General features: G+C 71.5%; 55 protein-coding genes and 2 pseudogenes (2 of these 57 cut by a window edge). 27 read left to right on the top strand and 30 right to left on the bottom strand.

Annotated elements, in window-relative coordinates; all coding sequences use genetic code 11:
* Window positions 1–212, bottom strand: partial view of a hypothetical protein gene (locus E1294_RS54045; protein WP_181958447.1) — the beginning only. It extends 304 nt beyond the left edge of the window; 212 of the gene's 516 nt are visible here — the first part of the coding sequence; the start codon lies at window positions 210–212; the stop codon falls past the left edge of the window.
* Between the two features lie 284 nt (window positions 213–496).
* Here E1294_RS54045 and E1294_RS02985 point away from each other — a divergent pair, with 284 nt between their 5' ends.
* Window positions 497–955, top strand: a complete 459-nt coding sequence (locus E1294_RS02985; protein WP_132504174.1) for a GNAT family N-acetyltransferase — start codon at window positions 497–499, stop codon at window positions 953–955.
* A 75-nt stretch (window positions 956–1,030) separates the two neighbouring features.
* Here E1294_RS02985 and E1294_RS02980 read toward each other — a convergent pair whose 3' ends face one another.
* Window positions 1,031–1,420, bottom strand: a complete 390-nt coding sequence (locus E1294_RS02980; protein ID WP_132504173.1) for a hypothetical protein — start codon at window positions 1,418–1,420, stop codon at window positions 1,031–1,033.
* 164 nt (window positions 1,421–1,584) lie between these two features.
* Between E1294_RS02980 and E1294_RS02975 the strand changes: the two genes are divergently transcribed.
* Together E1294_RS02975 and E1294_RS02970 are read left to right on the top strand one after the other, a co-directional pair.
* A complete protein-coding gene (locus tag E1294_RS02975; RefSeq protein ID WP_132504172.1) occupies window positions 1,585–3,021 on the top strand; it encodes a serine/threonine-protein kinase in 1,437 nt (478 codons plus the stop codon).
* Window positions 3,022–3,219: 198 nt separating this feature from the next.
* Window positions 3,220–4,281 (top strand): Glu/Leu/Phe/Val dehydrogenase dimerization domain-containing protein, encoded by a 1,062-nt coding sequence (locus E1294_RS02970; protein ID WP_132504171.1) that lies wholly within the window; start codon window positions 3,220–3,222, stop codon window positions 4,279–4,281.
* A 557-nt stretch (window positions 4,282–4,838) separates the two neighbouring features.
* Here E1294_RS02970 and E1294_RS54285 read toward each other — a convergent pair.
* The 3 genes and pseudogenes from E1294_RS54285 to E1294_RS52345 all read right to left on the bottom strand — a co-directional run bounded on the left by E1294_RS54285 (window position 4,839) and on the right by E1294_RS52345 (window position 6,395).
* Window positions 4,839–5,519, bottom strand: coding sequence for a DUF5825 family protein (locus tag E1294_RS54285; RefSeq protein WP_220447522.1), 681 nt, complete (start codon window positions 5,517–5,519; stop codon window positions 4,839–4,841).
* A 112-nt stretch (window positions 5,520–5,631) separates the two neighbouring features.
* A pseudogene (locus tag E1294_RS57920) lies at window positions 5,632–5,832 on the bottom strand (RiPP maturation radical SAM C-methyltransferase); the annotation flags it as partial.
* Between the two features lie 395 nt (window positions 5,833–6,227).
* On the bottom strand, window positions 6,228–6,395 hold the full coding sequence (locus tag E1294_RS52345) for a hypothetical protein (RefSeq protein WP_165977050.1): 168 nt from the start codon (window positions 6,393–6,395) through the stop codon (window positions 6,228–6,230).
* A 180-nt stretch (window positions 6,396–6,575) separates the two neighbouring features.
* Here E1294_RS52345 and E1294_RS02960 point away from each other — a divergent pair, with 180 nt between their 5' ends.
* From E1294_RS02960 to E1294_RS02935, 6 genes are all read left to right on the top strand, one after another.
* Complete coding sequence (locus E1294_RS02960) at window positions 6,576–9,419, top strand: AfsR/SARP family transcriptional regulator (protein WP_246082773.1); 2,844 nt, start codon at window positions 6,576–6,578, stop codon at window positions 9,417–9,419.
* A 72-nt stretch (window positions 9,420–9,491) separates the two neighbouring features.
* Window positions 9,492–10,244 carry an alpha/beta fold hydrolase gene (locus E1294_RS02955; protein WP_132504168.1) on the top strand — a complete coding sequence of 251 codons (753 nt, stop codon included), beginning with the start codon at window positions 9,492–9,494 and terminating at the stop codon, window positions 10,242–10,244.
* Window positions 10,231–10,698 carry a MarR family winged helix-turn-helix transcriptional regulator gene (locus E1294_RS02950; protein WP_132504167.1) on the top strand — a complete coding sequence of 156 codons (468 nt, stop codon included), beginning with the start codon at window positions 10,231–10,233 and terminating at the stop codon, window positions 10,696–10,698. Before E1294_RS02955 ends, E1294_RS02950 begins: the two co-directional genes overlap by 14 nt.
* An 84-nt stretch (window positions 10,699–10,782) precedes the next feature.
* Window positions 10,783–11,082, top strand: a complete 300-nt coding sequence (locus tag E1294_RS02945) for a pyridoxamine 5'-phosphate oxidase family protein (RefSeq protein WP_165977048.1) — start codon at window positions 10,783–10,785, stop codon at window positions 11,080–11,082.
* A 175-nt stretch (window positions 11,083–11,257) separates the two neighbouring features.
* Complete coding sequence (locus E1294_RS02940; RefSeq protein WP_220447521.1) at window positions 11,258–12,283, top strand: SDR family NAD(P)-dependent oxidoreductase; 1,026 nt, start codon at window positions 11,258–11,260, stop codon at window positions 12,281–12,283.
* On the top strand, window positions 12,280–13,557 hold the full coding sequence (locus E1294_RS02935; protein WP_132504165.1) for a M24 family peptidase: 1,278 nt from the start codon (window positions 12,280–12,282) through the stop codon (window positions 13,555–13,557). Before E1294_RS02940 ends, E1294_RS02935 begins: the two co-directional genes overlap by 4 nt.
* Before the next feature lie 62 nt (window positions 13,558–13,619).
* Here the strand turns inward: E1294_RS02935 and E1294_RS02930 are convergent, their stop codons facing one another.
* Entirely contained in the window at window positions 13,620–14,045 is a 426-nt protein-coding gene (locus E1294_RS02930; RefSeq protein WP_246082771.1) for a spore-associated protein A, read from the bottom strand.
* Window positions 14,046–14,088: 43 nt separating this feature from the next.
* Here E1294_RS02930 and E1294_RS02925 point away from each other — a divergent pair, with 43 nt between their 5' ends.
* Window positions 14,089–14,298 carry a Clp protease N-terminal domain-containing protein gene (locus E1294_RS02925; protein ID WP_132504164.1) on the top strand — a complete coding sequence of 70 codons (210 nt, stop codon included), beginning with the start codon at window positions 14,089–14,091 and terminating at the stop codon, window positions 14,296–14,298.
* Window positions 14,299–14,330: 32 nt separating this feature from the next.
* On the opposite strand, the gene E1294_RS02920 is transcribed toward E1294_RS02925, so the two are convergent.
* Together E1294_RS02920 and E1294_RS02915 are read right to left on the bottom strand one after the other, a co-directional pair.
* Window positions 14,331–15,008 carry a YqjF family protein gene (locus tag E1294_RS02920; protein WP_220447520.1) on the bottom strand — a complete coding sequence of 226 codons (678 nt, stop codon included), beginning with the start codon at window positions 15,006–15,008 and terminating at the stop codon, window positions 14,331–14,333.
* Window positions 15,009–15,326: 318 nt separating this feature from the next.
* The gene (locus E1294_RS02915) at window positions 15,327–16,370 is read right to left on the bottom strand and encodes an alcohol dehydrogenase catalytic domain-containing protein (RefSeq protein ID WP_132504162.1); all 1,044 of its coding nucleotides are present in this window, start codon (window positions 16,368–16,370) and stop codon (window positions 15,327–15,329) included.
* 190 nt (window positions 16,371–16,560) lie between these two features.
* On the opposite strand from E1294_RS02915, the gene E1294_RS02910 reads away from it, so the two are divergent.
* The 4 genes from E1294_RS02910 to E1294_RS02890 all read left to right on the top strand — a co-directional run bounded on the left by E1294_RS02910 (window position 16,561) and on the right by E1294_RS02890 (window position 19,463).
* Window positions 16,561–17,433: a helix-turn-helix transcriptional regulator gene (locus E1294_RS02910; protein WP_132504161.1), complete on the top strand. Its 873-nt coding sequence runs from the start codon at window positions 16,561–16,563 to the stop codon at window positions 17,431–17,433.
* A gap of 289 nt (window positions 17,434–17,722) precedes the next feature.
* Window positions 17,723–18,187: a MarR family winged helix-turn-helix transcriptional regulator gene (locus E1294_RS02900; protein ID WP_132504160.1), complete on the top strand. Its 465-nt coding sequence runs from the start codon at window positions 17,723–17,725 to the stop codon at window positions 18,185–18,187.
* A 116-nt stretch (window positions 18,188–18,303) separates the two neighbouring features.
* Window positions 18,304–18,993: a DUF899 domain-containing protein gene (locus E1294_RS02895; RefSeq protein ID WP_132504158.1), complete on the top strand. Its 690-nt coding sequence runs from the start codon at window positions 18,304–18,306 to the stop codon at window positions 18,991–18,993.
* A 65-nt stretch (window positions 18,994–19,058) separates the two neighbouring features.
* Window positions 19,059–19,463 carry an RNA-binding S4 domain-containing protein gene (locus E1294_RS02890; RefSeq protein WP_132504156.1) on the top strand — a complete coding sequence of 135 codons (405 nt, stop codon included), beginning with the start codon at window positions 19,059–19,061 and terminating at the stop codon, window positions 19,461–19,463.
* A 30-nt stretch (window positions 19,464–19,493) separates the two neighbouring features.
* Here E1294_RS02890 and E1294_RS02885 read toward each other — a convergent pair whose 3' ends face one another.
* The 6 genes from E1294_RS02885 to E1294_RS02860 all read right to left on the bottom strand — a co-directional run bounded on the left by E1294_RS02885 (window position 19,494) and on the right by E1294_RS02860 (window position 25,551).
* Window positions 19,494–20,549 (bottom strand): vWA domain-containing protein, encoded by a 1,056-nt coding sequence (locus E1294_RS02885; RefSeq protein WP_132504154.1) that lies wholly within the window; start codon window positions 20,547–20,549, stop codon window positions 19,494–19,496.
* On the bottom strand, window positions 20,550–21,500 hold the full coding sequence (locus E1294_RS02880; protein ID WP_132504152.1) for a VWA domain-containing protein: 951 nt from the start codon (window positions 21,498–21,500) through the stop codon (window positions 20,550–20,552).
* Between the two features lie 64 nt (window positions 21,501–21,564).
* Window positions 21,565–22,449: a DUF58 domain-containing protein gene (locus E1294_RS02875; protein ID WP_132504150.1), complete on the bottom strand. Its 885-nt coding sequence runs from the start codon at window positions 22,447–22,449 to the stop codon at window positions 21,565–21,567.
* A gap of 3 nt (window positions 22,450–22,452) precedes the next feature.
* Entirely contained in the window at window positions 22,453–23,442 is a 990-nt protein-coding gene (locus tag E1294_RS02870; protein ID WP_132504148.1) for an AAA family ATPase, read from the bottom strand.
* 25 nt (window positions 23,443–23,467) lie between these two features.
* Window positions 23,468–24,277 carry a S1C family serine protease gene (locus E1294_RS02865; RefSeq protein WP_132504145.1) on the bottom strand — a complete coding sequence of 270 codons (810 nt, stop codon included), beginning with the start codon at window positions 24,275–24,277 and terminating at the stop codon, window positions 23,468–23,470.
* Window positions 24,278–24,372: 95 nt separating this feature from the next.
* Complete coding sequence (locus E1294_RS02860) at window positions 24,373–25,551, bottom strand: MFS transporter (protein ID WP_132504143.1); 1,179 nt, start codon at window positions 25,549–25,551, stop codon at window positions 24,373–24,375.
* Window positions 25,552–25,657: 106 nt separating this feature from the next.
* On the opposite strand from E1294_RS02860, the gene E1294_RS02855 reads away from it, so the two are divergent.
* Together E1294_RS02855 and E1294_RS02850 are read left to right on the top strand one after the other, a co-directional pair.
* Window positions 25,658–26,170, top strand: a complete 513-nt coding sequence (locus E1294_RS02855) for an Lrp/AsnC family transcriptional regulator (protein WP_132504141.1) — start codon at window positions 25,658–25,660, stop codon at window positions 26,168–26,170.
* A 44-nt stretch (window positions 26,171–26,214) separates the two neighbouring features.
* On the top strand, window positions 26,215–26,568 hold the full coding sequence (locus E1294_RS02850) for a hypothetical protein (protein WP_246082770.1): 354 nt from the start codon (window positions 26,215–26,217) through the stop codon (window positions 26,566–26,568).
* A gap of 8 nt (window positions 26,569–26,576) precedes the next feature.
* Here E1294_RS02850 and E1294_RS02845 read toward each other — a convergent pair whose 3' ends face one another.
* Window positions 26,577–26,888 (bottom strand): hypothetical protein, encoded by a 312-nt coding sequence (locus tag E1294_RS02845; protein WP_132504137.1) that lies wholly within the window; start codon window positions 26,886–26,888, stop codon window positions 26,577–26,579.
* A 96-nt stretch (window positions 26,889–26,984) separates the two neighbouring features.
* Window positions 26,985–27,869: a helix-turn-helix domain-containing protein gene (locus E1294_RS02840; protein WP_132504135.1), complete on the bottom strand. Its 885-nt coding sequence runs from the start codon at window positions 27,867–27,869 to the stop codon at window positions 26,985–26,987.
* Window positions 27,870–27,946: 77 nt separating this feature from the next.
* Here E1294_RS02840 and E1294_RS02835 point away from each other — a divergent pair, with 77 nt between their 5' ends.
* Both E1294_RS02835 and E1294_RS02830 read left to right on the top strand, forming a co-directional pair.
* Window positions 27,947–28,804 carry an alpha/beta fold hydrolase gene (locus E1294_RS02835; RefSeq protein WP_132504133.1) on the top strand — a complete coding sequence of 286 codons (858 nt, stop codon included), beginning with the start codon at window positions 27,947–27,949 and terminating at the stop codon, window positions 28,802–28,804.
* Window positions 28,805–28,925: 121 nt separating this feature from the next.
* Window positions 28,926–29,879, top strand: coding sequence for a DUF3500 domain-containing protein (locus E1294_RS02830; protein ID WP_132504131.1), 954 nt, complete (start codon window positions 28,926–28,928; stop codon window positions 29,877–29,879).
* A gap of 44 nt (window positions 29,880–29,923) precedes the next feature.
* On the opposite strand, the gene E1294_RS02825 is transcribed toward E1294_RS02830, so the two are convergent.
* Window positions 29,924–30,370 carry an SRPBCC domain-containing protein gene (locus E1294_RS02825; protein WP_132504129.1) on the bottom strand — a complete coding sequence of 149 codons (447 nt, stop codon included), beginning with the start codon at window positions 30,368–30,370 and terminating at the stop codon, window positions 29,924–29,926.
* An 85-nt stretch (window positions 30,371–30,455) separates the two neighbouring features.
* Between E1294_RS02825 and E1294_RS02820 the strand changes: the two genes are divergently transcribed.
* Complete coding sequence (locus tag E1294_RS02820) at window positions 30,456–31,274, top strand: sugar nucleotide-binding protein (RefSeq protein WP_132504127.1); 819 nt, start codon at window positions 30,456–30,458, stop codon at window positions 31,272–31,274.
* A 117-nt stretch (window positions 31,275–31,391) separates the two neighbouring features.
* On the opposite strand, the pseudogene E1294_RS57915 reads toward E1294_RS02820, so the two are convergent.
* The 8 genes and pseudogenes from E1294_RS57915 to E1294_RS02780 all read right to left on the bottom strand — a co-directional run.
* Window positions 31,392–31,706, bottom strand: a pseudogene (locus E1294_RS57915) (HIT domain-containing protein); the annotation flags it as partial.
* A complete protein-coding gene (locus E1294_RS02810; RefSeq protein WP_165977047.1) occupies window positions 31,637–33,130 on the bottom strand; it encodes a sulfatase family protein in 1,494 nt (497 codons plus the stop codon). The gene E1294_RS02810 and the pseudogene E1294_RS57915, both read right to left, overlap by 70 nt.
* A gap of 25 nt (window positions 33,131–33,155) precedes the next feature.
* Entirely contained in the window at window positions 33,156–34,520 is a 1,365-nt protein-coding gene (locus tag E1294_RS02805) for a sulfatase family protein (protein ID WP_165977046.1), read from the bottom strand.
* On the bottom strand, window positions 34,517–35,878 hold the full coding sequence (locus tag E1294_RS02800) for an ABC transporter substrate-binding protein (protein ID WP_132504122.1): 1,362 nt from the start codon (window positions 35,876–35,878) through the stop codon (window positions 34,517–34,519). The genes E1294_RS02805 and E1294_RS02800 overlap by 4 nt, the downstream gene beginning before the upstream one ends.
* Window positions 35,879–35,891: 13 nt before the next feature.
* Window positions 35,892–36,548 carry a hypothetical protein gene (locus E1294_RS02795; RefSeq protein WP_132504120.1) on the bottom strand — a complete coding sequence of 219 codons (657 nt, stop codon included), beginning with the start codon at window positions 36,546–36,548 and terminating at the stop codon, window positions 35,892–35,894.
* Window positions 36,545–37,453, bottom strand: a complete 909-nt coding sequence (locus tag E1294_RS02790; RefSeq protein ID WP_132504118.1) for a carbohydrate ABC transporter permease — start codon at window positions 37,451–37,453, stop codon at window positions 36,545–36,547. Before E1294_RS02790 ends, E1294_RS02795 begins: the two co-directional genes overlap by 4 nt.
* Window positions 37,450–38,370, bottom strand: a complete 921-nt coding sequence (locus E1294_RS02785; protein WP_132504116.1) for a carbohydrate ABC transporter permease — start codon at window positions 38,368–38,370, stop codon at window positions 37,450–37,452. The genes E1294_RS02790 and E1294_RS02785 overlap by 4 nt, the downstream gene beginning before the upstream one ends.
* A 141-nt stretch (window positions 38,371–38,511) precedes the next feature.
* Entirely contained in the window at window positions 38,512–39,552 is a 1,041-nt protein-coding gene (locus E1294_RS02780) for a LacI family DNA-binding transcriptional regulator (RefSeq protein ID WP_132504114.1), read from the bottom strand.
* A 189-nt stretch (window positions 39,553–39,741) separates the two neighbouring features.
* Between E1294_RS02780 and E1294_RS02775 the strand changes: the two genes are divergently transcribed.
* The 5 genes from E1294_RS02775 to E1294_RS02755 all read left to right on the top strand — a co-directional run bounded on the left by E1294_RS02775 (window position 39,742) and on the right by E1294_RS02755 (window position 46,420).
* A complete protein-coding gene (locus E1294_RS02775; protein WP_132504112.1) occupies window positions 39,742–40,371 on the top strand; it encodes a TetR/AcrR family transcriptional regulator in 630 nt (209 codons plus the stop codon).
* An 80-nt stretch (window positions 40,372–40,451) separates the two neighbouring features.
* The gene (locus E1294_RS02770) at window positions 40,452–41,822 is read left to right on the top strand and encodes a phenylacetate--CoA ligase family protein (protein ID WP_132504110.1); all 1,371 of its coding nucleotides are present in this window, start codon (window positions 40,452–40,454) and stop codon (window positions 41,820–41,822) included.
* Window positions 41,823–42,054: 232 nt separating this feature from the next.
* A complete protein-coding gene (locus E1294_RS02765; protein WP_132504108.1) occupies window positions 42,055–44,667 on the top strand; it encodes an FtsX-like permease family protein in 2,613 nt (870 codons plus the stop codon).
* Window positions 44,660–45,394, top strand: a complete 735-nt coding sequence (locus tag E1294_RS02760) for a class I SAM-dependent methyltransferase (RefSeq protein WP_132504106.1) — start codon at window positions 44,660–44,662, stop codon at window positions 45,392–45,394. The genes E1294_RS02765 and E1294_RS02760 overlap by 8 nt, the downstream gene beginning before the upstream one ends.
* Before the next feature lie 51 nt (window positions 45,395–45,445).
* The gene (locus E1294_RS02755; RefSeq protein WP_132504104.1) at window positions 45,446–46,420 is read left to right on the top strand and encodes a TAXI family TRAP transporter solute-binding subunit; all 975 of its coding nucleotides are present in this window, start codon (window positions 45,446–45,448) and stop codon (window positions 46,418–46,420) included.
* Window positions 46,421–46,478: 58 nt separating this feature from the next.
* Here the strand turns inward: E1294_RS02755 and E1294_RS02750 are convergent, their stop codons facing one another.
* Together E1294_RS02750 and E1294_RS02745 are read right to left on the bottom strand one after the other, a co-directional pair.
* Complete coding sequence (locus E1294_RS02750; RefSeq protein WP_132504102.1) at window positions 46,479–48,044, bottom strand: sensor histidine kinase; 1,566 nt, start codon at window positions 48,042–48,044, stop codon at window positions 46,479–46,481.
* Window positions 48,045–48,050: 6 nt separating this feature from the next.
* Entirely contained in the window at window positions 48,051–48,734 is a 684-nt protein-coding gene (locus E1294_RS02745) for a response regulator transcription factor (protein ID WP_132504100.1), read from the bottom strand.
* 169 nt (window positions 48,735–48,903) lie between these two features.
* Between E1294_RS02745 and E1294_RS02740 the strand changes: the two genes are divergently transcribed.
* Genes E1294_RS02740 through E1294_RS02730 form a run of 3 tightly spaced genes read left to right on the top strand, consistent with a single transcriptional unit; the run spans window position 48,904 to window position 51,918 of the window.
* On the top strand, window positions 48,904–49,929 hold the full coding sequence (locus tag E1294_RS02740; RefSeq protein WP_220447518.1) for a tripartite tricarboxylate transporter substrate-binding protein: 1,026 nt from the start codon (window positions 48,904–48,906) through the stop codon (window positions 49,927–49,929).
* Window position 49,930: 1 nt separating this feature from the next.
* Window positions 49,931–50,392: a tripartite tricarboxylate transporter TctB family protein gene (locus E1294_RS02735; RefSeq protein WP_132504098.1), complete on the top strand. Its 462-nt coding sequence runs from the start codon at window positions 49,931–49,933 to the stop codon at window positions 50,390–50,392.
* A 20-nt stretch (window positions 50,393–50,412) separates the two neighbouring features.
* Window positions 50,413–51,918, top strand: a complete 1,506-nt coding sequence (locus tag E1294_RS02730; protein ID WP_132504096.1) for a tripartite tricarboxylate transporter permease — start codon at window positions 50,413–50,415, stop codon at window positions 51,916–51,918.
* 148 nt (window positions 51,919–52,066) lie between these two features.
* Here the strand turns inward: E1294_RS02730 and E1294_RS02725 are convergent, their stop codons facing one another.
* The 3 genes in view from E1294_RS02725 to E1294_RS02715 are tightly spaced (at most 53 nt apart) and all read right to left on the bottom strand, a layout consistent with a single transcriptional unit that may run on beyond the window.
* Window positions 52,067–54,601, bottom strand: coding sequence for an NACHT domain-containing protein (locus E1294_RS02725; protein ID WP_132504094.1), 2,535 nt, complete (start codon window positions 54,599–54,601; stop codon window positions 52,067–52,069).
* Window positions 54,571–55,224, bottom strand: a complete 654-nt coding sequence (locus E1294_RS02720) for a hypothetical protein (RefSeq protein WP_132504092.1) — start codon at window positions 55,222–55,224, stop codon at window positions 54,571–54,573. The genes E1294_RS02725 and E1294_RS02720 overlap by 31 nt, the downstream gene beginning before the upstream one ends.
* 53 nt (window positions 55,225–55,277) lie before the next feature.
* On the bottom strand, window positions 55,278–55,910 hold the final stretch of the coding sequence (locus E1294_RS02715; RefSeq protein WP_342775003.1) for an NACHT and WD repeat domain-containing protein. It continues 2,916 nt past the right edge of the window; only the last 633 of its 3,549 coding nucleotides appear in the window; its start codon lies beyond the right edge, outside the window — the gene reads right to left on this strand; the stop codon is at window positions 55,278–55,280.

The raw sequence follows: 55,910 nt of genomic DNA, 5'->3' as shown, positions 1-55,910 counted from the left end.
TGATCGTTGGCCTCGTCTGGCGCGCCGCGGTCGACGATGGAACCGTGGATCACGTCAATGGTGCTGGAGATCGTCGCGATCGACTCGCCGTCACGGGTGAGGACCAGGCTCTCACCAGGTTCGAGGGCGTCGATGAGCGCCACGACGTCGTCGGGAAGGCGGGTCACGTCGACTCGCTGCGTGGAGCGTGGGGCGCGTTTGCGGATCACCATGCTGGGGCCACGCTCACGGCTGCGAGGGCGCCCTGCGTCATGCGCGGCCCCCGGCCGACTGGCGCAAGGCCCGCCTACGGCGGCATGGTCGCCTCAACCAGAGGATCACATAAGCCCCTTCTTATGCTGTGATCTTGTGGACGCCACCACACGGCCTGGTTCGATGCCGCGCCGGATTTTCCCTCATCGTCCATGTCCGAGGCGACAGGCCGGTTGGCGAGCGGCGCGAGGGGCGGGATCAATCCAGATGCAACCTATGAGCTCGGCCCCATAGCCTCGGCCTCATGAACGACCATGCCTTCGTCCCCGACGACTTCGTCGTCCCCCTACACCTGGCCGCTCCACAGTTCCGTCTGGAACCCCTGGGACCCCAGCACAACGCCGCCGACCACGCCGCCTGGACCAGCAGCATCGAGCACATCCGCGCGACCCCGGGCTTCCCGGACGGAAAATGGCCTCCCGTGGAGGGCATGACCCTGGAGGCGAACCTCGCCGACCTGCGACGCCACGCGAACGACTTCGCCCAGCGCCGCGGATTCACCTACACCGTCCTGGATGCGGCCGGCGGCGACGTGATCGGATGCGTCTACATCTACCCCTCCGGCAGCGACGACCACGGCGCTGACGTGTCCTCGTGGGTCCGGGCCGACCGAGCCGAACTGGACGTGCCCTTGTACGAAGCCGTGACGGCCTGGCTGTCCACGCACTGGCCCCTCGAAACGCTCAACTATCACCCGCGCTGAACCCACATCCCGCAGGGAAACGGCATCGGCCTCTGCGGGACACCACATCGAGTCCTTCATAGACGAAACCGCGCATCAGTAGATGCGGTACTTCTTGCCGCAGTTGTCGAACTTGCCGGCCCAGCAGGTGAAGGTGTACACCTTCTTGATACCCCGGCCGTTCCAGGCGCCTGCGACCTCGCCGTCCCATGCCTTGTTGAACGTGGTCCAGTGGCCGTTCTGGTACACCTCGAACCAGACCCAGCCCTTCTTGCCGCCCTTCCTGTCCACGCCGTACCACTTCGTGAACACCTTGTGGCCCGACTTCCACGTCGTCCCGAACGTGTACGCCTTGCCGTCGCCGGAGAAGAACTTCCCCCAGCTCGTCGTGGAGTGCGTGCTCGCCTGGGCGGCGGCCGGGGTCAGAGCCAGACCGGTGACGGCCATCGAAGCGGCCAGAGCGGCGATCGCAAGGGTCTTACGCATTTTCGGGTTCCTCCCCCGTGTCGGTGTGATCCGTTGACGGGGACATTACGGAGACCCGCAGCGATCAACTGTTGACGAATCCACACACCGGATGTGATCGGCGTCACAGAGGGCCTGCCCGAATAAGATCGCTGCTGTTGCGTTGATCCGGCGATCGGAGCACGATGAGCGACCCCGGCGGCTTCGGCCCCCTGGCGATGGACGACCGCGAGCCGATCGGCCCCTACCGGATCGTGGGCCGGATGGGCGCCGGTGGCATGGGGGTCGTCTACGCGGGGATCGCGGCCGACGGCGCCAGGGCCGCAGTCAAGGTCATCCATCCGGGGTTAGCCGCCGATCCGCAGTTTCTTGCCCGTTTCGTCCGCGAAGTCGAGCTGCTGTCCCGGGTACGCGGGCGCTGCACGGTCTCGGTGCTGGCCGCCGACACCGCGGCGATGCCTCCCTGGCTGGCCACCGAGTTCGTCCCCGGCCCGACACTCAGCACCTACGTCCAGCAGAACGCCCGGCTGCAGCCGGACGAGCTGCTCCCCTTCGGCCTGGACATCGCCGAGGCGCTCACCGACATCCACCGGGCCGGCATCGTGCACCGCGACCTCAAGCCCGGGAACGTGATCCTCTCCGCCTCCGGCGCGAAGGTCCTGGACTTCGGCATCGCCCGGGCCCTCGACGAGAGCGGGCTCACGGGCACCGGCGCGCTGATCGGAACGCCCGGCTGGATCAGCCCCGAGCAGTACCGGGGCGACGTGGCGGACACCGCCGCCGACGTCTTCGCCTGGGGCGCGCTGATGGTCTACGCCGCGACCGGCCGCCCGCCGTTCGGCACCGGAGCTCCCGACGTCCTCGCCTACCGGGTCATGAGCGTCGAACCGGATCTGTCCGAGGTGCCCGCCCCACTCCACGACCTCGTACGCGGCGCGCTGGCCAAGGATCGCACGTCCCGGCCCACCGCGTACGAACTGCTCGACCAGGTCACCGCGCTCACGTCGGGCACCAAACCCATGCCGCCGCCACCGCGTGGCAGGCGCCTCATGGTGCCACTGTGGTCGGCCGCCGCCGTCGTCGCGGCGGTCGCGGCTGCGGGAGCGGTGTTCGCAGCGGGCTCGCGGGGCACGCCCGAGGCGCTGCGGAGCCCGAGCAGCTCGCCCGCGCCCACGTACGAGGAAAGCCCGCAGCCGGACCCGGGCGACACCTCGGACGAGGCGGCGACGGCGAATGAGTCCCCCGAAGATGCTCCCAGCACGACCGAACCGCCCAAGAGAAGGACCTCCACCCCGACGATGCGGGCGAGCACGCGCCACGCTGACGCCGGCGTTCCCTGCGCGTCCGATGACTCGATACTCCGGCAGGTCGCCGCGCTGAACGGCGGCAGCCTGCCGGGGGATGCCGTGGTCGCGCGCAAACGGTGCGTGGGCCGCTGGGTCGCGGCCGAGCTCGACTCTCCTGAAGTCGGCGGCATCGACCTCATCGCCAAGCGCAACGCGACCCGGTTCCTCGGCGGGGAGATCGGCAGCAACTTCTGCTCATTGGAGTCCCGGCCGGCGCTCCTCGCGAGCGCGCCCGCCGCCATCCGGGCCTTCCTCTGCCCTGACGGCTTCCGCTGACAGGTCCTCCCTCTCCCGACCTCAGCGGTGGAGACGCGCGGTGTGCGGCACCCCGGTACGGCCGGGGGCCGCGCGGCACCGTCGACCGCCACGAGCCCTCCTTTTCGGCAGTGGACATGGAGGCGGTTCGCGGCGAGATTGGTCGGCAGGCGCGGTGATCGCCTGCCCGGTGCCGATCGGACGACGTAAGGAGTGCGCATGAGGATCGTTGAACTGGCCTCGGTGGACGGATGCATCGCCTTCGACCTGGACTGCCCGACGAGCGCGGGCGGCACCCGGCTCGCCCCTGACGTCACCCGCGGCGAGGCCGGGCTGCTGGCGCGGGCGATGACGTACAAGCTGGCCGTGCTCGGCGAGCGGATCGGCGGCGCCAAGGCGGTGCTGCGGGCCGAGCCCGAGAACCGGACGGCAACCCTGGCCCTTTACTGCCAGGAGATCACCCCGATGGTCGAGAAGGGCGGCTTCCTCACGGCCTCGGATCTGGGCACGCGCACGGAGGATTTCGCCTCGCTGCCCGGTTACCGTACCGACTCGGTGCTGCACCAGGAGGTCGGCGGCGAGCTGGTGGACACCATGGTGACGGGCTTGGGCGTGGTCGTCGCCGCGGAGACGGCGCTCGGCGGTCTGGCCGGGCGCACGCTCGCGGTGGAGGGGTTCGGCAAGGTGGGTGGCGCCGTCGTACGTGAGGCCGCGCGGCGGGGCGCGCGCCTCGTCGCCCTCTCGACCCTGCACGGGTGCGTAACCGACCCCGCCGGGCTGGACGTGGCAGCGCTCGAAGAACTGCGCGCCGAGCACGGCGACGCCTGTGTGGGCCTGCTCGGTCTGCCGGTGTGGCCCGCCGAGGCTCTGTACGAGGTGGGCGCGGACGTGCTGGTGCCCGGCGCGCGGACCGGCACCCTGACGGCCGAACGCGCCGCCGGGGTACGCGCCCGCGTGGTCGCTCCGGCGGCGAATGTGCCGTACACCGGGGCCGGGCTGCGCACTCTTGCGGATCGGGCGGTGATGACGCTGGCGGACTTCGTCTGCGGGGCCGGCGCCACGATCGGCTACCTCACCGAACGCGCCGGCCGGGTTCCCGACGCCGCCTCGGCGCGGGACCTGGTGGAAGAGCGGGTCGGCCGGCTCACCGGGATGGCGCTGGAGCATCCCGGCGGCCCGTTCGCGGGCTCGTGCGCCGTGGCGGAGGAATTCCTCGCCACCTGGCGCGACGCAGCCGACCTCGCCGACGGCCCTCCCCTCGCGACCGCACCGGAACGGTGAGGCGAGGCGACCGCTCGGAACATGCGGCGAGGGCGCCGACCAGCACGAGGACGCCTCCGAAGATCGCGATACGCGTGGTGAACAGGTCAAAGATTCCTGAAACCCCGAAGGGATCACCTCGCGTCCGGGCCCGGCCCGGCCCTCACGTGCCTCCCGCAACTTTCCCGTGGCGATGAAGCCGACCGCGACCCGGTGAAAGCCGGCGATCGATTCGCCGTCCTCCACCCCGCCACGGAACTGCGTACGCACTTTCGTGAAGGGGAAGGCCGTGCTGCCGTCGGGAAGGAGCACGCCCCGCGTCATCGTCCGTCTTGCGCCGACGCCCGCCCGCAGCGGCGGCGATGCTCAGAGGCCCGAGCTGGTCGATGGCCAGACTGACGTTCGCCTGGATCTGCTGCAGCTCCTGTTCCTCCATCCGAGGATGGTGACATCAACGGCGAGCCCGACCAATTCGGTTTCCGGCTCGACCGCAGCGTGGACACGGTGGTGCGGCAGGCCGAGCGGCGGCACCGGGCCCCGGTCAACGCCGGAGACCGGCGGAGCTGATCGAGCCGGGCTCAGACCGACATGGCGGGGACCGGCCAGCGGCGCATCCGGTTCGGCAGGGTGACGACGAGGTCGCCGCACCTGAGCACCAGCCGCTCGTCGATCAGCACGTCGACGGCGTCGCGCTCGGCCGCCCCGAGGTCGGGCAGTCTCCGCGGGCGCAGGCAGTGGGTGAACGCCGAGCCCAGCGCCCCGTCGTCGATGATCATCCGGGCTGCGGCCGCCGGGTCGCGCATGTCCTTGACCTGCAGGAAGCCTGGACCTCTGCGGTAGTCGGTGCGGATATTCGATTTGATCTCGTAATGGACGCGCAGGTCCCATTCCAGGTCCGCCATGGCGGGCAGGACCGTGCGGAAATAGTTCATGTCGAGGATGTTGTCGACGGGCAGCACGTCCAGGATCTGATGCCGCCTGACCAGCGTGGACAGCTCGTCCAGGAAACGGTCGGCGGGCTTTGACCGGAATCCGATCATGGAGCCGTTGAGGCCGCAGAACGTGCACTGGTGTTTCTCGCCCCACCAGCAGCCGCGCGACCCTTCCATGACGAGTTGCGGGCGGACGTGCTCGCGTACGGGCGACGTCTCGAACGCCTCCTGCCATCCGAGGAAGTCGGGCAGCGGGATGGCGGCGGGCGGCACTGAGCGGCTCGTGGGCGGGTTGGCGATCGACTCGGCGCCGTTCCACCAGCACACACCGGGCAGATCGGCCGGGTCCTCGGCCGCCCGGACGCGGTCGAGGAGGTAGGGGGAAGACCTCTTCTCCTTCGCCGCGCACGACGTAGTCGACGAACGGGTGGTTGCGGTGCAGCGCGTGGCCCATGATGCCGTCGCAGTTGGCCCCGCCGAAGACGACCAGGAGCTCGGGGCGCAGGTGCTTGAGCCGCCGGGCGAGTGCCAGGCTCGCGGCGTTCTGCATGAACGTGGAGGTGAAGCCGACGACGTGCGGCTCGCCGGCCAGCACCTCGTTGACGGCGACGTCGATGAACCCGGCGGCGTGGGGGCGCATCCGCAACACCGCGTCGACGTCGAGCCCGCGGGCCTCGGCGTACGCGCGGAACTCGGCGTCCCTCCACGCCGGGTCGTCGTGGAGGCAGCCGGCGAAGACCCAGTCGCCCAGGCCGTGCAGCACGCCGTACTCGGCGATGTCCGTGACCGCCTTGGGCCCCAGGTCGCCGCCGCTGTCCTTCATCAGGAACTCGACCCACCGGATGCCGCCGTGGAACTCGTTCACCTCGATGTCCGGACGCCGCGTGCGCAGCAGTTCGTGCAGGATGCCGATGGGCAGCGAAGGCCGGTTGATCGGCTGCCAGGGCATGGCGGCGAGCGCGACGCGCATGTCCCTCCCTTCCCGGGTGAGGACGCCGTGGAACCGGCGCCCCCACTCGTGGTCCGTCCGGGCGCCTACGCCGCCTTGCCCCACAGGTTCTGCGAGTAGACGAGCTGCGAATGAATGGGCGTCTTCTTGATGGCCGGCTTGGTGGCGGTCCGCTCCGCCGCCGCCTCCGTGCCCGGGGCGGGCGCATCAACCGTGCCGGCCACCGCCGTCGAACCAGGTGTTTCCACAGGCATGAGCATTTCTCCTTTCAACCGCGCCACAAATAGTCGAGGAAAGGTTATGAGCGGCCTGTTATTACCGGCTTAAATGCCGATGAAATGGCTTTCCCCGAAGGGGGCGGGCGGCTCGCTGACCTGGGGCACGGTAGGCTTCCTGCCCATCCGGTCGTCGGGAAGGGGCGGCGCTTGCGTCAGGTGGGGTTCCGGATACTCGGGCCGGTCGGGGTCTGGGCGGACGGCCGGCTCGTCGGCCCGTCCACTCCACAACAGCGGTCGGTGCTGGCGATGTTGTTACTGAACGTGCGCCAGGTGGTGACCACCGAGCGGCTGATGCGGGCGGTCTGGGGAGACGAGCCGCCGATCACCGCGCGCAACGCCATCCACCAGTACGTCTCGCGCCTGCGGCGTGTCCTCGTCCCGGTCCCCCAGGCCGCGCTCGTCACCGCGCCACCCGGCTACCGCCTCGACGTCGAGCCGGCCGACGTCGACCTCCACCGCTTCCGCGAGCTGGTCGACCTGGCGAGGAAGAGTGTCCCCAGCGAGGCCGACGCCCTCTTCGGGCAGGCGCTGCGCTTGTGGCAGGGGCCGCCGCTCGCGAACGTCTCGGGCGACTGGCTGCCGGCGATGTTCGGCCAGGCGCTGACGGAGGAACGCCTGGCCGTGGTCGAGGAGCACGTGGCCGTCGGCCTGAGCCTCGGCACCCCCATCGAGTCGCTCGCCGACCTGCCGATGCTGATCAGCGAGCATCCGCTGCGGGAGCGGCTGACCTACCTGTGGATGTTGTCGCTGCTGCGTGACGGCAGGCGGGCCGCCGCGCTGAAGGCGTTCCGGCAGGCCCGCCGGCGGCTGGTGGACGAGCTGGGCGTCGAACCCGGGATCGAGCTGCAGGAGCTGCACCGGCGGGCGCTGTCGGCCGAGCCCGCCGTCGAGGTGTGGCCCTACCCCATGCAGGCCCCCGCCGATGGCACCGTCCATGCGCCGGACACGCCGCCGGTGCCCGCCGAGCTCCCCGCTCCCCCGGCCTTCTTCGCCGGGCGGGCCGCCGAGATCGCCCGCGTACGCACTGCCCTCACCGCAGACCGCCCCGCGGGCCCGCGAGTGTGTCACATCAGCGGCATCGGCGGCATCGGGAAGTCCGCACTGGCCGTCCACGTCGCCCGCGGGCTCGTCGAGCACTTCCCCGACGGGCAGCTCTACGTCAACCTGCACGGGGCCATCCCGCAGGCCGGCCCGGTCGACCCGCACATCGTGCTGGGCCGTTTCCTGCGCTCGCTCGGCACCGCCGACTCGGCCGTGCCCGCCGACCTGGAGGAGGCCGCGGGCCGGTTCCGGTCCCTCACCGACGGCAAACGCGTCCTGATCGTGCTCGACAACGCCAGGGACGCCGCGCAGGTCCGACCCTTGCTCCCCGGGAGCGCCACCTGCGCCGTCCTGGTCACCAGCCGCCGGATGTTCACCTCGCTGCACGACGCCGTCCACGTCCAGCTCGACGTCCTCGACGTCGGGCGGGGCACCGACCTGCTCGGCGGCATGGTCCACGACGACCGCATCGCCCGCGAGCCGGACGCCGCGGCGGCGGTGGTCCGCCTGTGCGGCGGGCTGCCTCTCGCGCTCTGCCTGGCCGCCGCGCGGCTGAACGGCCGGCCCTTCTGGCCCGTGTCAGTTCTTGCCGAGCGGCTGGCCACCGCCCGGCACCGGCTGGACGAGCTGCGCGCCGACGACCGGGCCGTACGCGCCGTCTTCCAGGAGAGCTACGAGGACCTGCGCGCGAGCCCGTCAGGAGCCGAGGCCGCCCGTGTGTTCCGGTACGTGGGGATGCTCGACGGGCCCGATGCCGGGCCCACCATCGTCGCGGCGATGACCGGGCTGTCCGAGGATCGCGCGCGTGACCTCCTGGACACGCTGGTCGACGCCCAGCTGGTGGAGAGTCACGCCCCCGACCGTTATCGCCTGCACGACCTGCTGCGGCTCTACGCCCGCGAGCGGGCCGAGGCGGAGGACCCCGCCGGCCGCCGTGCCGAACTCGTCCGGCGTGTCCTGCACTGCCATCTGGCGACCGCCCGCACCGCGATCAAGGTGCTCGGCGCGAACACCGGCCGGCGCGCGGGCATCGGCCCGCGTACGCTCGATCATCCCGGCGCCCGGCTGGCGACCGGCGAGGACGTCCACGCGTGGACGGACGCAGAGGCCGACAACGTGCTGGCGCTGGTCCGCACGGCCGCGGGCCCCTCCACGGCCACCCTGGTGGTCTCGCTCGCGGCGACGTTCACCGTCCTGCTGTACGAACGCGGCCACTGGCTCAAGCAGCTCAGCCTCGCCCAGTCGGCCCTGCCCGCGGCGGCCGGCACCCGGGAGATCCTGTACGAAGCGCGCATCCACGGCGACCTCGGCTGGGTGCAGGTGTGCATGGGGGCGAGCGAGGACGGCATCGCCCACCTGCACCGCTCGCTCGACGCCTACCGGCGGGCGGGTGAGGCGACGATGGAGGCGGGGTTGCTCGACAACCTCGGCGTCGCCTACCGCACGGCGGGGCAGCCCGAGCGCGCGGCCGAGCACCACACGCTGGCGTTGCGGCTCAACCGCGAGCTCGGCGACCGCTGGGGGGAGGCGGTCAATCTCACCCATCTCGGGCTGGTCCACCAGGCCGCCGGCCGCTACGACGAGGCCGTCGAGCTGCACACCCGGTCGATCGAGTTGCTCGGAGAGCTTGGCATGCCGAGCGATCGGCTGCGCGCCTTCATTCACCGCGCCGAGGCGTACCGGCGGGCGGGCCGGTTCGAGGAGGCCGTGGAGCACTACCGGCAGGCCATGGCGGCCCACAGGAAGCTGGGCGGCTCCGGCGACTTCGGGGCGGCCGAGATCTCCTGGGGGCTCGGTCTGGTCCTCTACGAGCTCGGCCGCGTCGATGAGGCGCGGCAGGCCTGGCGGCGGTCGATCACCCTGCTGGGCAAGCTGGGTCTCATCACCCACGCAGAACGGCTCACCGCGGAGCAGGAGGAGCCACCTCCGACGCCGCGGGTGATCGTGCGGCAACGCTGACTCCTGGCGTGCTCTTCGCTGCGCGACGCCCCCTTTAGTTGACACGACATATATGTCGTGTAATTTATTGGCATGTCGAACGAACCGACCCTGGTCTTCATCCCCTGCTTCTCCGGCGCCCCGTGGGATCTGACGCAGCTCACCCCACTGGCCCATCGTCCGCAGCGCACCTTCAGGCTCCCCGAAGGTGTGGCCGACATGGAGGTCTACGCCGACGCCGCCGCGGCCCACGTCGCGGACCTGGACAACTACGTGCTGGTCGGAGACTCCTTCGGAGCGAACATCGCACTGGCGCTGGCCGTCCGCCAACCGGCCGGGCTGCGCGCCCTGGTGATGTCGGGCGGCTTCGCGGCCAACCCCGTCTCCTCCCCGGTCTGGAAGGGCGCCATGCGGATCATGGGCAGGATGCGCGGCGGCCTCTACCGGCAGCTGGCGCTGCGCGCGCACGCCCACCGGCTGGCCTCACCCCACGACCGTGCGGGCCAGATTCCCTGGAGCGAGGCCGACAGCCGCCGGTTGTTCCTGGGCAACACCCCGTCCACGTCTTTCGGAGCCCGCGTCGGCGCGGCGCTCACCGCCGACTACGTCGACCGTCTCGACAGGATAGAGGTTCCGACCCTGGTCATCACGCCGTCGCATGACAAGCTGATCGGCGAGCAGGCGGCGGAGATCCTGCGCACCGGAATCGCGGGCTCCCGCGAGATCGTGCTGGACCGGACCGGCCACATGTTCCGCTTCACGCATCCCGAAACCTACGCCCGCGCCGTCGAGACGTTCCTGACCGAAACGGCCGGCGACCGCGAGATGACCCATGCGGCCCGCTGAGGAGCTCAGATACCTGATCCTGGCCGCGCAGCGGGAGGGCAACCGGCTGCTCGGCCAGGCCCTGCGGCCGCTCGGCATCACCCCCTCCCAAGCCGAGGTGATCCGCGTCCTGCGGGAGCATGGCCCTCTGACGCTCAACGGCCTCGGTGAACTCCTGGTCTGCGAGAGCGGCAACAGCCCGAGCAGGCTCGTGGACCGCCTGGTCGCTCTCGGCCTGGTCAGGCGTGACGTGGCGGCCCACGACCGCCGCCACATCGACGTGTCGCTCACCGAAGCAGGAAACGATCTGGTCCGGCAGATCACCGAGATCGAGGAAAGGCTCTATCAGTCGATCGATGCCGCAGCCGAGGGCCGCGATCTCGGGCAGGTCCTCGGCTTTCTCCGGGCGTTCGCCGGCGGCCTGCCCGCCGGCCAGGCCGTGGCCCGCCGTACCCACCGCCGACACGCACCCTGATCACTCGGGCTGCGCGGCCAGGATCGCGTCCCCGTGGTGCTCGGCCCATGCCTGATGTGGATCTCCAGAGACGGTGATCACCTGGTGTTCGGTGTCGAGCAACACCGTGTCAAAATCCGCAATCTGCGGCGCGACCCGCGCATCACGGTGCTGATCGAAGACGACCGCGATTCGGCGGCCGGCCTGCGGCAGCACCTGATCGTCCGCGGCACCGTGACCTTTGAAGGCCCGGACGTCCCGGAGCGGTTCGCGGCCTTCATGGACCGGCAGTCCCAGCGCTACCTCGGCACCGGCTATCCCTTCGCGAACCGCGAGTCCAGGACGGCCCTCATCGGCCGGATCCAGGTGGAACACGTGTCAGGCGTCGGACCCTGGGCGCACTGACCTCGTCGGCGACGGGCCACCGCACACGTGGACGAACGATCTCTCCACGCCGACCCCCCGGCGCCCAGGAGCCGCGCGCGGCGGTCCTGGCCGCCTGCGCCGTCAGCCGGGGACGGCCTGTCCCTGGCTGACTTGTGCCTGGTCCAGGCGCGTGGCAACCCGCACCGTTGACGGCATGACAACGACACAGCAGCCGCACATGTCAGGCCCATCGGGCAAGGCCAGGACGATCATCATCACAGGGGGAAGCGCCGGCATCGGGTACGGTTGCGCCGCCGCGATCCTCAGCTCACGCGACGGACCGTGGCACGTCGTCGTGGCCTCACGGGACGCGGGCCGTGCGCAGGCGGCCGTCGATCGGCTGGCCGGCGCCGCGCGGACGGGCCACAGGATCGAGGCGGTGCCACTGGACCTCGGGTCCCTCGCGTCGGTCCGCACGTTCGCGGCCGAGCTGACCGACCGGCTGGCCTCGGGCGGGCTCCCCCCGCTGCACGGCGTGGTGTGCAACGCGGGAGTGCAGGCCGGGACCACCATGACCGTGACCGCCGACGGCTTCGAGTCCACCTTCGGGGTCAACCACCTCGGCCACTTCGTGCTGGTCAACGAACTGCTGCCGGTTCTGCGGCCATCCTCGCGCGTGGTCGTGGTGGCCAGCGACACCCATGACCCGGCGATGAAGACGCCCGTGCCCGATCCCGCCTGGAACAACGCGTACGCGCTGGCCCGCGGCGAGCTCGGACCCGCCGCCGCGTCCGACAAGCCCTTCGCGTCCGGTCAACGCCGCTACAGCACGTCGAAGCTGGCCAACATCTATTTCACCTACGCCTTGGCCCGCCGCCTGCCCGCCGGTGTCACCGCCAACGCCTACAACCCCGGCCTCGTCCTGGGAACGGACCTGCAGCGCGACGCCGCCGCCCCGGTCCGTTTCGTCTCCAAGCAGGTCCTGCCCCGCCTGCGCCCGCTGGTGCGCCGGATCGTGTCACCCAACGTCCGCACCGTGCAGGAGTCGGGCGAAGCGCTGGCCTGGCTCGTGACCGCTCCCGAACTGGCCGGCACCACGGGCAGGTATTTCGACGGACGCCAGGCCATCCGTTCGTCGCACGAGTCCTACGACACCGCACGCGCCGAGGCGCTGTGGAACGACAGCGTGGCACTGACCGCCCGGGCCGGGTCCGCGACATCCCAGAGGAGTACCACATGAGTGACCTGGCCGTACCGAGCTATTCGATCGCTGAGCGTGACCGCCGGTGGGATCTGGCGCGCGCGTTCATGGAGAACGAGGGTCTCGACGCGCTGCTCGTCTTCGGTGAGCACGAGGACGCCGGCCCGGCGCAGGTGGCGTACGACACGTGGTTCACCAACGGCCGGCCAGGGACGACGGTGATCTTCCCGCGAACCGGCGAACCGCTATCGCTGCTTCCCGGCCCGATGTTCATCGCGGACCACCTGGAGTCGTCCCACCGGGGCGGCGCCATGTGGATCCCGCCCAAGAACCTGCGCGGTTCTCGCCACTCCGCCGCGATCGCCGCGACGCTCGACGAGCTCGGGCTGGCGAAGGCCACGATCGGCGTCGTCGGCCTCGGGGCCCATCTGCCGTGGCACCCCGAGGGCATCATGCCCTTCCACCTCTGGAACAAGGTCCTGGCGCGGTTCCCCGAGGCCAAGTTCACACCGGTCGACACAGCCCTGGCCCGGCTCGTCAGCCGGCTGAGCCCGGAGGAGATCGACGTCGTACGCCACTCGGCGGGCATCGGCGACGCCATGGTCCACGCCATGGTCGAGACCGCCGCTCCCGGCGTCCCGGAGAGCGAGGTGTACGCGGCGGGCATGGCCGAGGGATACCGGCGAGGAACGCTTCCCGCAGCCATGCACTTCTGGTCAGGTCCTGATCCGGTCGCCTCAAGCTTGCCGGAGTGGGGCTACCGCCCCACGGCGCCGCGCGTCCTGCGGGAAGGCGACGTCATCTACGCGGAGGTGTTCGCCAACTTCGGCGGACGCCACACACAACACCAGGTCACGATCGCCATCGGCGAGGTGCACGAGGACTTCCATCGCGCCGGCGACGTCGCTCGCGCCGCCTACGACGCGGGCCTCGAAGCGCTGCGCCCGGGCCGGACGTTCGGCGAACTCGTCGACGCGATGCACAAGCCGATCCTGGCGGCCGACGGTTCGGTGTTCAGCATCGCGGTGCATTCGCTCAACCCCGGCCTCGCGCTGGGCGGCCTCCGCACCGACATCGGCGGGCTCCCGGGCGCCGAGGACTACCCGCCCGTGCCGGACGGTCACGCCTTCTTCGCCGACATGGAGCTCGACCCCGGGATGACCTTCGTCCTGGAGCCCAACTACGCCTTCGGGCGTCACATGGTCCACATCGGCGGCACGATGATCGTCGGGGAGGACCTGCCGATCGAGCTCAACCCGTACACGGCGCAGATCCTCCGGGCGACAGGGCCGGCTCCCCGGACGCGCCGGTAACCCCGGCAGGCCCGCCACGTACGAACGTGGCAGGGCCTGTCCGCGCGTCCGTCGCGACGGGTTCAGCCGCAGTGCACGTTGTTGAGCTTGCGCGAATTCCAGGCCGGTACCACGGCCTCAACGTCAATGCACTGGTTGGGCGCGGAGACGTACACCGGGCCGGCGTAGTACGTGAACTCGCCTGCGTCCGCGTCTTCCCCGCTGCCGTCGCCTCGCGAGATGATGACGCCCTTCCAGCTCTTGGTGTTGGCGTAGCGGCCGTAGCCGTAGGTCAGGGCACAGTTCTTGCCCGTGCTGGAGCTGTAGTACACCTCCAGCGTGCCCGTGCGGCTCCCGTCCACTTTGTCGTGGACGGCGTAGACGCCGACCCGGGTGTAGCTGCTGCCGCAGGGCCCGGCCGCGGCGGCCGGGGCGGCGCCCGCCACCATCGTCGTGGAGGCGGCGATGGCCGCGCCGGTCAGGAGGGTCGCCAGCTTGCGTGTGCGCACGAATATCCCTTCATCGATCAATGTTCACGACATGTGACCATGAATGCCACTGACACGCCAACATGGCGGCGGGCTGCTCACCCATCCCCGGAAGGAGCTGGCCCGCCGTGAGGCGACCGGCCTCGGACACCGGTACGTAGGCACCGAGCATCTCCTGCTCGGTCTCCTCCACGACGATGGATCACAGGCCCTGGGCGTCGGCCTGCGACAGACCCGCGACCAGGTCATCAAGGTGCTCCACGGCGACCTCTGAGCTCGATCGCGCGCCGGAGGGCGTACCACCGCTCACCAGCTCCACATCCCCACCCTGACCCGCACCCCCGGGGAGGCGTGAAGGACGGGCCGCTCTCCAGGCGCGGGCAGCCCGGCGGCCTGCACCAGGTCCTGATCCAGGCCGTGCAGGGAGGCGTGGTGCAGCGGCCACGGCGGGTGTTCCACCCGCGCCGCCGCCAACCGGCCGCCCACGAGGCTGAACAACCGATAGCGGGCGGTCAGGAAGTACGCGAGCTCGTCGCGTTCGCGCTCCGCCAGAGGCAGACCGGTCTCCGCCTCCACGTCACACCGCGCGCCACCAGGTCCGGGACATCGCCGGCGGCACCGGTACCGCGTGTGTCCGTTCCTGGCGTCCACGGACATGTCAGACCAGAAGTAGGGCAGCCAGTAGCCGACGCGTCCGCCGAGCGCGGCGGGCAGGCGTCCGGCGTCCAGGGACAGAAACCAGACGCCGGTACGTCCCCGAGCGTCGCGCACATATGTCCGCAGGTTCGTCTCCGGGAACGTGGACAACCACGGCAGCGCGGGAACACCCGGCACCCGGACCCCTCGCATGAGGAACGGCGTGAGCCCCACCCAGGCCGCCCTGTCGAACGTCTCGACCGTGAGCTGCGCCGGCAGCAGCGCCTGCACCTGCTCCGGCCGGTAGCGCCAGTGGATGAACGTCATCCGCGACCAGCTGTGGTACATCACGGGCAGGCTGACGTGGGGTGACGGTGGAGCACGCATCTCGCCCCCCTGCCCTCCGGCCGCACCGGCAATCCGTTCGCCGCGGTTGCGGGCAGTGATCGCCTCGGCCACGCGGCCGGCCTCGAGTTCCCTGCGGGCGCGCAGCAGGTCCTCGTAGTCGGCTTCGGAGATGAGGACGGCGCGCTCTGTCGTGGACCGGCTGATGGTGGTGGGCCTGCGACCGTGGACGGCTCGCGCACCAGCGTGTCACCCTGATCTCCGAGGTGAAGCTCCAGGAAGAGTTCGACGTTGCCCGCGTCACCGTACGCAAGGCGATGGTCACTTGCCGGTGGTGAGGACCATGCGGTAGCGGGCGTCGCCGGACATCATGCGGTCGTAGGCCACCGCGACGTCGTCCAGAGGGCGGGTCTCTATCAAGGGCCGGACGCCGGTCAGCGCGGCGAAGCGCAGGGTCTCCTCGACATCGCGTGCGGTGCCGGACGGGTGGCCGTGCACGGTCCTGCTGGACGAGATGAGCTGGAACGGGCTGACCTGGATGGGCTCGGGCGTGGCGCCCAGCACGATGAGCTCGCCGTTGTTGCCCAGCCCGTCGATGGCGGCGCTCATGGCGTCGGAGCTGGCCGCGGTGGCGAGCACGACCTTCGCGCCGCCCAGGGCCTGCAACTGGCCGGCCACGTCACCGGCGTTGCTGTCGATGCAGTGGTGGGCGCCGAAGTGCTTGGCCGCTTCTGCCTTGTCGGAGCCCCGCGCCACGGCCACGGTCTCGAACCCGAGCTTGTTGGCGAACTGCACGCCCAGGTGGCCGAGCCCGCCCAGGCCGAGCACGGCGACGAGGTCGCCAGGCCCTGCCGCGCTGTGCCGCAGCGAGTTGAACGTGGTCACACCGGCGCAGCCCATGGGCGCGGCCTCCGCGGCGCTGAGCTCGTCGGGAACGCGGGCCAGCGCGGACACGGGAACGACCACCGCCTCGGCGTAGCCGCCCGGGTAGGCCCAGCCGGGAACCTGCATGCGTGCGCAGTGGATGAAGTCGCCTTGGCGGCAGGCCAGGCAGGTTCCGCAGTTGCCACCGAACCAGCCGACCGCCACCCGCTCGCCGATGTCCCAGCCTTCGACGCCGTCACCGGCCGCTTCGACACGTCCGGCGATCTCGTGCCCGGTCACCAGCGGGAACGGCACGTCGGGGAAGGCCGCGTTGACGAACGCCGCGTCGGAGCGGCAGACGCCGCAGGCCTCGACCGTGAGCCGGACGTGGCCCGGCTGCGGCTCGGGCAGCTCGCGCTCGACCATGCTGAACCGGCCGCCGGGTTCGGTGACCTGGGCGGCTCGTACGGTCAGCGGCTTGGCGAACGTTTCCGTGGACATGATGAACCCCTTCGGAAGGAGGCAGAGCATTTGCGGAACCGGTCCTGCCGGGCCCATACCCAGCACACCACGCCGCAGCCCTCGGCAACCGCTCTGAACAGGCCGTGAGCGGGCAGGTACCGGCAGGGCAGGTACTGACAGGGCCACCCAGCCGCGGGTGTGCCCGTCGCGGCGGGATGACAATGACGTTATGGACAGAAGGGGCGAGCTCGCCGATTTCCTGCGCTCCCGACGCGCCCGGGTCACTCCCGAGCGGGCCGGACTCCCGGAGGACGGCCGTGCCAGGCGCGTGCCTGGGCTGCGCCGCGACGAGGTCGCCCGCCTCGCCGGCATGAGCACCGAGTATTACACCCGTCTCGAACAGGGCCGCGCGGGCACTCCGTCCCCTGAGGTCGTCGAGGCCCTCGCACGCGCCCTCCAGCTCGACCCCGCCGAACGCGAGCACCTCATCGACCTGCTGGCGCGGCCCGCATTCGCGCGCCGTGCCCCGACCGCCCCGCAGCGGGTCCGCCCGGGCCTCCACCTCATGCTCCAGACGCTGGAGCACGTCCCCGCCTTCGTCGTCGGCCGGCGCACCGACATCCTGGCCGCCAACCGCCTGGCGCGCGAGGTGCTGACCGACTTCGACGCCCTGCCCGTCCCGCTGCGTAACCTCGCCCGCTACTACCTGCTGGACCCTGTCGCCCGCGACCGCGTCGGAGACTGGGCGCAGATCGCCGCCGAGACGGTCGCCATGCTCCGCTTCGAGGCGGGCCGCTATCCGGACGACCGGCGGCTGGCCGATCTCGTCGGCGAGCTCACCCTGCGCTGCCCCGAGTTCACCACCTGGTGGAACGACCACCGTGTCCTGCGCCGCACCCACGGCACCAAGCGCTACTTCCACCCCGCGGTCGGGGAGCTCCACTTCTCCTACGAGACCCTCCAGCCTCCTGGCGATCCCGACCAGACGTTGTGCGTCTACAACCTCGAGCCCGGCTCTCCTACCGCCGACGCGATGCGGCTGCTGAGCAGCTTGGCCGCCCCGGCCCCTCAGACCTCCGCACCGTCCGCGGACACACGGTGACACTGGGCACGCCTCATGGATATCAACGATACGAACTGTTGATTCCGGGTCGCAGGCGTCAGGTCGCGCTCCCCTGGTTCGTGCGACGATCACGCCCGGGTGCACGGCGTGGCCGTGGATCCCGTCCTCGGCTACGCCGCGGTCCAGCTCCACGGCGAACAACACGTTGGACTGGGCGTAGGCGAGGTGGCTGTCGTAACCGGTGGTGACGCCCGGCCGCGTTCATGGTGCCTGCGCAGGCAGGCATGTCGGTTGGTGCCCACGACGCCCTGCCGCTACTGTGCTGCTCATGGCGACCCTGCGAGAGCTTGAAGACCAGGCGTGGCGGGGGTTCCTGCTCACCCACGATCGGATCTGGCGGGAGATCGAGGCCGGGCTCGCTCCGCTGAACGTGAGCATGGCCGAATACAGCGTGTTGTCACTGCTGGGCGAGGCCGGCCGCAACGGCATGCGGATGTCGGATCTCGCGCAGCGGCGCCTGATGTCCACCGGCGGGTTCACCCGGCTCGCCGACCGGCTCGAGCGCCGCGGGCTGATCGAACGGCGACGGTCGGCCGACGACGGCCGCGGCTTCGAGGTGGTGCTGACCAAGGACGGCAGGGCGCTGCTGCGCAAGGCATGGCGCCGGCAGCACAGCGACCTGCGCAGGCTCTTCTTCGACCGGCTCGACGACGAGCACCTGCGCAACCTCGCCGAGGTCTGGGCGCGGCTCGACCCGGACAACGAGGACGAGGCGAACGAGCGCTCCCCGTAGCCCCCTCCGCCTCCCCCCTTCCCCGAACGGAGCGGCCGGCCACCGATGAGTTCGGCGCGCGGGCCCGGTCTACCCCCTTGAGCACGGAAAACCACGCAAGGGATCGGTGAGGAACCATGAGAACGAACGCGCTACCACCAGTCGTCGACGCCGACACCTGGCAACGGCAGCTCGACGCGCTGCGTGCCCGGGAGAAGGCCGCGACCAGAGAACTCGACGCCATCGCCGCCCAGCGCCGCCGCCTGCCCATGGTGGAGATGCCGGACTACACCCTCGAGGGCGAGGACGGACCGATCCGGCTGGCGGACGTTTTCGACGGCAGAAGGCAACTGATCGTCTACAACCACATGTGGTTCCCGGGCGAGGAATGGCAGTGCTCGGGCTGCACGGGCTTCACCTCGCAGTTCACCCGGACGGAGTTCCTGGACAACTACGATGCCCGGTTCGTCATCGTCACCCAGGGCCCCATCGACGAGGCACTCGCCTACAAGCGCCGGGTCGGAAACACGATGGCCTGGTATTCCACCGCGAACAGCCCGTTCGGCGCCGACGTCGGCGCACCGCCCGGCGGAGGCTTCGCCGTCAACGTGTTCCTGCGCGACGGCGACACCGTCTACCGCACCTGGCACACCAACGGCCGGGGCACCGAGCAGCTCAGCCACACGTTCGCGCTGATCGACCTGCTGCCGTACGGGCGGCAGGAGGAGTGGCAGGACTCGCCCGACGGCTGGCCGCAGTCGCCCGCCTACAGCCGGTGGGCCAGCTCCCAGGACATCGCCGCGCTCTACGGCCCGGACACCGCCTGAACGCTCCGCGCCGCGGCGGACCTGCGCGATCCACGGGGTGCCGCCCGGCTCAGTACAGTGTCGGGATGGCTGGTGAGCAGGTGAGTGCCCGGGTGGACAGCTGGATCTGGTCGGTGCGGCTGACCAGGACACGCTCGATCGCGTCCGACGCCTGCCGGGGCGGTCACGTCCGGGTCAACGGAGTGCGGGTCAAGCCCGCGCACGCCGTCCGCGCCGGTGACGAGATCCGGCTGCGGCACGAGGGGCGCGAACGCATCGTGGTCGTCTCCCGGATCATCACCAAGCGCGTCGGGGCCGCCGTGGCCGCCGAATGCTACGTCGACAAGAGCCCTCCGCCGCCTCCCCGCGAGGAGACCGTGACGGTGGCCGTCCGGGCTCGCGGCGCGGGTCGTCCCACCAAACGCGAGCGCCGCGACATCGAGAAGCTGCTCGGCCGCCAGACGCCGGAGGGGCGGGGCCGCCGGGACTGACCGGCCGCTGTCGTTGGGCTGCGCGTACCGTCAGCGGGCGGGGGTACGGGGGCGGTTCCACCAGAGGGAGAGCGACAGGGCCGCGGTGATGAGGACGGCGCCGCCGGCGGCGAAGGCGGCGGCGGTGTCGACCCGCTGGTCGATGACGGTGAAGCTGCCGGGCAGGGACTCGAGGGCGCTGTGGAGCTCGTCGGCGTTCTCGGCGCGGTGGTAGGAGCCGCCGGTGGTCTGGGCGATCTGCTTGAGCGCGGGCTCGTCGATCATGCGGACGTTGCGGCCTCTGTCGAATCCGCCGCGTCCGCTGAAGCCGCCCCAGCTGCCCCAGCCACGGCCGTCGAACTGCGAGTTCTCGCAGACCATCGGGGCCGGCTTGGTGCTGCCGAAGCCGATGGGGAAGACGCGGACGCGGCGCAGCGCCGCCTCCTGGGCGGCGGTCTGCGGGTCGACGCCCTGGGTGTTGGCGCCGTCGGTGAGTACGACGATCGCGGCGCCGGCGTAGCCCGGCCCTCCGCCGGGCGGGTTCGCCCCGGTGGGCGCGACCGACGGGTCGACCTCCGCGATCGCATCGATCGAGGTCAGCATGGCCTGCCCGATCGCGGTGCCGCGGTCCACGGTGAGGTCGTCCAGCGCCTCGATCAGCGATTCCGTGTCGTCGGTGGGAGGCACGAGCAGGCCCGCGCTGCCCGCGAAGGTCACCAGGCCGATGCGCGGCCCGCCCCGCTGCGACTCGATGAACTCCGCGGCGGCCTTCTTCGCGGCTGTGATGCGGTTGGGGTCGACGTCCGTGGAGCACATGGAGCCGGAGGTGTCGAGCGCGAGCAGGATCGTCGCCGACGTCTGCGGCACCGGCACCGACGCCTGCGGGCGCGCGGCACCGACCGCGAGCAACGCGAGCCCGGCGATGAACAGCGCCGCGGGGATCTTCCGCGTCCAGCGGGTGCGGCCGGGCAGGGCGCTGTGTACGAGCGCGATCGAGGTGACACGCACGGCGGCCCGCCGCCGGCGCCGCCGCGCCCACCAGCGGATGCCGAAGATCAGCGGGATGATCAGTACGGACAGCAGCGCCCACGGCCATGAGAACACCATTCAGATCACCCGTCCAGACCGGAGCACCGTGAGCGCCGCTCCCGCGGTGATCAGCACGAGGGCGAGCCCGATCAGCCCGCCGGCGAGAGGCAGCGGCTCGTCGGAGGCGGTGAGCCGCAGATCGATCGTGTCGGCGATCCCGTCGAGCCGCGCGGTGTCGGAGGCGGGATGGTAGGCGCCGCCGGTGGTCTGCGCGATCACGGTGAGGGGTTCCTCCTCCAGCGAGGTCTGCAGGTGGTAGCCGTCGACCTTCACCGTCGCCCCGGCCGTGGTCCCGACCCCGACGGTGTGGATGTGCACGCCCGCCCGCTGGGCCACTTCGGCGGCCCGTTCGACCTCGCCGCCCTGGTTCTGGCCGTCGGAGAACATCACGACCGTCGCCGACGGCCAGTAGCCGATGTCGGGAGCTTCGCCGTCGCGGCCGACCGCAACCTGCTTGCCGGTGATCGCCGACAGCGCGCCCGTGATGGCGGTGTCCAGCGAGGTGCCGCCCGTGAGTCTCAGACGGTCGATGGCCTTGAGCGCGACGGAGTGGTCGGCGTCGGGGCGTGCGGTGGTGAGCGCGCCCCGTTCGAACGCGACGACTCCGATGTCGACGCTGTCGGGCTGCGCCGCCACGAAGGCGCGGGCCGCCCGCTGCGCGGCCGCCAGCCGGTTGGGCGCGACGTCGCCGGCGCCCATGCTGTTGGAGACGTCGATGGCGAGGATGACGGTGCCCGCGGTCCGCGGCACCGGCACCATGGCCGCCGGTCCGGCGGTGGCGATCGCGAGCACGCCGACGCCGGCGATCGTCAACCCGGCTCCGAGGTACGCCCGCCGGCCGCCCGTCACGGCTGCCCCGGCCGCGGCGAGCATCGCCGTCCGCCGGCGCGCCGAGACGACGGCTGCCCAGGCGAGCGCCGCCGTCACGAGTAGTCCGGCGGCCAGCAGCAGCGGGGAGGACAGGGTCATGAAGCCTCCTTCGCCGGCCTCATGACCAGGGTGCCGTGTCCATGGACGGCCTCGACGACCTGCGTCATGCCGACCGGTCCCGGGTTCGGGCGACGACCTCGACGAGCGCCTCGGCCAGATCGCGGTCGGTGTCGACGCGGTGCACGGGCACCCCGGCCCGGCGCATGCCCGCCGCGAGCCGGGCGTCGCGGTCGTCGACGGCCTCGCGGAACCGTACGCGCAGCAGCGGGTCGGCGGAGTCGACGACGAGCTGCTCGCCCGTCTCGGCGTCCTCGACCACGATCAGCCCGGCCTCGGGCAGCACGTCGTCGGCGGTGTCCACGATCCGCAGGGCGACCACCTCGTGCCGCCGGGCCAGGCGCTGGAGCGAGCGTTCCCAGTCGCCGTCGCCGATGAAGTCCGACAGCACGACGATGAGGGCGCGGCGGCGGGCGAGCCGTCCGGCCGCGTCGAGCATCTCGGCCAGGTCGGTGGTGCTGCCGCCCCGTGTCCCGGCGGTGCGGTCCAGCTCGGCGCCGATCCGCAGCGCGTGCCGCCGGGAGGTGCCCGGCGGCACCACGCGCAACATCCCGGTGTCGAACAGCAGGGCGCCGACGCGGTTGCCGCCCCGGCCGAACAGCCGGGTCAGGACGAGCGCGAGCTCGGCGAGCACGTCGTGCTTGCCGCGTCCCGGCCGGCCCGCCGCCATCGACGCCGACCGGTCGAGCACGAGCCACACCGTCAGTTCGCGGTCCTCGGTGAACACGCGCACGTGCGGCTCGTCCAGCCGCGCGGTCACGTTCCAGTCGATGTGCCGGGCGTCGTCGCCGTCGGCGTAGGCGCGCAACCCGGTGAAGTCGATCCCGGAGCCGCGGTACGTGGTGCGGTGGGCGCCCTGGAGCCGGCCGTCGAGTCTGCGGACGACCTTCCACTCCAGACGGAGCAGGAGCCTGTCGGGGGCGGTGGCCATGGCTCAGCGGTTCTGCAGGACGACGTCGGGGGCCCGGGCCGCGCCGAGCACCCTAGTGATGATCGTGTCGGCGTCGACGTCGTCCGCGAGGGCCTCGTACGACAGGACGAGGCGGTGGCGCAGCACGTCGAGCGCGAGCTCGGCCAGGTCGTGCGGCAGGACGTAGTCGCGGCCGCGCAGGAACGCCAGCGCCCGGGCGCCCGTGACGAGCGCGATGGACGCCCGCGGGCTCGCCCCGTAGGTGACGTACCGTTCCAGCTCGCCGAGCCCGGCGGTCGCGGGGGAACGGGTCACCGAGACCAGCCGGACCGCGTAGTCGACGATCGACGGATCGACGTACACCTCCTGGGCGCGGGCCCGCATCGCGACCAGGTCATCGGCCGTCACCATCGCCTGCGGCGGCTCCGGCGGGCGCAGCGCCCGGTCGACGATCGCCTGTTCTTCCGCCTGCGTCGGATAGTCGACGATCACCTTCATCATGAACCGGTCGACCTGCGCTTCGGGCAGCGGGTACGTGCCCTCCGACTCGATCGGGTTCTCCGTCGCCATGACGAGGAACGGCTCGGGCACCCGGAACGTCTCGCGGCCGATCGTCACCTGGTGCTCCTGCATCACCTCCAGCAGGGCGCTCTGCACCTTGGCGGGGGCGCGGTTGATCTCGTCGGCCAGCAGCAGGTTCGTGAACACCGGGCCGAGCTCGGTCTTGAACTCCCCTGAGTGCTGGTGGTAGACCCGCGTGCCCACGAGGTCGGCGGGCACCAGGTCGGGAGTGAACTGGACGCGCTGGAAACTCCCGGCGATCGCGGCGGCCAGCGACCGCACCGCGAGCGTCTTGGCCAGGCCCGGCACGCCCTCGACGAGCAGGTGACCGTCGGCGATCAGCGCCACGGCCATGCGCTCCAGCAGGACGTCCTGCCCGACGATCGTACGTTTGACCTCGAACAGCACGTGTTCGAGCGGATGGGCCGACTCGGGGGACTTGGTCGAGGTCATGGGCTTCCTTCTCATGAGGCTTCGATCAGATCTCGGGCCCGTCGCCCGGCGGGCCGTCGCCTTCTGTGCCGCCCAGGGCCACGCCGATCGGCACCGCGAACGCGATGCCGGCGAACGCCTCGTCGCCTCCCGGGTCGGCGATCGAGACGACGATCCCGATGACCAGGCCGCGAGTGTCCAGGAGCGGACCGCCGGAGCTGCCCGGGTTGACGGAGGCGTCGAACTGGATGAGCCCGCTCAGGTCGCCCTCTTCCGTGCTCCGGTCGGCGCTCCTGTTCAGGCCCGACACGACGCCGGTGGAGACGCTGTAGGTCAGGCCCAGCGGGTTGCCGATCGCCACGACGGGCGCGCCCACGGCCACGGCGCCGCCGAGCGTCGCCGGGACGACGATCTCCGGCAGCTTCGCGGGCTTGAGGGTCGCGACGTCGAGTTCGGGGTTCGACGACGCGACCACGGCCTTAGCCTTGGTGCCGTCGGCGAACGTCAGGTTGACGTCCTTCGTGCCCTTGACGACGTGGTGCGCGGTCAGAATCGTCCCGTCGTCGGCCGCGATCACGCCGGTGCCGAGCGACTTCCCGGCCTGGATGACCACCACCGAGGGCCCGACTCTCTTGAAGACGTCCGGCACCGTGAGCGTCGCGCTGGGTGTCGGCGTCGCGCTCGCCCTGGGCGCGGCTCCTTCGCCGTTCCCGCCGGAGGTCCCCAGCCAGTACGCCAGCAACGCCACGACGACGAGTACGCCGCCCCCGATGACCATCCGCCGGGCCTTTCCGGCCACGGCTCTTCGAGCTTGCTGAGCCTCGGCCGCACCGGCCTCCTGCGGCACGCGCTCCATCGCCCCATAGTCATAAATTTCAGTCGAAAGTGCTACAAAGTCCGCCTGAGAACTCCATGAGAACCGGTCCCCGCACCGCCCGCACGCCGCCGGCTTCAGCATCCCCTTCGCGGGCGGACCTGCGCGAACGTGGCCAGGACGGCGACGGCGCAGGCCGTCACGGTGAGGGCACCGTACCCGCCCGCGGACATGATCATGGTGGACAGGAGGCCGGCAGCCGCCGCGACGGTCCAGACGGCGGCGTCGACAGCGCCCTCGACGTGCAACCGTTCGGAATCGGGCAGGTCCCGGGCGAGCCGGCCGCTGCCGGCGACGAAACACAGATTCCAGGCGTAGCCCAGCAGGAACAGGGCCACGAGCCGTACCGGAGCGAAGGCGGCCATGCCCGCGGAGACGACCAGCATGAGCAGGCCGCCGAGCATCACCGGCCGGGCTCCGAAGCGGTCGAACAAGCGGCCCGTCACCGGGGACAGCGCGAACATGCCCAGTGTGTGCGCGGACAGCGTGGCCCCGACCGCCCCGAGCCCGTCACCGTGCATGTGCATCTCCAGCGGTGCGGCCGTCATCACCGCGACCATCACGACCTGCGCCGACACCATGACGACCAGCGCGGACCGCGCGGCCGGCGTACGGGAGAGCGCCCGTAAGGACATACGCGGCGCGATGGCCTCCCTCGTCCGTGAGGGCGCCGCGACGGAAGCGAGCGCGGCCGCGGCGCAGGCGAGCGACGCCAGCAGGAAGGGCCCCGCCAGCGACGTGAACCCCATCCCGGTGGCGGTGTCACCGGACGCGTCGAGCAGCAGCGGGCCACCGACGGCTCCGATGGCGGCCGACCACACCACGATCCCGATCGCGAACCCCCGCCGCCGCGCCGGATGCAACTCCGCGGCGGCGTAACGTGACAACTGCGCCCCGGCGTTGCCGAGCCCGAGCAGCACCATTCCGGCGGTCAGGCCGATCATGTCGCCCGCCACGACCCCGGCGACCGCCAGGCAGGCTCCCACCGCCGCCGCGACATAGCCGGTCATCAGGGCCGCGCGCCGGCCCGCGCGGTTCGTCAGCCGGGTCAGCACGAGCGCGCCCCCACCGGTCCCGATGATGCCCGCCGTGACCGGCACGCCGGCCCAGCCCGCTCCGAGCCAGTCTCCCGCGACCAGCGTGCCCGCCGCGCTCGCGACCGCCATCGCCGCGTTCATCAGGGCGACCCCCGAACACAGTGCCGCCATCGGCCGCCGCTCGCGGGTCACGCCGCCCGCCCGGACCTCAACAACCATGGCCTTCACGATAGGAACGCCGAATCCGCCGTTGAATGGGCAAATACCGGAGTTCGATGCCATAGACCGCTGGTTCGCAAGGAATCAGTCGTGCGAGGCTTTGCACATGGACAGATCGCTGGACCGGACGGACTGGCGCATCATCGGCGAACTCCAGCGCGACGGACGGCTCTCCTTCAACAAACTCGCCCGGCGCGTCAACCTCTCCGCACCCGCCGTGGCGGAACGGGTACGACGGCTCGAAGAGTCGGGCGTGATCACGGGCTACCAGGCGCGCATCGACCCGGCCAGCGCCGGGCAGCCGCTGACGGCCTTCGTCCAGATGCGCTGTGCGCACGGCCGCTGCCTGCTCAAGACCACGGCCGCCGAGGACCTGCCCGAGGTCACCGAGGTGCACAAGCTGAGCGGTAGCTGGTGCACGATGCTCAAGGTGCGGGTCGCCTCGATGCCGCACCTGGAAGGGCTGCTCGAACGGCTCGGCGAGCACGGCGAGATGAACTCCCACGTCGTGCTCTCGACACCGTACGAGGGCCGTGCCGTCGAACCTGCGCCCCCGCGGAGCCGTCGGGTGACCGCCTCGGAAGGCTGGACGCGCCGCCACCCGGGCGCTCGCGCGTGACGCCGCTTGGGGTGTGCGAACCTTCAGGAAGGAGACGTGTGACAGTGGAACGAGTACTCGTGATCGGCCTCGATCCCGCCAAGATCGAGGGCTATGACCCGGAGCCGGTCCAGGAGGCGATAGCACGCGGTCGCGCCCGTTTCGACGATCACGGCATCGAGGCCGACTATTGCCTGGTGGCGCTCGACGACGACCCCGAAGCAACGATCGTGGAGGCGCTGACCCGCGACGACTACGCCTGTGTGGTGATCGGGGGCGGCATCCGCAAACACGAACCGCTGCTCGGATTTTTCGAGAAGGTGGTCAACCTGGTCAGGCGGCACGCGCCCGGCGCGGCCATCGCCTTCAACGACAACCCCGACGACTGCGCCGACGCGGCTCTGCGCTGGCTGCGCTAGCGCGCGCGTCACATGGTCTCCAGGGCGACCATCATGAGGAGCACGGAGAACGAGCACCCGCCGAGAAGCACGACCCCCGAGGCGGCGAGCGCGAGCTTCGCCGTGAGCAGGCGCCGCACGAGCAGATGGACCACCACGGTCCCCAAGAAGGCGAACAGCGGAAGATGGGGGACGAACGTGCAGGCGACGCCCACCAGGAGGGCACACGCGAAAGGAACCGCCACTTTTGCGCCACCCTGCAGATCACGGCGCGTGACCGCATAGGTGACGCCTCCGGCGAGAGCGGCACTTGCCACGATCATCACGATGAGGAATTCCACGAACAGCCTCCGAACCGGCGGACTCCACAGAACACGTTGGTCATCCGTTGTGATCCCGCCGGATCCCCAAAGGTTCGATCGTGCGACCACCTTCGATCACGGCGATGGCCGTCTCGCCTCCGGCCGGCGACCGAGCCCGACATTCCTGGAGACGCGGTCGCTCCACGCCAGGTCGTCGACCGCCAGAAACGGCTCGCCGGCCACGGTCGCGGGGGTCACCCCGGTGAACGCCACGACGTCCCGGTGCAGGTGGGACTGGTCGGCGTAGCCGGCGTCGGCCGCGACTCCCGCCGCTCCTTCGCCCGCGGCCAGGCGGTGGGCGGCATGGTCGAAGCGGACCAGCCTCGCGGCGCGTTTGGGCGGCAGGCCGAGCTGCGACCTGAACCGGGACCACAGGCGCTTACGGCTCCATCCGACCTCCGCCGCGAGCCCGTCGATCCGGGCCAGGCCGCGGTCGCCGACGATCCGCCTCCAGGCCCAGGCCACCTCCGGGTCCACCGGTGGCCCCGCCGCATGCCGGCGGGCGAGCAGCGCGTCCGTCAGCGCGAAACGCTCCTGCCATGACGAGACTTCACCCAGTTGCTCGCGGATCCGTGCCGCCTCCCGGCCCCACAGGTCGTCGAGGGCCACCACGGCGCCGTCGAGGTCGGCCGGGGAGACGCCCAGAACCGCGCGGGCGATCACCGGGGACAGGCGGACCTGCACACACTCCACGTTCTCGCCCGACGCCCAGACCGCGCCTCCTGACCCGATCCCCGACCCGGCGACGACGCTGCCCCGCTGCCGCCGCCCGGCGGCGTAGTCCACCACGGGCGAACCGGTGCCGAACTCCACGATCAGCGTCACGGCCGGGTGCGGGACCATCCGGAGCGCGTCCAGGTCACGGACCCCGAACCCGGCCATGGTGACACCGGTCACCCGGCTGGGCCGCCGCGGGCACGCGACGCCCCACACAGCCGCACCGTGGACGAATGTCCGCACCGTCCCATGCTAGGCGAGCCGGCTGGGGGGAACATTCGTCCAATCCACCGGTGCGTACCCGCGGCGACAGTGGCCCCATGACGATTTCTGACGGCAGACCGCACATGAACGGCGACGCCGAGGCCACCGAGAGTACGACGCTGTCCCTGGACGACGGCGACATCCACGTGTGCCAGGACGGCCCCCGCGACGCCCCCGCACTCCTGCTCATCCACGGGTCCGCCTCCTCGATCCGCTCGTGGGACGCGCTGGTTCCGATGCTGACCGCAGCCCATCGTGTCATCCGGATCGACCTGCTCGGGCACGGCCGGTCGGCCAAACCTGCGGACCGCAGCTACGCGCTCCCGGAGCAGGGACGCCGGGTCGGCGTGGCACTGGACCGGCTCGGCGTCGAGCGTGCCCTGGTCGCCGGCCATTCCAGCGGCGGCGCGGTCGCCACCGCCCTCACCGAGCAGCGGCCCGGCCTGGTGAGCGCGCTCGCGCTCATCAACACCGGCCCGAGCCTGGGCGCCTTCATCGCTCCGGAGACCGCCGCGATCGGGCCCTCGCAGTGGCCGCTGACCGACGAGCAGATCCGCCAGTTCGCCAGGCCCGCTTTCAGCCGGCCGGGCTACCAGATCCCGGATGAGCTCCTGGACGAGGTGCGCAGCATGACCTACCACACGCTCACCACGACGATGCAGGCCACCAGCGCCTACCTGGAGGAGCGGGCGCTGCCGGATCGGCTGAGGGCCCTCGGCAAGCCGCTGCTGGTGATCTTCGGCGAGGACGATCGCAGATGGCGATCCTCATCCGCCGCCGGCTACCGCATCGTCCCCGGAGCCAGAGTCGAGATGCTGCCCGGTCTCGGACACACACCCATTCTCGAGGATCCGCAGCGCACCGCGGCCCCTCTCCTGGCGTTCGCCGCGATCCACGCCGCGCGGGCGGACTGAACGGGACGATCGACGATCCGCACCCCATAGCTGTCGTTTAGATTGCAGTATGTTGCGGTTCGTGGCGTCAGTAACCGTGTTCTGACCTTCACGGCTCCCTCCTCCCGTTAAGGAACCTTCCATGAGTGCCCATGACGTCCAGACGATGCGCCAGGCGGTGCTGCGCTTCCTCGGCTCGCTCGACACCGAGCGAAGGGCGGCGGCGACGGCGGCGTTCGGCTCGCCCGAGCGCACCGAGTGGTCCTATCTCCCCGGCCCCCGTCCGGGGCTGCCGCTGGCCGAGATGGCCTCCGGGCAGCAGGAGCTGGCGCTCGCCCTGCTCGACACCGGCTGCGGCGTGGCCGGTGCGCGCATGGCGAGGGGCGTCATCGAACTCGAGCGCATCAGGCGCCGTCTGGCGACCGGCGTCGACGAGATCGACGGCGACCGCTACTGGTTCCGGGTCTTCGGCAACCCGGGAGGAGGGGACCCGTGGACGTGGCGGGTCAACGGCCACCACCTCGCGGTGCACATCACGGTCGCAGGCGACTCGATCGCCGTCACGCCGAGCTTCCTGGGCGCGGAGCCGGCCATGGTCCTGTCCGGGCCGCAGCGGGGCCTGCGGCTGCTCGCCGAAGAGGAGGAGCTGGGCCGGGAGCTGCTCGCCGGACTCGCGCCGCACCAGCGCTCGATCGCGATCACCAGCCAGGCGGCCCCCGACGACGTGCTCACCCGCAACGACCCCGTGGCCGATCCCGGCCGCATCCCCCGCGGGCTGTCCTGCGCCGACATGTCGGCGCCCTCCAAAGACCTGCTCGAACGGCTCGTCCGCCGCTATTTCGACCGTGCCCCAGGATGGTACGGCGAGACCTGCTGGCGCGACGTGCTCGACGCCGGACTCGACAAGGTGACGTTCGCGTGGATGGGATCCGACCAGCGCGGGCAGGGCCACTACTACTGCGTCGCCGGGCCCACGTTCCTGCTGGAGTACGACAACACCCAGGACGACGCCAACCACATCCACTCCGTGTGGCGCGACCTGCGTAACGACTGGGGTGAGGACCTGCTCGCGCGCCACTACGCCGAGCACCACTGACCGCCCTGCACACCAGTGCTTCCTGCGCCGCCTCGGGCCTCCCGCTACGCCGGGGCCGCCGCTTCCGCCCGGCTCTTCAGCGCCTGGTTGAGCCGCTCGAACACCGGCTCGAACCGGCGCAACATCGGCCACATCAACGGAGCGGCCGCCCCGGTGACGGTCTCCTGATGGCGTACGTGCGTGCCACCACGGTCCTCATCGGGGGACAACTCGAAGGCGTGCACCGAGCTGGCGACACCGCGCGCGATCATGTTGGTACGCCAGGCCAGCCGCCGCGGCGGGGTCGCGTCCTCCACGGTCGCGCATCGGCATGACGACGGGGCCTCCGGGCCGAGGGCGGTCGGCAGGGACAGCCGGCTTCCCGTCACCGCGGCGCCCCGCATCCTCGGCACCAGCGGGTTCCACTCCGGATAGGCGTCGAAATCGCAGAGGATCTTCCATACCTGCTCGGGAGATGCCGCGATGTGGATCTCCGTTCGGATCTGGTGCACGCCTCACCTCGCGGTGTCGTCGGGGTCCACACCCCACCCGGAGGAACGATCTTGGTATAGGGAGGATCGACTATGGTGACCCGCCATGAGGTTCCTCATCGTCGGTGGCAGTGGTCTGCTCGGCGGCGAACTCGCTCGGCAGTGTTCGACGGGCGGACATGACGTGGCCGCGACCTACCTCTCCCGATCAGGGGGGACGGAGGGTGTCGCGTGGTCGCCGCTCGACGTGCGCCGGCGGGAGGACGTCGGCGCGCTGATCGCGGCATGGCGGCCAGAGGTGGTGATCAACGCCGCCTACCGGCAGACGGACTGGGCGACCACGGCGACGGGAGCCGCGCACGTGGCCCTGGCCGCCACTGCGGCAGGTGCGCGCCTGGTCCAGGTGTCCAGCGACGCGGTCTTCTCCGGCGCCGCGATCCATTATGACGAGACGTGCGTCCCCGACCCGATCACGCCGTACGGCGCCGCCAAAGCCGCCGCCGAGACGGCCGTGAACGCGATCGCACCGACCGCGGTGACGGCCCGGACCTCCCTGATCATCGGTGACGGCGGTTCACCGCACGAGGCGCTGGTGCACGCTCTGGCCACCGGCAGGGTGAGAGGAGCGCTGTTCACCGACGACGTACGATGCCCCGTGCACGTCGTCGATCTCGCCGCCGCGCTCCTCGAACTCGCCGTCTCCGACCATCACGGCATCCACCACGTCGCCGGGGCCGACGCGGTGAGCCGGTACGAGCTGGGGCGGCTCCTCGCCCGGCGCGACGGCCTCGACGCCGACCGGCTGCCCTCCGCCCGGAGAGCGGACGCCGGCGTGCCCGGCCCGACGGACGTGCGCTTGGAGTGCGGCCTGACCCAGCGGCGGCTCCGCACCAGGCTGCGCGGCGCGCGGGAGTTCCTGAGGTGACATGTGACCGCTCACCGAGCCGCGGTCACCCGCTCCAGCACCTCTTGCAGCTCCCGAGACGAAGCTCTCCTGGTCTTCCACATCAGCCTCACGTCGTCGCCCCGCCACCGCGGGACGCACCCCATGCACCAGCCGAGCGACCTGGGCGCAGGCGTCCTCCGGCGGCTCCCACACGTCCCGCGCATGCCCGCGAGGCACGACCAGCCTGTGGCCCGGCGCGGCGGGGGCGAGGTCCAGGAACGCGACCGCGTGCTCGTCCTCCATCACCCGGTAGGCGGGAGCCCGCATAGCGACGATCTCGCAGAAGACACACGCGTCCACCTGCCGGTGATCGCATCCCGCCGGCCGGGCCTGCCATCGGGTTATCCGGCGGCGCCGAAGCCGGTGATCCCTCGCGACAGGTCGAACTGGTGGACCCTGGTCAGCGGCCATTCCTCGTACGGGAAGGTCCGCAGTTCCGGTCCGAGGCCGTCGCGGTCGAAGGCCTCGGCCACGCCCTCGGACCGGAGCCGCGCGGCCAGCAGCGCGGTCAGCCGGTCGGCGTCCTCCGGCCGTTCCGCCTGCACCGGCTTGATCTCGTGCGGGTCGGCCTCCAGATCGAACAGCAGCCGGTGCCCGCCGTTGGCCAGCCAGATCAGCTTCAGGTGGCCTTGCCGCACCATCGCCTTGAACCGCCGGGTGCCGGGGCGCCCGTGGCAGCCGAAGAGCGTCTCCCTGGGCGGCGCCGTACCGGCCAGCAGGCCGAGCAGGTCGCTGCCCTGCCGCAGCTCCGGCCGGCCGGCGGCCGAGGTGGCCAGGCCGAACAGGTCGGTCAGGCATGCCAGCTCCGATCGACGGTCGCCGGCCGCGATCCGCTCCGGCCAGGAGATCAGGAACGGGACCCGGGCGGACGCTTCGAAGAAGCTCTCCTTCTGCCAGCCGTGATGGTCACCGAGCAGGTCGCCGTGATCGGCGTAGAAGCAGATCACGGTGTTGTCGGCGTCCGGCCGCCGCTCCACCGCGTCGAGCAGGTCGCCGATGCAGCCGTCGATGTAGCTGATCTCGCCGTAGTAGCGGGCCTTCAGCGTCCGGGCGCGGTGCGGGTCGACGTCCTCGGCGTAGACCAGGTGGTTCATCCAGGGAATGTGCTGGTCGAGATGGTCGATGGCGCGATCGCCGCACACCGGGTCGGGCATCTGGTCGGGGTCGTACATCCGGTTGTACGGCAGCGGCGGCGCGAACGGGGGGTGCGGGCCGATGTAGGACACGAATCCGAACCAGGGCCGGTCGTCGTCGGCGGCCATCAGCCCGATCGCCTCCCGCGTGGCCCACGACTCGACGGTGCAGTCCGCCGGCAAGGGGCTGAGCTGCGGCATGTAGTACATGTCGGTCCGCTCCCCCATCAGCGCCTCGATCCAGTCGTACTCAGGGTGTTCCGTCGCGATCCACGACGCGTACGCGTCCCCGGCGCGCTGCTCGGGACTGCCGTAGAACTCCTCGCTGTGCCGCTGCACCTCGTAGCCGACCGGCGCGTCCCAGGGCTCGGTGTGGAACTTGCCGACGCCCCAGGTGCGGTATCCGCGCAGGCCCATCGCCTCGGCCAGGTACGGGCCGCAGCGTTCCCTGATCGCGGCGTGTCCCCCGCCGGGGACGGTGTTGTCGTACACCCCGGTCCTGGTCGGTTCGCATCCGCTGCGCAGCGTGTAGCGGGCCGGGACGCAGACCGGGGAGGTGGAGTACGCGTTGTCGAAGACGGTCCCGCGGGCCGCCAGCCGATCGAGATGGGGCGTCGCGACATGGGGGTTGCCGAGCGCCGCGATGGTGTCGAACCGCTGCTGGTCGGTCATCACGAACAACACGTTCGGGCGGGTGGGCATGAACGGGTCTCTCCTCACAGAGCGGTCATCTCGTCGGCAGCAGCCGGGCCCTGTCGCCCCGCAGGGCGATCTCGCGGGCGTTCCAGTCATCGACCAGGCCCAGCTCGGTCAGCAACCGGCCGGCCGGCCAGAACCCGTCCCCGGACTCCGCCAGCAGCGCGGACAGGCGGTCGTCGGCCGCGGCGACCCGGCTGGCCGACGCCGGGTCGCCGGCCAGGTTGTTCAGCTGCCAGGGATCGGCGCGGTCGTCGAACAGCAGCCAGGGCCGGCCGTCGACGGTACGCGCGTAGGTCAGCTCGTCGGTGACGAAGCCCCGCCACTCGCCGATGCCCTGGTCGTAGCCGTTGTCGAAGCTGACCCAGTTGCCGATCAGCAGCTCCGTACGCAGGGAGGCGCCGGATCGGAGCCGATCGCTCAGGTCGCGGCCGTACACCCCGATCGGCGGCAGCCCGAGCAGTCCGAGCAGGGTCGGAGCGAGATCGACCAGGCCGAGCAGGCCGGCCGGGCGACAGGCCGGAACGCCGGGCCCGCTGATCACCATCGGCACCCTGACGGCCTCCGCGTACGGGCTCTGCTTGGCCCGCAGGCCGTGGGCTCCGAGCATGTCGCCGTGGTCGGAGGTGACCACGACGATCGTGTTCTCGCGCAGCCCGAGCCGGTCCAGCTCCGCCAGGATCCGGCCGATCTGCGCGTCCACCGCCGTGATGGCGCTCCAGTAGAGCCGCTGCACCTCGCGCCGCTCGTCGCTGCCGGGCGTGTTCGGCGGCACCGTCATCCGCTCGATCGGGTAACCGGTGCGAAGGCGCTCCGGCACCGAGTCGTACGGGTCGTGCGGCGGGTTGTAGCAGACCGTGAGGAAGAAGGGGGCGTCCTGCCCGGCGAGGAACTCCACCGCGAGATCGGTCTGCACCTCGGGCTCGTACCCGACGAAGTCGATCCTGGTCGGGCTCTCGGCGCCGACGTAGTAATGGCCGTCGAGGTGGTCATGCGAGCAGTCGACCCCCGCCCAGTGCTCGATTCCCGGCCGTGCGGCGGGCGGCACCCATTTGTCCCGTGGCAGCCCGGCCAGATGCCACTTGCCGATCCAGCCGGTCCGGTATCCGGCGCCGGACAGCGCCGTCCCCAGAGTCTCCAGCCGGGGCGAGAGCGGCAGGTCGTTGGCGACCACGCCGTGCTGGTGGGGCAGGCGGCCGGTGAGCAGGCTGCCCCGGCTCGGTCCGCAGACCGGCGAGCTGGAGCAGCCGCCCGCGATCGCGGCGCCGCCGGCCGCCAGCCGGTCCAGGTGCGGGGTGCGGACCTGAGAGGCTCGTCCGCGGGCGCCATCGAGCCAGCCCTGGTCCTGGCCCCGCCACTGGTCGGCCAGCAGCACGACGAGGTTCGGGGCCGTCACGCCTGGAACTCCTGCGGGTCGATCTCGCCGTTCTTCACCGCGGCGTCGTAGGCGGCCTGCATGCGCTGTTGCATGGCGGTGAGCGCCGGTCCGAGCGCCGCCGACGGGTCGAGCAGCAGCTTCTCCACGGTCTGATCGACGCTCTCCCCGTCCACCTGCAGCAGGCCGCCGGGCGTCTTCGGCCACTGCTCGTCGCGTTCGGCCGGCCGGTACTGCTGGAGCAGCGCGTTGTCCTTGATCGCGGCGGAGTCCCAGACGGCGGCGTTCAGCGGCGGCGCCGCCTTCGCGGCCAGCGCCTCCTGTATGCCGTCGCCGACCATGACCTCGAACACCTTGGCGGCCTTCTCCGGGTTCTCGGTCGTCGACGAGATCGCGTACGGGTATCCGGCGTTCATCGGCGACCGCACCAGTTTCTGCCCATCCGGCACCGGCAGCGGGACCGCGGCCGCCTTGACCTCGCTGCCGAGATCGGCCAGCGAGGACACGACCGCGCTGCTGGTGACGTACATCCCGGCCTCGCCCTTGCCGAAGGCGTTGATGGCGACGTCGCTGGTCAGTGTCGCGGCGCCCGGGTAGGCGGTCTTGTCGGTGAGCATGCTCCGGTAGAGCTCGAGCAGCGGCGCGTACTTGGCCGACTCGTACGTCTGCGTGGCCGCGTTGAACAGCCCGAACTGGGCCAGCGCCGGGTCGGCCGCCATCAGCAGGATGTCGACGCTCCACTGCCGGAACCCGGTCGCCTTGATCGGGATCAGCATGCCGAACGCGTCACCCTTGCCGATCTTGGTGATGGCCGCCGCCGCCTTCCGCACCTCGGAGAAGGTCGCCGGCGGCGACTCCGGGTCCAGCCCCGCCTTCTCGAACAGGTCGGTGTTGACCACCATCCGGTTGGTGAACGCGGTGGTCGGCACCGCGTACGGCACGCCGCCCCAGACCAGCTCGCTGTTCTTCTGGTGGTAGGGCGCGGCCTTGTCCAGCACGGCCTTGCCGACCAGGTCCGGCAGCGGCTGCACCCACCCGGCCGCGACGAACGCGCCCAGCTGCGCCGAAGGGCTGTGGAACAGGTCGGGCGCCCTCTTGGTCTGGAAGCCGAGCCGGACGATCTCCTCGTACTTGTCCGTCGCCTGCGGCTCGTACCGCACCGCGATGCCGAGGGACCTGCCCTGCTGCTGGTTCCAGGTGCGGAAGAACTCCTGCCGGGCCTTGGCGTGCGCGCCTGCCCGATCCCAGACCACGATCGTGGTCAGCTCGTCCGGATCGGTGGAACCGGGCGAGGAGCCGCCGCAGCCGACGAGGACGCCCGCGGCGCCGGCGGCGAGCGTGCCGAGGAGGCCGCGGCGGGTCAGGGAGGGATCGATCATCAGGGAGCCTTTCTCATCCGGAAGGGACCGAACCGGACCCGATCCGGCCGGCGGTGACCACGTCTCGGACCGCGGCGGCCCGATCGCCGAGCATGATCACGAAACTGGCCGTGGCCGCCGGCAGCGCGATCGCCAGCAGCGGGCCGGCGTACGGCACCTGGGTCGCCAGGAACGGCCCCGCGACGGTGGCGGCCAGCATGGCCACCGTCGCGGTCAGTGCCAGCTCGATCCGCGACAGCGCCAGCACGTACGCCATCCGCAGCGCCGCGACGGCACGGCCGGTGCGCTCGAACATCACGACCGACCACGGGGCGACCAGCGCCCAGGTCACCCCTGCCACCACGCTGGTGGTCAGCACCAGCCAGCCGTAGGGCCCGCCGGGCGACGGGCCGAGCAGGCCGACGAGCACCAGGCAGGCGATGCCGAGATGGCAGCCGGCCAGCCGCAGGGCGGGCAGCAGCCGGCGGGCCAGGAACCGCAGCGTCTCGCCGGGCCCGAGCGCGGCCTCGCCGCGGGCCTGCCGGCGTTGCTGGGCGACCAACCACAGAGTGGCCGCGGGAGCGGTGATCACAGGCAGGCTCAGCAGCAGCCAGCAGCAGCTGGTCCAGGCCCAGAACCACCAGCGGGACCAGCCGCGCAGCAGGGCGCCGTCCGGAGCGAGCAGGGTCATCCCTTCACCGACCCGTCCGTCCAGCCGCGGACGAAGTGCCGCTGCAGCACGATGAAGATCACCACGATCGGCACCAGCGCCATGTTCGCGCCGGCCAGCACCGTGTTGTACGGCGTCATCCCCTCGGCGGCGTCGTACTGCAGCGCGCTCACGCCCACGACCAGGGTGCGCAGGTCGGGGGCGGCGAGCGAGAACACCAGCGGCACCTGGTAGTTGTTCCACGAGGCCTGGAAGCCGAGGATCACCGTGGTGGCGAGGATCGGCCGCATCATCGGGAAGGCGATGCGCCAGTAGGTGCCGAACAGCCCGCAGCCGTCGACGCGGGCGGCGTCCTCCATCTCGGTGCCGAGGCCGAGCACGAACGCCTTGATCAGGAAGATGTGCACCAGCATGATGCCGGCCAGCTGGACCAGCGCGATCCCGAGCAGGTTGGCCAGGCCCAGCGCCTCGGCGATCACGTACTGCGGGTAGAGCGTCGCCGTGGTCAGGCCGACGAACAGGGTGCCGACGTACACGCCTTCGAGGATGCGCTGGCCGTGGAGCCGGCGCCGCGCCAGCACGTAGCCGGTCATGCTGGAGGCGAGCGTGTCCAGCAGCACGACCAGGGCCGTGACGATCACGCTGTTGACGAAATAGCGGGAGAAGCTGGCCGTAGTCCAGGCCTGGACGTAAGTGCCCCACTCCCAGACCCGGGGCAGGAGGCCGCCGTTCCTGCTGAGAATCTGGTCCAGCGGCGACACCGAGGCGAACAGGCCGAAGACCAGCGGCGACAGCATGATCAGCGCCGCCGCGATCAGGACCGCGTGCAGCAGCGCGGCCAGCGGGCGGATGCGGCGCGGGCGCCTGGACGGCACGGGCCGAGCGGCCGTCCGGGTCGCGGGTCCGGTGACGGTGGGTGTGCTCATGGCGCCGTCCTCCCGCTCCGGCTGATCCGCAGGTAGGCCACGGAGATGATGCCGACGATCACGCTCGCGGTGACGCCGAGCGCGGCGGCGTACCCGATCTGCGGCACCGATTCCGGCTCGAAGAAGAACCGGTAGAGGTAGGTGAACATCACCTCGGTGCCACCGGCCGGTCCGCCGTCGGTGAGCGTTTTGACCAGGTCGAAGCTGCGCAGCGTACCGATGATCGAGATCAGGATCACCACCCGTGTCACCGGGGCCAGCATCGGCAGCACGATGTGACGCAGCGTCGACCAGTGACCGGCGCCTTCCAGCGACGCGCTTTCGAGCAGCTCGTTCGGGATCGTCATCATGCCGGCGAAGAACAGCAGCAGGTTGATCCCGAGGTGGGCCCACACGCCGACGCCGACGAGGCTGGCGAGGGCGCTGCCGGCCTCGCCCAGGAAGCGGATCGGCGCCTCCACCAGGCCCGATCCGACGAGCAGCTGGTTGATCGGCCCGCCGGTCTCGCGCAGCAGGAAGACGAAGATGATGCCGATGATCGCCGGCGACAGCACGTGCGGCAGGAACAGGATCGTCCGGTAGACGGTGCCGGCGCGCACCCCGCGGAAGAACACGTAGGCCAGCACCAGCGCCAGCGGGATCTCGATGACCAGCCGGCCGGCCCCGAACTTCACCGTGTTCAGCACCGCGAGCCACCACTGCTCGTCGCCGATCATCCGCTCGTAGTTGGCGACCCCGGCGAACCGCGGCGCCGTGAACCCGTTCCAGCGCTGGAAGCTGAACCAGAACAGCCAGCCGATCGGCAGCAGCGCGAAGGCGAGGTAGGGCAGCAGGCTCGGCAGCAGCATCAGGCGGCCGACGCCGTCCTCGCGCCGGTGCCACTGCGCGCGACGGGGAGAGCGGACGGCTGCGGGCATCCGTGCCCCCTCCCTCGGTCGAGTGCGCCGGCCCCGGGCTCGCGCCGATGGGGCCTCATCAACTCGGTATGGACCTTAGATCGATCTAAACCGGCGGGTCAACCTTTTCTATGAAAACAGGTAGGCCAAGGGTGAAATGGGTCAGCGGCAACCGCAGGACGCGCGGGCGTGGATCTCGGGCGGCGGAGGCGTGCGGCTGCCCTCGACCGGCATCCCCATCTCCGCCAGCAGCACGCGGCCGCAGACCCGGCCCAGCTCGACAGGATCGGTGGCGATGCTGCTGATCGACGGGTTCCACATCGCCGACTGGTGAAGGTCGTCTATGCCCAGTACCGCGCAGGGCGCCGCGTCGGGCGTGCCCAGCCGCAGCGCCTTGGCCAGGCCGTAGGCCACGTTGTCGCTGTGGCACAGCACCCCGTCCGGCGGCGGCCCCGCGGCGAGCAGGTCGGCGGCGCGGCGGTGCGCCGCGTCCGCGGTCGCCTCCAGCGGCTCCGACCAGGTCGCGTCCCAGCCGGCGCCGGCCTCGGCGACCGCCTCGCGGAAGGCCTCCATCCGGCCCACCCGCGGCGAGGCCAGCGGGTCGCCGCCGAAGTAGGCCACCCGGCGGCAACCGTGCACGGCGATCAGGTGCTCGGCGCCGAGCCGGCCGATGCCTGCCTCGTCTGTGCCGACGAAGGGCAGGTCGACACCGTCGATGTGCCGCAGCAGCAGCACCGTCGGCAGGCCGCTGCGGCGGATGCCGGCGAAATGGTCGGCGGCCGAGGTCAGCGCCGGGATGGTGACGACGCCGGCCGCTCGGTGCCCCACCAGGGACTGCAGGATCTGCCGCTGCAGGTCCAGCCGGTCGACCGTGTTGGCGATCATGACGAAGAAGCCGATCTCGCCGAGCACCTCCTGCACGCCCAGCGACACCTCGGCGACGAACGGGTTCATCACGTCCGGCATCACGAGGCCGACCAGGTCGTTGCGCTGGGTCCGCAGGTTCGCGGCGGCCTGGTTGTAGATGTATCCCAGCCGCTCGGCCTCGGCCAGGACCGCACTCCGGGTCGCCGCCGACACCAACGGGCTGTTCCGCATCACCAGCGAGACGGTGGCCCGGGACAGCCCCAGCGAGTTGGCCACGTCGATCATCCGCACCCGTCGCGCCCGGGCCCGGTCGCCCTGCTCCAGGTCGTCCTGCACGTCTCACCTCCCGCGCCGGCCAGCACCGCCATGCATGAACGACAAGCATCGCCGCCGCGGCGAACAGCAGGCGGTGATCATCAGGTGATCGGTGGCGGCCTCAGGATAGCCGGATCTCGGCCGGGGCAAAGTTCCCGATCATGGAACTTTCTTGTTGCGGGGAAGTTCGGGTGGGCGTACGTTTAGGCCATGCAGGAGTCGCGGCGAGAGCGGAAGAAGCGTGAGACGCGGCAACGGATCGTCATGGTGGCGATCAAGCTGTTCGAGGAGCAGGGATACGAGCAGACCACGATGGCGCAGATCGCCGCAGCGGCGGACGTCGACCCCAAGACGTTCTCCAACTACTTCCGCAGCAAGGACGAGGTCCTGTGGGTCGGCACCGAGCGGGACTTCGACGTGCTTTTCCGGGCGATCGCGGAACGCCGGCCGGAGGAGGGTCCCGGCGAGGTGCTGGCGAGGATGGTCCAGGAGTACGCCGCCCACCGCCGGCCCAAGGTTCCGCCGAAGGAGCCCGAAGAGCTGTCGGCGACGGCCCGGCTGGTGCTGAACACACCCGCCCTGCAGGCGAAAGGGCTCTACCTGCTGCTCGACCTGCAGCGCCGGATCGCCGGCAAGCTGCAGAAGGCGTTCCCCGGCCGGCTCGACCCCATCACCGCCGCGGCGATGACCGGCGCGCTGCTGGGCGCGATCCAGCAGGCGAGCTGGGCGAGCGTTCAGCTTGGCCGGTCACAGGACGAGCTGTGGGAGGCCGCGCGGCATGCCGTCGACATCGCCATGCAAGGCCTGCGTTCCGTGCGACCGCACGACGAAGACGCGTGACCCGGGCCGCCCGCAAGGCTCACGTAACCCAGACCGGCCCGCAAGGCCGGCGGCATACCCGCAGAAAGGACCGGCCCACCATGAGGGAGAACGTCCGGCAGGTGGCCCGCGACGCACGACGCGCCACGCGGGAGGGTGCCGCGGGGCTCATGCGGCGCCGGCGGGCCCGCCTGGCCGAGGCGGTGGCCTACGCCCGCGCCCACTCGCCCTACTACCGCGAACTGTACGAAGGCCTGCCCGATCAGGTCGACGACCCGGCGCTGCTTCCGGTCACCGACAAGAAGGCGCTGATGGCCCGCTTCGACGACTGGGTCACCGACCGGCAGGTGACTCGCGAGAAGGTCGAGGCGTTCGCGGCCGACCCGCGCCTCGTGGGGCACCCGTTCTGCGGCCGGTACCTGGTGGTCACCACCACCGGCACCAGCGGTCTGCGCGGCCTCTTCGTGCTGGACGACCGGAACATGACCGTGCACACCGGCCTCGGCCTGCGCTCCGGTGGCGGGCTGGCGGCCGGGGACGTCGTCCGGACCCTCGCCCGCGCGGGCCGTACCGCCATCGTCACCGCGCCCGGCGGACATTTCGCCACGGTCGCGGGACCGGCCCGGATGGCGCTGGACAGGCCATGGCTCGGCCGGATGATGCGGGTCTTCCCCATCGATCAGCCGATCGCGGACCTGGTCGACCAGCTCAACCGGTTCGACCCCGCCAGTGTCGCCGGCTTCGCGGGCATGCTCACCCTGCTGGCCGGCGAGCAGGAAGCTGGCAGGCTGCGGATCCGCCCCGCGCTGGTCGTCCCGGGCGGTGAGACGTTGACTCCGCACGCCCGGGAGCGGATCGCCACCGCGTTCGGGGCCAAGGTCCGCGCCGCCTACGCCTCGGCCGAGTGCGGCTTCCTGAGCGCCGGCTGCACGGACGGCTGGTATCACGTCAACAGCGACTGGGCCGTCCTGGAACCGGTCGACGCCGACCACCGGCCCGTCCCGCCGGGCCGGCTCTCGCACACCGTGCTGATCAGCAACCTCGCCAACCGGGTCCAGCCGATCCTCCGTTACGACCTCGGCGACAACGTCATCGTCCGGCCCGACGCCTGCCCCTGCGGCAGCCCGCTCCCTGCCATCCGGGTGCAGGGCCGCGCCGCCGAGCTGCTCACCTTCCCCACCGGCGGTGGCGACCACGTCAGCATCTCCCCCATGGTCTTCGGCGCCGCGCTGCACGTGCCGGGCATCGAGCAGTTCCAGCTCGTCCAGACGGCGCCCGCCACCTTGCGCGTACGCCTGCGACCCGCCGACGGCGCGGACGCCGACCGCGTGTGGGAGACCACGCGCGACCGGGTGACCCACCTGCTCGCCGAGCACCAGGCCGGGGACGTCACCCTCGAACGCGCCGAGGAACCACCGCAGCAGTCGCCCGGCGGCAAGTTCCGCAGGATCATCCCCCTGGCGAAGGTGTGACGGCACGTCCGAGCGCGAGGGCGTCGCCGTCACCGTGATGGCCAGCAGGCCCCTCGTACCGGAACTGGCAAGGATCACCAAGGGGATCGAGCTCTGAGCCGGGCGCGCGGCCGGACGTGGTGCGCCGCACCCGTGGGCGGTAACCTGCGCGGGGCCCGGGATTCCGGCCGCGATCGTCGCCGCGCCGGTACGCGACCCGCGCAGGGCAAGGGCTCGGCCTTCGGGAGGAACGGTGCGGTTCTGGCGGCTCGCGCGGGAACAGCTGGGCACGATGGGCGTGCTCCTCGTGCTGACGTCATGCGCCTGCCTGCTGGTCGCGGGGCTGCCCAGGGCGACGCAGGCGTCGTACGACGAGGCGCTGCGCCGCGCGCTGAGCTCCGCCCCCGCCGTGCTGGCCGACCTGACCGTGACCATGGAGTCGAGCTCGCGGGAGGAGGACCTTCGCGAACGCGCCCCGTTCGACTCCTTCGACCGCCTCTGGCGCGAAATCATGCCCGCGCGGCTGCGCCCGCTGGCTGCCGCCGGCGGCCACATGAGCGCCAAGACCATCCGCACGCCGATCACCGGCACCAGCGGCCAGTCGTACATCAACCTGGGCTGGCTCTCCGACGCCGACCGGCGCGTGGACTGGGTGCGGGGGCGGGCCCCCGGCGCGATCGCGACCATGCGGTACGAAGGCCGGACGATCCCCGTGTTCGAGGTCGGGGTCGTCGAGGAGGCCCTGAGCAAGATGGAGCTGCGGCTGGGCCAGACGAAGATCGTCGGTGAGAACGATCACGCCGGCGTGCAGATCGTCGGCGTCTTCCGCGCGAAGGATCCCGCCGACCGCTACTGGTCGCACCACCTCGACGTCCTGCACGTCCTGCGGCTGCAGCCGCTCCAGAAGCACATAACGGCGCTCGTCTCCGAGGCCGGGCTGGGCGTGCTCAGCGGCGAGGAACGCTACCTGACCTACCGCTGGACCCTGCCCGTTGACGCGCGGGCGGCGAGTGCGCGGGCCGCCGGCGGCCTCCGGGCGGCGGTCGCGGAGTTCGACCGGCTCGTGGCGCTGCAGCCCATGGGCACGGCCGCCCCCTTCCGCCTGCGGACCGCGCTGCCCAAGCTGCTCGGTGACTTCCTGGCCGAGCTGTCCACCGCGCGGACCGTGATGTTCCTGGTGCTCGGCGGGCTCCTCACCGTGGCCCTCGGCGTGATCGTGCTGGCCGTGCGACTCCTGGCCGGCAGGATCGACCACGCGCTCACGCTGGCGCGGGCGCGCGGCGGCTCGCTCCGGCAGGTGGCGGGCACGGGCGCGGCGCTGACCGGGCTGGCCGTGGCGCCCGCCGCCCTGGCCGGGTACGCGCTGTCGTACCTCGTGCCCGGTCCCGTGCTGCCGATCGTGCACGCCGGGCCGGCGCTCGTGGTGCTCGTGGCCGTCGGGTTCGCCGCCGTGCGCCTGGCCCTCGTGCACCGCGCACCGCTGCACGAGCGACGCGACGACGTGGCCGCCGCCCGGCCCTCGGCCAGGCGGATCACGCTGGAGGTGCTGGTCGTCGTGCTGGCGTCGGCCGGGGCCTACCTGCTGCGGGCGCGCCGGCTGGACGACTCGGCGGGGCAGGACCCGTTCCTGCTACTGGTGCCGGTCGCCCTGACCGGGGCGGCGGCGCTGATCATCCTGCGCTGCTACCCGTACCCGCTGCGGCTGCTCGTACGGCTGACGGCGCGCGGCCGGGCGGCGGTGCCGTTCCTCGGGCTGACCCGGGCGGCCAGGGCCCGCCCCGCCGGCGTGCTGCCCGTGCTGATCCTGCTGCCCGCGCTGGGCGTGTCGGTGTTCGCCGCGGTGATCTCCGACGGGATCGCCGGCACGCAGCTGCAGGCGTCCTGGCAGCAGGTCGGCGCGCCGATCAGGATGACCTCCGACATCGAGGTCCCGGCCGACGCGATCGAGCGCGTGCGCGGCCTGGCCGGGGTGGAGCAGGTGGTGCCAGCGCAGACGGGCGAGGTGCAGATCGGGTACGGCGGCGAGCGGGCCGAGGCCATCGCCGTGGACGTCGCGCGGTGGCGGCAGATCCTCGGCGGCACCCCGCTCGACCTGCCCGCCCTGTCCGACGGCGCGCTCGTCTCGCCCGAGCTGCGCGGGCGGGGCACGTTCGAGATCGGCTGGCAGTCGCGGCTGAAGCTCGCCACCCGCGGCGTGATCGAGTCGGTGCCCGGCTTCTTCACCGAGGGCAAGTTCCTCGTCGTGCCCATCGACGTGCAGGTCCGGCCCGCCGTGAACACGCTGCTGATCAGAGGGGACGCCTCGCTCTCCGCGCTGGCGCGGCTCGTCCCGTCGGCCACCGTCACCTCCCAGGAGACGACCCTGGCGGCCATCAGGGACGATCCGCTGACGAGCGCGGTGCGCTGGGCGCTCGTGGTGGTGACGGTCGCGCTGGCCGCGTACGCGCTGGCCGCCGTCGTGCTGGGCCTGATGGTCGGGGCGGCGGAGCGGGCCAGGGCGGTGTCGTTCCTGCGTACCCTCGGCCTGTCGGAACGGCAGGCGCGACGGCTGACCGTGCTGGAGATCCTGCCCGTGATCCTCGTCACCGCGCTGGCCGGGCTCGGCCTGGGCCTCGGCCTGCCCGCCGCGCTCGGGCCCGCCGTGGACCTGTCGCCGTACGCCGGTGACCTGCCCGTCGGCGACTACGCGCTCGACCTGTTCGTGCCGGGCGCGCTGGCGGCGGGACTGGCCGCCGTGGCCGTGCTCGGCGCGTACGCGCACACGCTCATCAGCGGCCAGCCGCGGCCTCGGCGCCGTCCTCCGCGTGGGAGACCTCGGAGAACTGGTCATCGCCCAGCGTTCCGGGCACAGTTGGGCTGTGCCTGAGGACAACTTCGACGAACGAACAGCACAGACGTACGAAGCCAAGTGGCCGGAACTGTTCGACCCCGCGGTCGTCGACCCCGCTGTACGGTTCCTCACCGACCTGGCCGGGCCGGGCGGCGCCGCTCTCGAACTGGGCATCGGTACGGGGCGCATCGCGTTGCCGCTCAGCCGGCGAGGTGTCCGGGTGCACGGCATCGAGCTGTCGCGGGCGATGGTGGCGCGGCTACGGACCGAACCGGGCGCGGAGAACATCCCCGTGACCGTCGGCGACTTCGCCACCACCCAGGTGGGCGCCACCTTCACCCTCGCCTACCTGCTGCGCAACACCATCACGAACCTCACCACACAAGACGAACAGGTCGAATGCTTCCGCACCGTGGCGGCGCAGCTGGAACCCGGCGGCTGTTTCGTCATCGAGGTCTACGTCCCCGAGCTTCGGCGCCTCCCGCCCGGCCAGACCGTCCACCCGTTCACCGTGACCCAGGAACATCTCGGTTTCGAGGAGTACGACGTGGCATCGCAGATCGCCGTCTCCCATCATTACTGGGTGGTGGACGGCCGGCTCGAGACCCGTTCGTCGCCGCATCGCTACGTGTGGCCGGCCGAACTCGACCTGATGGCACGGCTCGCCGGCATGACCTTGCGCGAGCGATGGGCGGGCTGGACGCGCGAGCCGTTCACCAGCGACAGCCGCAACCACATCTCGGTGTGGCAGAAGGCGTCGTAACGGCCGATCGGAACTTCTGGGCGGTGCGGCGCCGTCCGTATCATCGCGGGCATGGTGCTGCTGAACCCGGAGCCGCGGCCCAGCCGGCGGGCGGTGCTCCTGGCCGCCGGAGGGCTGCTCGCCGGGTGCGCCCAGCAGCCCGAGGTCGAAGAGGTCGGCCTGCGCCTGGCCACCGGGCCGGCGGGGGCGGTCTACCGGCGCATCGGCGGCGCGCTGGCCGGCCACATCTCCGAGCAGGTGCCGGGTGCCACGGTGCGCACCGTGCCGAGCGGGGCGTCCACCGACAACATCCGCATGTTGCGGGCGGGAGAGGTGCAGCTCGGGTTGACGAGCCTGGACGCGCTGATCATGGCCGACGGCAGCGCGCCCGAGGGGCTCTCGGCGATATGCCGGCTCTACGAGAGCCACCTGCACCTCGTGGTCATGGCCGGTTCGTCGATCGACGAGTTCCGCGACCTCGAAGGCAAGCGCGTCTCCCTCGGCGCCCGCGACTCGGGCACCGAGTTCACGTCGCTGCGGGTCCTGGAGCTCGGGCCGGTGGACGCCGACGGCCGCTACCTCAGCCAGGCCGCATCGGCGGCGGCGCTGCGCGACGGCGAGATCGACGCGATGTTCTCCCTGACCGGCGTCCCGACACCCGCCATCACGGAACTGGCCCGGCAACACGCGATCCGGCTGATCCACTTGGACGAGCAGGCGCCCGCGCTCTTCACGGCGTTCCCGGGTCCCTACACTCCGGCCATGATCCCCGCGACCGCCTACGCCGGTGTCCCCGCCACCCGCACCATCGCCGTCCCGAACGTGCTTCTCGCGCGCAACGACCTGCCCGACGACCTGGTCCACGCCATCACCGACACGATCTTCACGCACACGGGCACGATCACCTCCGGCGGGACCGACACCGCCGGGGCCGTTTCCGAAGCCGTTCCCGAGGCGTGGCAGATCAACGTGCGGACCGGGATCTCCACCGCGTCGATCCCGCTCCATCCGGGCGCGGCCGCCTGGTTCCGCGAACGCAAGCGCTGATCCCGAGCGCCGGCGGTGGCTCGGGCGGAGGACCCAGGCAGAGGCCCCGGCGGAGGGCTCAGGCGGGGGCCGGAGCCGGCGCGTCCGACGACGACGCCGTCCGAGGTACGGCGGGCAACGCGACCACCGCGGCGAATCCGTGGCCCGACCCGCCCGGACGTGGCAGCCCGTCCTCCAGCCGCAGCTCGCCCCCGGCCGCCCCCACCAGGTCGGCGCAGATCGCCAGCCCGAGGCCGGTCCCCGGCACGTTCTGGTGCCGCGGCGAGCGCCAGAACCGCCGTAGCGCCTGGACCCGCTCGGACGCGTCGATCCCCTGCCCGTCGTCACGGACGACGATCGTGACCACCCCTCCGGCCCTGGCGCCGCCACCCGACCCACCGCCGTGCGCCGCACCCGCGCCCGCACCGCCGCCGTACGCCACACCCGCACCCGCGCCGTCGCCGGGCCCACCGCCCGCCTCACCGGGGCCGGCTTGGGCGGTCACCTCCACCGCCCGCGCGTCCGACAACCGCAACGCGTTGCTGATCAGCTCGTCCAGGATGCTGCCCAGCCCGCCCGACGGCTCCAGCAACCGCAGCCCCGGCGGCACGTCGACTGTCAACGTCTGCCCCGCCGTCTCCGTCAGCGCCCGCCACCGGTCCACCCGGGTCGCCAGCACCGCGTCGAGGTCCACCGGCGACGCCGTCCGTATGCTCTCCATCCGTGCGCTGGCCTGCAGGGAGTTCAGCATCCGCTGCATGGCTTTCAGCTCGTCGACGGCGACGTCGTACACCTGACGCCCGTTGCCCGCCCCGTTGTCAGCCGGGCCCAGGTGCGGTTCCAGGCTCTCCACGGCGAGCCGGAGGCTGGTCAGCGGGTTGCGCAGCTGGTGCGACGCGTCGGACACGAACGCCCGCTGCCGCTGCACGGCGTTCTCGACGGCGTCCATCATGGTGTTGAACGACTCCGCCAGCCGCCGCAGCTCGACCGGGCCCGCCTCGGCGTCCGCGCGGATCGTGAGGTCGCCCTGGGAGATGCGCGAGCTGGCCGCGTCCAGCTCGCGCACCGGCCGCAACACCCACGCCGACACCGGCCAGGCGACGGCCACCAGCGCGATCAACGGCAGCAGCCCGAGCCCGGCGAGCCGGGCCCAGCGCGTGAGGATGCGCGCGCGCGTCTTCGACAGGTCGGAGATCGTCACGACGGCGCCGACGACCTCGCTGTCCCGGCCGACGGGTTCGGCGACCACGAGTGCGGAGTCGTCCCACGGCGCCCAGTCCCCGGACGGTTCGGGTCTCGCCCCGGCCAGCGCCGCGGTCACGATGCGGGGCAGCGCCGGCTCGTCCCGCGCGGCCTCCTGGTAGGCGTCGGCGGGTCCGAGCAGCACCGTGCCCGAGGTGTCGATCACCGCGACGGGGATGCCGTACAGCTCGTGGTAGCGCGCCAGTTCCCGCTGGAGCGCCTCGGTGCGCCCGGTCGAGAGCGCGGTCTCGGCCAGCGACGAGAACCGTCCGACGTCGTTGAGCCGGTCGACGTACGTCTCCTGGATCTCCCGCTCGGCCACGCTGACGCTGAGCGGTACCCCGAGCGCCGCGACGAGCAGCACTGCGAGGGGCACCAGGACGACGAGCAGGCGACGGTTCAAGGCGCGTCAGCCGGTCAGCTCCGGCCGGTCGGCCAGGAGCCGGTAGCCGACCCCGTGAATCGTACGGATGATCACGGACGGGCCGAGCTTGTGCCGTAACGCCGCGATGTGGGTGTCGAGGGTGCGGCTGGAGGACTCCCAGGTCGCGCCCCAGATCTGGTCGAGGATGACGTCGCGGCTCACCACGTTGGGGGCCCGCCTGGCCAGCAGCAGGAGCAGCTCGAACTCCTTGCGGGTCAGTGTCACGGGTGTGCCGTCGACGGTGACCTCGCGGGTGCCGACGCCGATCCGCAGCGGGCCGAGGACGAGGGGCTCGTCGGGATGGCTCAGGGCGCGGGCCACCCGGGTGCGCCGCAGGACGGCGTCGATCCTGGCCAGCAGTTCCGGGATGCCGAACGGCTTGACGATGTAGTCGTCGGCGCCGGCGCGTAGGCCGCGTACGCGCTCGTGCTCTTCCGAGCGTGCTGTCACGGCGATGACGGCGGTTTCGGGACGGTCGCGCAGCTTGCGGATCACGTCGAGCCCGTCGCCGTCGGGCAGGCCCAGGTCGACGAGGACCACATCGGTCGGGGCGGCGCGCACGGCCTCGGCGGCGGTCGCGATGCGGTGGACCTCGAACCCGGCCTGAGCCAGGACGGTCACCAGACCCCGCGCCACGCGGTCGTCATCCTCGATGATGGTGATCCGCATAGTGGATTGTACGACCCGGATCTACAGCCGCGTCAGCCGGTTCTTGGGATTTTTCTGACATCCTGCACATTCCTTGGGATTCCTCTGACACCATCCGCGTCCCTGCCAGCCCAGACTGAGGCCGCGCACTCACCTACGGATGCGAATGCGCTGACGAGGAGGCCTCGACATGAGAACGTCCAGCAAGTACCGGGCCACCGCGCGGATGATCGCCACGATCGGCGTCGTTTCGCTCATCGCCGCGTGTTCCGGCAACGGAGGTGGTGGCAACGCCGACGCCGGCGGCGGAGGCTACCCGGATGAGAACATCACGTTCGTCGTGCCGTTCAGCGCGGGCGGCCCGACGGACACCGTCACCCGCATGATCGCCGAGCCGATGGCCGCCAAGCTCGGCGGCAAGATCGTCGTCCAGAACGTCGAGGGCGCCGGCGGCACGGTCGGCGCCGGCGAGGTCGCGCGGGCAGAGCCCGACGGCTACACCGTGCTGATGCACCACATCGGCATGTCGACGGCGCCCGCCCTCTACCAGGACCTGGGTTACCAGCCGCTGGAGAGCTTCGAGACGGTCGGGCTCGTCACCGAGGTCCCGATGACGGTCGTGGCCCGCAAGGACTTCGCGCCCGCCACGCTCAAGGACCTCGTGGCCCACGTGAAGGCGAACGCCGACAAGGTCACGCTGGCCAACGCCGGCATCGGCGCCGCGTCCCACCTGTGCGGCCTGCTGTTCCAGACCGCCGCCGGGGTCAAGCTCCAGGAGGTCCCGTACGAAGGCACCGGCCCGGCGCTGACCGACCTCGTCGGCGGCCAGGTCGACTTCATGTGCGACCAGACGACCAACACCAGCGGCCAGATCACCGCGGGAGAGGTGAAGGCGTACGCCGTCACTACGCCGGAGCGGGTGAAGAGCCTGCCCGACCTGCCCACCACCGCCGAAGCCGGGCTGCCCGGCCTGGAGGTCAGCGTGTGGCACGGGCTCTACGTCCCGAAGGGCACACCGCAGGACGTCGTACAGAAACTGTCCGAGGCGCTGAAGGCCGCGCTGGCCGACCAGAAGGTCATCGACCAGATGGGCAAGCTCGGCACCGCGCCGGTCCCGGCCGAGAGCGCGACCCCGCAGGCGCACCGGACCAAGCTCGAAGAGCAGCTCGGCACCTGGGGCAAGGTCATCGCCGACGCCGGCGTCAAGGCCTCCTGAGGTGGAGCGCCGCCGGTCCTTCCCCGACATTCTCGCCGGGGGAATCTTCATCCTGCTCGGTGGCGCATTCGTGGTGGGGTCGCTCGGCTACGAGCTGGGCACCCCCCTGCGGATGGGCCCCGGCGCCTTTCCGCTGCTGGTCGGCGTGCTCGTGGCCGCGCTGGGCCTCGGGATCGTCATCAAAGGGCTCATCGCCGGCGAGATGATCGCGTTCGGGCGGATCCCCTGGCGGGCGGTCGCCGTCATCACGCTCGCGCTCGTGTTCTTCGGATTCACCGTACGGGGGCTCGGGTTCGTGCCGGCGTCGGCGGTGACCGCCCTGCTCACCACGCTGGCCAGTTCGCGCGTACGGCTGCGCACGGCCGTGGCCGTGGCCGCCGGGCTGACCGTGGCCGGCACGATCATCTTCGTCGTCGGGCTCCAGCTGCGGCTCCCGCTCTGGGGCCCGTGGCTGGGGTTCTGACGCGACATCCGGATTGAGGCATGGAACTTCTCGACAACCTCGCCCTGGGCTTCTCGACAGCCCTTCTGATCCAGAACGTCCTCTACTGCTTCGTGGGTGTGCTGCTCGGGACGGCGGTCGGCGTGCTGCCCGGCATCGGGCCGACGGCGACGGTGGCGATGCTGCTGCCGATCACGTTCAACTTCGAGCCGGTGACAGCGCTGATCATGCTGGCCGGCATCTACTACGGCGCGCAGTACGGCGGCTCGACGACCGCCATCCTGATCAACCTGCCCGGCGAGTCGTCGGCGGCGGTCACCGCGCTGGACGGGCACGAGATGGCCCGGCAGGGCAGGGCCGGCCCGGCGCTGGCCTCGGCCGCGATCGGATCGTTCATCGCCGGCACGATCGCCACCGTCGCGCTCGCCATCGCCGCCCCGCCGCTGGCCCGCGTCGCGTTGCAGTTCGGCCCGGCCGAGTACTTCTCCCTGGTGCTGCTGGGCCTGATCGTGTCGATCGCGCTGGCGCGCGGCAACGCGATCAAGGCACTGGCGATGATCTTCCTCGGCGTCCTGCTGGGCACGGTCGGCCAGGACATCTACACCGGCACGCCCCGATTCGTCTTCGGCCAGCGCGAGTTGTACGGAGGCATCGACTTCGTGTCGGTCGCCGTCGGCATGTTCGGCGTGGCCGAGATCCTGCGCAACCTGGAGAACGAGCAGACCCGCACGGCCATCGTCAGCAGGGTGAAGAACCTCTGGCCCACCCGCGAGGACCGGCGCCGGATCGTCGGCCCGATCCTGCGGGGCACCGGTCTCGGGGCCGCGCTGGGCGTCCTGCCCGGCGGTGGCCACGTGCTGGCCTCGTTCACTTCGTACGCCGTCGAGAAGCGCATCTCGAAGCGGCGGCAGGAGTTCGGGCGCGGCGCGATCGAGGGCGTCGCCGGCCCCGAGTCGGCGAACAACGCGGCCGCGCAGACGTCGTTCATCCCGCTGCTCACCCTCGGGCTGCCCGCCCATCCGGTCATGGCGCTGATGGTCGGCGCGTTCATCGTGCACGGCATCACCCCCGGCCCGAACGTCATCACCGACGAGCCCGCGCTGTTCTGGGGCCTGATCGCGTCGATGTGGATCGGCAACGTGCTGCTCGTCCTGCTGAACCTGCCGCTGATCGGCATGTGGGTGCGCATGCTGCGCATCCCGTACCAGGTGCTGTTCCCGATGATCATCCTGTTCGCCTCGATCGGCACGTACTCCCTGGGGTTCAACGCCTACGACGTCTACGCGATCGTGCTCTTCGGGCTCCTGGGCTACATCCTGATCAAGTGCGGCTGCGAGCCGGCGCCGCTGCTGCTCGGCTTCGTCCTCGGGCCCCTCCTGGAGGAGAACCTGCGGCGGGCGATGATCATCTCCCGGGGCGACGCGTCGGTCTTCCTGACCCGGCCGATCTCCGCCGTGCTGCTGGTTGTGGCTCTGGCGGCGCTCGTCGTCGCCGTCCTCCCGACGATCCGCAGGCGCCGCGAGATCGTCTTCTCCGAGGAGGATTAGGAACCCGTGGAAGGAGCAGCCGCGGAAAGGTCGCACCCACCGGGAGCACCATCGGGAATGTCCTCTCAACGCCCGGTCATATGCCCTGGCCGCAGGCTCTCGGATTGACGAATCTGGAGGCATGGGACTGAGGGCTCATGGGACAGGCTCACCCGCCGCCGGCGTTGTCGGGGGGAGTCAGGAACTCCTGGAACTCGCGGTGCCTGAACTGATACGTGGCACCGCTGACGCGCAGCAGCCGAGCCTCGCAGGCCCAGTCGAGGAAGGTCCACAATCGCAGCGGCAGCAGGCCGCGCGTGGCCGCGACGACCAGGCCGATCATGGTGCGGGCCCAGGCGATCGCGCCGAAGGCCAGGCCGAAGGTCACGCCGCCGATGAGCGCGCACACCAGCGACTCGACGACGTCCTGGTTCATGACGAACACCAGGAGGGCGGCGACACCGCCGGTGAGGCCGAAAGCCAGCCCGATCAACGGGTTGCGGTGGAGGGCCTCCCGCGGGTGGGCCAGCTCCGCGTCCCTGCTCCACCCCCCGATAGCGATCTTGAAGGCGATCCCGAGCGCGAAGGCGAGGACGAAGGCCCCGGCGACCCCCACGGCCAGCGGCAGCGGGCCGGCGTGGGCCAGCCGCAGCGGCGGCAGCCCGGTGAGCGCGCCGCACAGTCCGAACCCCAGCAGGGTAAGGGGTTCGGCGCGGATCGCCTCGGACACGGTCATGCGCTCGGCTCCCCGCCGGCCGGCCGCGGTCAGCCCGATGACCGCGCCCAGCACCAGTCCCCCTGTGCCCCCCGCGGCGACGGCGAAGACGGGGCCGAAAACCCTCCCCCCGGTCAGCACGAGCCCGGCCAGGCCGCCGAGCACGCCGGCGGGGACGCCCGCCAGGACGCCCAGCAGGCCACCGATCACGCGCCGCCGGCGAGGGACCTCGGCCCGCCCACCGGCGGCGGCGGGCCATGGCGACAACGACAGGCCGGTGGCGATGGCCACCCAGCCGGCCATGAGCGCCAAGGTGAGCGACTCCGCCGGGCCGCCGGGGTCGTCGACCGCCGAACCGGTCCAGAACGCCAGCATCGCGATGACCGCGAAGACCGCGCAGCCCAGGCAGTGCAACACCCGGACCAGGCGCCGGCCGCCGATCGGCCACAACAGGTGGGGGACGATGTCGATCGCCGTCAGGCCGGGCGGCGGCCGGTCCGACTCGGCGCCGCGGGCAGCCTGCCAGCGCAGGTGGGCCGCCAGGTGCACGAGCCACGACCGTACCTGGTCCGGCTGGTACGGGGTTTCGTGCGCGGCACGGGGCGTGAGGACGGTCGCCGCCGGTACGTACGCCTCCAGCAGCCTCCTGGCGATCCGCGCCGCCCCCTCGGCGGGGTCGAGGTCGGGATCCGTGCGGAGCAGTTCGGCCGGGTCGGCGCCGGACTCCACGGCGGTCACGGTCAGCAACAACCGCCACGGTGTGGCGACGGCGGTGTGCGCGGCCTTTCCCGCCGGTCCGGACAGCGCCGCGTGGATGGCGTCGCGGTGCATGGCGCAGGGATGTCCGTCCGGCCAGCGGGCGCGCACGTACGTGCCGATCTGCTGGGTGGTGAGGTTGTGCAGATGGATCCTGGCGGCGTTGTCGAGCACGGCCCCGGCCTCGCGAAGCTCGGTGTGACGATCGGCGCGGCAGGTCACGACGACCGTGCCCGGCCGCCGCCCGGACAGGTCGCTGTACCGGTTGAGCTCGGCCAGCAGCCCGATCGCCCGGCGCGGCGGGCCGGCCGACGGCTCGGGGTCCAGCTCGTCCAGCCCGTCCACCACCGGCAGCACCCGGCGATCCCGCACCAGCCGCTGCGCGTCCTTGGCCGCGAGCCCGAAGTCCTGCTCCAGCTGCTCGGCCACCCAGGGTTCGAACGGCCTGCCCAGGGTCCATCGGGCCGCGTTCAGGCGCACCGGCACCAGTTGCCCTTGGTCGAGCCGTCCGCCGGCGGCCAGCACCGGCTCCAGCAGTTGCAACACCAACTCGACGGCGAGCACCGTCTTGCCCGCCCCCGACTCGCCCACGACCAGCAGGCGCCGCGGGCGCAGGCCGCTGAAGAACCAGCCGATCGAGGGCAGGTCGTGCTCCACCTCGCCTGCGCCGCCGTACCAGCTGAAGGAGAGCGGCGCGATGGTGTAGCCGCCGAGCAGCCCCTTACGCGCCCTGTCCTCCTCCCGGAGCACGCGCCGTGCCAGCAGCTCGACCGCGGAGTCCGGCCTGGCGACATCGACGATCTCCATCGGGTCCGCCGGGTCCACCAGGTCCACCGGGGCCGCCGGCGGCTGGGGTGTGCGAGCCGCCGATCCGGCCAGGGCCGTCCTGGCCGCCCGCCAGCGTTCGAGCTCGTCGGGAATCAGCTCGGCCGGATAGTCGCAGTAGTGGAAGCAGGCGGTGACGAAGGCCCGTACGAAATCCCACCGCGGCAGCCGGTCGGCCTGCCGCAGGACATGCGAGGTCGTGCTCTTCGGCAACGCGTCGACCGTGGCTCCGTCCGAGCTCTCCGTCTGGCCGCCGAGGGAGCGCAGCCTGCTCAGGGACGGCTCGCCCGCCCACTGCCTGAGCAGGGCCAGCCACCGCACGAATTCCGCCGTGCTGCCGGCCTCGGCGGGATCGGGCGGCCGGGGACGCTCCGCGATCATCCGTCCGCCGTCCGCACCAGCGACCACCCGAATCTCTCCCTGCCGCGCCGCGGCCACCGTCCGTCCACGCATCGGCCCTCCAGCGTCTGGACGTGGCGCGACTCCATCAGGAAGTTGCGGGCCTCGTCGGCCGCGACCAGGTCGCGGCCGACAGCGATGGGCACGAACCCGTGCCGGGGAATATAGACCCATCGGCCGCGGTCCCAGTCATAGGGGTCGAACCAGCGGTGGCGGACCGTCCCGGACACGCGCACCTCCGGCCCGTCCCTGGTCAGGACGAACGATCCCTGCGAGCGCAGCAGGCTCATCCTGCTGACGTAGAACAGCTCCGTGCCGATGAACGCGTTGATCCGCGCGTCCCAGTAGTCGTGCAACCAGCTCGACTCCCCGTCGCCCAGCAGCCTCGCCTGCCGGGCGAGCTGCCGTTCGAACCGGCGCTGGTTCTTGCGCTCGGCCTTTTTGATCACCTTGAACGAGCGCAGCCACCGCGGCGACATCGTCCTCGACGCGCCCGCGCCGTCCATGAAGTGCTCCAGGAAGTCGGACGCGATCGGGTGGAAGTCGCGGCCGCCGTCGACGATCGAACGGAACAACGCGACCAGCTCCGGGACCGGCCGGCCCGTCCGCCGCCGAAAGCCTCGCAGAAACATGCGCGCTCTTTCCGTGATGGGGGTGGGGCCTGAGTCCTGCTTCATGTCCGGGCTCACGGGCATGTCCGGCGGTACTCTTCCTTCCCCACGTGGTTCTCCCATTCCTCGCGGGTGAGGGAGCGGCCCGCGTTGGCGCAGGCCGCGGCCACCAGGTCGGCGGGCCTGCGAACGTTCCAGAGCCGCGCGGTCCCGTCGCCGCCCACGGTGGCGACGGTCGTCCCGTCCGAACTGTAGGCGACGGCGCTCACGCCGCGGGCATGGCCTTCCATGGGGATGCCCAGCTGCCGGTTGACCCGCAGGTCCCACAGCAGCACGCCGCCGCTCGTGGAGCCGGTGGCGAGGACCCTGCCGTCCGGGCTGAAGGCGAGCGTGTTGGCCGCGCCGTCCTCGCTGATCAGGGCGACGCCGGCCGGGCGGCGTCGCGACACGTCCCACAGCCGGACGGCGTCGTCGGCGGCCGTGAAGGCCAGCGTCCCGCCGTCGGGGCTGAACTCCAGGTCGTTGACGAGCCCGCCGGCGGCCGCGGGCGGTGCACCGGGGATCTCGCGGCGGGTGGCCACGTCGAAGAGCCGCACCCGGTTGTCGAAGCCCGCGCTCGCCAGCGTCGTGCCGTCCGGGCTGATCGCCATCCCCGTGATGACGTCGGTGTGGCCGGGGACGCGGATGCGCGGCCCGGTCTCCCTGCG

Origin of the sequence: Nonomuraea diastatica, assembly GCF_004349015.1 — a bacterium.
Lineage (GTDB): Bacteria > Actinomycetota > Actinomycetes > Streptosporangiales > Streptosporangiaceae > Nonomuraea > Nonomuraea diastatica.
This window is presented reverse-complemented; position numbering and strand designations above follow the sequence as displayed.

Coding starts and splice junctions, on each gene's coding strand:
- E1294_RS02985 (WP_132504174.1), top strand. CDS start 497: ATGAACGACCATGCCTTCGTCCCCGACGACTTCGTCGTCCCCCTACAC.
- E1294_RS02980 (WP_132504173.1), bottom strand. CDS start 1,420: ATGCGTAAGACCCTTGCGATCGCCGCTCTGGCCGCTTCGATGGCCGTC.
- E1294_RS02975 (WP_132504172.1), top strand. CDS start 1,585: ATGAGCGACCCCGGCGGCTTCGGCCCCCTGGCGATGGACGACCGCGAG.
- E1294_RS02970 (WP_132504171.1), top strand. CDS start 3,220: ATGAGGATCGTTGAACTGGCCTCGGTGGACGGATGCATCGCCTTCGAC.
- E1294_RS52345 (WP_165977050.1), bottom strand. CDS start 6,395: ATGCCTGTGGAAACACCTGGTTCGACGGCGGTGGCCGGCACGGTTGAT.
- E1294_RS02955 (WP_132504168.1), top strand. CDS start 9,492: ATGTCGAACGAACCGACCCTGGTCTTCATCCCCTGCTTCTCCGGCGCC.
- E1294_RS02950 (WP_132504167.1), top strand. CDS start 10,231: ATGCGGCCCGCTGAGGAGCTCAGATACCTGATCCTGGCCGCGCAGCGG.
- E1294_RS02940 (WP_220447521.1), top strand. CDS start 11,258: ATGACAACGACACAGCAGCCGCACATGTCAGGCCCATCGGGCAAGGCC.
- E1294_RS02935 (WP_132504165.1), top strand. CDS start 12,280: ATGAGTGACCTGGCCGTACCGAGCTATTCGATCGCTGAGCGTGACCGC.
- E1294_RS02925 (WP_132504164.1), top strand. CDS start 14,089: ATGCCACTGACACGCCAACATGGCGGCGGGCTGCTCACCCATCCCCGG.
- E1294_RS02920 (WP_220447520.1), bottom strand. CDS start 15,008: ATGTACCACAGCTGGTCGCGGATGACGTTCATCCACTGGCGCTACCGG.
- E1294_RS02915 (WP_132504162.1), bottom strand. CDS start 16,370: ATGTCCACGGAAACGTTCGCCAAGCCGCTGACCGTACGAGCCGCCCAG.
- E1294_RS02910 (WP_132504161.1), top strand. CDS start 16,561: ATGGACAGAAGGGGCGAGCTCGCCGATTTCCTGCGCTCCCGACGCGCC.
- E1294_RS02900 (WP_132504160.1), top strand. CDS start 17,723: ATGGCGACCCTGCGAGAGCTTGAAGACCAGGCGTGGCGGGGGTTCCTG.
- E1294_RS02895 (WP_132504158.1), top strand. CDS start 18,304: ATGAGAACGAACGCGCTACCACCAGTCGTCGACGCCGACACCTGGCAA.
- E1294_RS02890 (WP_132504156.1), top strand. CDS start 19,059: ATGGCTGGTGAGCAGGTGAGTGCCCGGGTGGACAGCTGGATCTGGTCG.
- E1294_RS02885 (WP_132504154.1), bottom strand. CDS start 20,549: ATGGTGTTCTCATGGCCGTGGGCGCTGCTGTCCGTACTGATCATCCCG.
- E1294_RS02880 (WP_132504152.1), bottom strand. CDS start 21,500: ATGACCCTGTCCTCCCCGCTGCTGCTGGCCGCCGGACTACTCGTGACG.
- E1294_RS02875 (WP_132504150.1), bottom strand. CDS start 22,449: ATGGCCACCGCCCCCGACAGGCTCCTGCTCCGTCTGGAGTGGAAGGTC.
- E1294_RS02870 (WP_132504148.1), bottom strand. CDS start 23,442: ATGACCTCGACCAAGTCCCCCGAGTCGGCCCATCCGCTCGAACACGTG.
- E1294_RS02865 (WP_132504145.1), bottom strand. CDS start 24,277: ATGGAGCGCGTGCCGCAGGAGGCCGGTGCGGCCGAGGCTCAGCAAGCT.
- E1294_RS02860 (WP_132504143.1), bottom strand. CDS start 25,551: ATGGTTGTTGAGGTCCGGGCGGGCGGCGTGACCCGCGAGCGGCGGCCG.
- E1294_RS02855 (WP_132504141.1), top strand. CDS start 25,658: ATGGACAGATCGCTGGACCGGACGGACTGGCGCATCATCGGCGAACTC.
- E1294_RS02835 (WP_132504133.1), top strand. CDS start 27,947: ATGACGATTTCTGACGGCAGACCGCACATGAACGGCGACGCCGAGGCC.
- E1294_RS02830 (WP_132504131.1), top strand. CDS start 28,926: ATGAGTGCCCATGACGTCCAGACGATGCGCCAGGCGGTGCTGCGCTTC.
- E1294_RS02820 (WP_132504127.1), top strand. CDS start 30,456: ATGAGGTTCCTCATCGTCGGTGGCAGTGGTCTGCTCGGCGGCGAACTC.
- E1294_RS02810 (WP_165977047.1), bottom strand. CDS start 33,130: ATGCCCACCCGCCCGAACGTGTTGTTCGTGATGACCGACCAGCAGCGG.
- E1294_RS02800 (WP_132504122.1), bottom strand. CDS start 35,878: ATGATCGATCCCTCCCTGACCCGCCGCGGCCTCCTCGGCACGCTCGCC.
- E1294_RS02795 (WP_132504120.1), bottom strand. CDS start 36,548: ATGACCCTGCTCGCTCCGGACGGCGCCCTGCTGCGCGGCTGGTCCCGC.
- E1294_RS02790 (WP_132504118.1), bottom strand. CDS start 37,453: ATGAGCACACCCACCGTCACCGGACCCGCGACCCGGACGGCCGCTCGG.
- E1294_RS02785 (WP_132504116.1), bottom strand. CDS start 38,370: ATGCCCGCAGCCGTCCGCTCTCCCCGTCGCGCGCAGTGGCACCGGCGC.
- E1294_RS02775 (WP_132504112.1), top strand. CDS start 39,742: ATGCAGGAGTCGCGGCGAGAGCGGAAGAAGCGTGAGACGCGGCAACGG.
- E1294_RS02770 (WP_132504110.1), top strand. CDS start 40,452: ATGAGGGAGAACGTCCGGCAGGTGGCCCGCGACGCACGACGCGCCACG.
- E1294_RS02755 (WP_132504104.1), top strand. CDS start 45,446: ATGGTGCTGCTGAACCCGGAGCCGCGGCCCAGCCGGCGGGCGGTGCTC.
- E1294_RS02745 (WP_132504100.1), bottom strand. CDS start 48,734: ATGCGGATCACCATCATCGAGGATGACGACCGCGTGGCGCGGGGTCTG.
- E1294_RS02740 (WP_220447518.1), top strand. CDS start 48,904: ATGAGAACGTCCAGCAAGTACCGGGCCACCGCGCGGATGATCGCCACG.
- E1294_RS02730 (WP_132504096.1), top strand. CDS start 50,413: ATGGAACTTCTCGACAACCTCGCCCTGGGCTTCTCGACAGCCCTTCTG.
- E1294_RS02720 (WP_132504092.1), bottom strand. CDS start 55,224: ATGTTTCTGCGAGGCTTTCGGCGGCGGACGGGCCGGCCGGTCCCGGAG.